This window comes from Actinoplanes utahensis, from assembly GCF_016862455.1.
In the GTDB taxonomy this organism is placed as follows: domain Bacteria; phylum Actinomycetota; class Actinomycetes; order Mycobacteriales; family Micromonosporaceae; genus Actinoplanes; species Actinoplanes utahensis.
The window spans coordinates 111,904-159,002 of the sequence record NZ_BOMZ01000037.1; the positions used below are offsets into that span (position 1 = coordinate 111,904).

Genomic DNA, 47,099 nt, shown 5'->3' on the forward strand with positions numbered 1-47,099 from the left:
CGGGGCCGCCCGGCGCCGCCGATGTTGGCACGCAACGGCACCCGGCTCATCGACTCCACCCCGCAGGCCACCCCGGCGGTGATCGCATCGGCGGCGATCAGCCCGGCGATCAGATGCGCGGCCTGCTGCGCGGACCCGCACTGCGCGTCCACGGTGGCGCATCCGGTGGTCTGCGGCAGCCCGGCGTGCAGCCAGGCCGTCCGGGTGACGTTGCCGGCCTGCTCTCCGGCCTGCGTGACGCAGCCGCCGATCGCCTGCTCGGCCAGGTCGGCGGGCTCGCCCAGCCCGCGCAGCGCCGCGCCCAGCAACTCGGCGGCGTGCAGCCCCGAGAGCGACCCGCCGCGCTTGCCGATCGGCGTTCGGATCGCCTCGACGATCACCGGTGAACCCACCGCGACCTCCAGCTAGAACCTGTTCTCGATAGAAGCTACCAAATGTATCCAGCACCGTGTTTGAATCGGTAGAACTTGTTGCTGTAGGAGGAGCCGTGGCCGAGCCGCGCACCCGCATCGATCCCACCGATCCGGACATCTACCTGCACGGCATCCCACACGCCGAGTTCGCCGAGATGCGCCGCGACGAACCGGTCCGCTGGATCCCGCAGGTCCGCGGCAGCGCCGGATTCGACGACGACGGCTACTGGGCGGTCACCCGGCATGCCGACGTGATGGCGGTGTCCCGCGACAGCGACACCTATTCCAGCCGGGAGAACACGGCGATCGCCCGGTTCCAGCCGGACATGACCCGCGACCGGATCGAGATGCAGCAGGCCGTCCTGCTCAACATGGATCCGCCGCAGCACACCAAACAGCGGGCCGTCGTCTCCCGCGGTTTCACCCCGCGCGCGGTGAACAATCTGCGCGCCGCGCTCCGGTCCCGCGCCGAGCGCATCGTCGCCTCCCTGTCGGAGGCGGAGACCGGCGACTTCGTCACCGACGTCGCCTGCGAACTGCCGTTGCAGGCCATCGCCGAACTGCTCGGCGTCCCTCAGGAGGACCGGCGCAACGTCTTCGAATGGTCCAACTCGATGATCGGATACGACGACCCGGAGTTCCGCGGCGCCGACCCGATGGAATCCGCCATGGGCCTGCTCGGCTACGCCATGCAGATGGCCGACGAGCGCCGGACCTGCCCGCGCGACGACATCGTCACCACCCTGGTCAACGCCGAGATCGACGGCGAGCACCTGTCCGTCGACGAGTTCGGCTTCTTCGTGCTGATGCTGGCCGTCGCCGGCAACGAGACCACCCGCAACGCCATCTCGCACGGCATGCTCGGCCTGCTCGACAACCCCGGCCAGTGGGAGCTGTACCGGGCCACCCGCCCGCGCACCGCCGTCGACGAGTTCGTCCGCTGGGGCAGCCCGATCAACGTCTTCCAGCGCACCGCCCTGCACGACACGGTGCTCTCCGGCGTACCCATCCGCAAAGGCCAGCGGGTCGCGATGTTCTACGGCTCGGCCAACTACGACGAGGACGTCTTCACCGACCCGCACACCTTCGACATCACCCGCAGCCCCAACCCGCACCTCGGTTTCGGCGGCAGCGGCGCGCATTTCTGCCTCGGCGCCAACCTGGCCCGCCTCGAGATCGACCTCATCTTCAACGCCGTCGCCGACCACATGCCGGACATCACCCTGGCCGGTCCCGCCCAGCGTCTGCGTTCCGGCTGGATCAACGGCATAAAACACCTGCCGGTCAAATACCACTGATCTCGTACGGGCCACACCCGGCCAGAAGCGACCACGCGCCCCCGAGAGTCCCCGCGAGGTCCGCGGTGGTCCGGACCGAAACGCGGCCACCGGGCCGAGGCGCCGCTCCAGGCCACCGGCCGGCAGGGACCGCGGGGTGACGTGTGGTGCGGTTCGGCGGCAGTCAGGTGACCGGGTGGCCGTATTCGGTGGCGAGAGCCGTCAGGTCGGGTTCGCCGAAACGGTCGACCAGGGACTGGAAGCGTTTGACCTTGTCGTCGCCGAAGCGGGCCAGCCGGAGGGCGAACGTGCCCGCGGTCAGGAAGCGGGGCGGGGTGCTCTTGCTGTGGAACTTGTCGGCGTACATCACCAGGTCCTCCTCGCCGGATTCGGCGAGAAAATCGCAGTGCGGGAGGGGAAGCTCCTGCCGTACCACGTCGTCGCGGGTGATGCCGACGCCGGTGTGGTGGGCGCAGAAGCGGCGCAGGGTCTCCGGCAGGCCGACCTCGCCCAGGATCTGGTACCCGAGCAGGCCGTGCAGGATGTACGGGTCGTGGGGCTGCAGCCGGTACACGCCGATGTCGTGCAGCAGGCACCCGGCCCGGACCAGATTCATGTCCAGGCCGTGACCGCCACCGATCTGCTCGGCGATCCGGCAGACGATCTCGCCATGGGTCCAGACCAGCTCGAAGGCGTCGGCGTTCGGCGCGAACCGTTCGTGCAGCGCCCTGATCTCGGCATCACCGGGAATCCGCATCCGGCCGACGATATCGGATCTCTGTCGCGTCGGTTCCGCCTCATCGGGGTGCGCGGCTCCGCTTCCGTCGCTCCTCACGGCCCGCGCGAGGCCCGGGCCGGTGCTCCTACGGTTCGTGCTGTTCGGGCACCGTTGTCTTCTACGGTTCGTGCTTCGGGGCCGGTGCTCCTACGGTTCGTGCTTCGGGGCCGTTGCTTCCTACGGTTCGTGCTTCGGGGCCGTTGCTTCCTACGGTTCGTGCTTCGGGGCCGCTGCTTCCGGTGATCTGCGCAGTGCCGGCGTGCGCCAGGCGATCAGCGCCACCGTCGCCACACAGAGCAGCCCGCCGCTGAACAGGGCCACCGACGCCGATGTCCCGGCGGCGACCAGGCCGCCGCGCAGGTCGCCGAGGTCCGGGCCGGCCTGCCCGACGATCTGCTCGGCGGCCGCGGCGCGGCCCATCAGGGCGTCCGGGGTGTGCGCCTGGATGACCGTGCCGCGGGACACCACCGCGACCGTGTCGGCGGCCCCGGCCAGCGCGAGCAGTGCCAGTCCCGTCCACGCGTCCGGCGCGAGGCCGAACAGGGCGAGCGACAAACCCCAGGTCAGCGACCCGGCGAACATCACCGGGCCGGGCCGGGACCGGGTGAACGAGCCGGACAGCGCCGACGCGAGCACCCCGCCGACCGCGATCGCGGACAGGAACAGGCCGAGCATGCGCGGATCGCCGCCGAACCGCTCCGCGTTGATCACCGGGAACAGGCTGATCGGCATCGCGAGGATCGTCGCGGCCAGGTCGGTGAGCAGCGCGCCGCGGATCGCCCGGTGACCGGACACGAACCGGACCCCGGCACGGACCCCGTGCAGGCCCGGCCGGGACGCCGCCCCCTCCGGGCGCATCGGCGGCAGGCTGACCGCCGCCCACACCGCGACCAGGAAACTGACCGCGTCGGCGACGAAGCAGGCGCCCGCGCCCGCCCAGCCGACGAGCAGGCCGCCGATCGCCGGGCCGATCAGCATCGCGGTCTGGAACGACACCCGGTTCAGCGCCAGCCCGGCCGCCCGCCGGCCCGGCGGCAGGATCCGCCGTAGGATCGCCTGCGACGCCGGGCTACTCCCGGCGACGAAGCACGACTGTGCCGCCACCAGCGCGAGGACCAGCCACGCCGGACCGCCCGCGAACGCCTGCACCGCCAGCAGCACCGCGCAGACCGCCTGCCCGACCTTGGTGATCAGATAGAACCGGCGGCGGTCGACCCGATCGACGAGGGACCCGGCGAACAGCCCGAACACGATGATCGGCACTGCCTGCGCCAGGCCCGCCGCCCCGGTCCAGACCGGGCTGCCGGTGGTCTCCCACACCTGGTGGAGCACGGCCACGACAGCCGTCTGGCTGCCCAGCCCGGAGCAGAGCCCGCCGATCCACAACCGGCGGAACTGCGGCGACTCCCGCAGCGGGGCGACGTCGATCAGCAGCCGGGTCAGGGCCACGCCGGATCCTCGGCGAGCCGCTCGGTGATGCGGGCGTGCAGACTCTTGCGCCGCAGCGCCGCCTCGATGTCGGTGACCACCCGGCTCAGCGGGTAGGGCAGCTCCGCCTCGATCTCGGCGATCGCCGCCTCGGTCGCCCGCCACTCGGCGACGAGCCGTTCCACCACGGCGCGCGCCTTGCCGGTGAGCTCCACCCGCTTGCTGCGGGCGTCCGGCCCGGGCACGGTGCGCACCCAGCCGGCCGCCCGCAGCGCCGCCACCTTCTGGCTCATCGCCGAATGCGTCACCTGCACCGACTCGGCCAGCTCGGTGATCGTCATCGGCCCCCGGCGATCGAGCCGGATCAGCTCCATCACCCAGTTCGTCTTGAGCCCGTCGATCCGCGCGTCCGCGTAGACCCGCGCGATCTCCGCGTCCATCGCCGCCTGCAGCAGCCGCCAGGGCCGCCACACACTCTCCTCGGTCGGATCCGCCAGCCAGTCATCCGTCACCGACTCACTGTAACAGCGCTTATATAAGTACTGTCACTTCGTCTCTCCGGCACAGAGTCCCGATGTGCGGCAGGTGCCACGACCGGGTGTCCGCACTACCGATCAAGGTCGTGTGCCCGGCAACCTTGGCGGGTCATGGGCGAGGACGATGCGATGGATAAGGAAGTCCCGGAGGCCGGACAGCGAGGCTTCTGGCGTGACCATGCGTGGCAGTCGGTGGGAGCCATCGCCGGGATCGTGGCGCTGATCGTGGCCTTCTTGCAGCTGAGGAACGACGCCGATCCGCAACCGGCACCTGACGTGCAGATCTCCGGCAACTGCAATCCGGTCGGCGACGGAAACGTTGTCGAATGCTGACTCGTCAGCAGGCCGGCCGACGGGCGATCTTGGTCGCCGCGGTCATTGCGGTCCTCCTCGCCGTGATCTCGACGTCAATGCTGGTCAAGGAGATCATCCGGCCCGGGCGCCCACCTGAGCCGGCCGCACAGAAGCCCTTGCAGGTGTCCATCACCGGCGACTGCAATGCGAATGGCAATGACAACACCATCCACTGCAAGCCCGGCCCGACCCTGGCGAACGTCGAGGTGTCCGAGGACTTCGACGAGTTCTACCTGTGGTTCGACGGGGCACCGGAGACGCTTCCCGTGCCGCCCCCAGCGCTTGCTGGACACGGACACTGCCGGGACGAGGGATTCGTCCGATGGCTGCGGTCGACCGAGGGTTTTCACTTCCTGGACATTCACAAGGTCGTGGTACTCACCTCGGGGGATCCCGACCTCGTATCGCTGCGGCGCGCGGCGACGGTCGTCACCAGCAGGGAGAGTGTGAGTCCCGGTGACGGCACCTGGATCAAATGCCAGTGGGGTGGGGGCGGTCTGACCCAGAACTTCCATATCGATCTCGACACGCAAGCTGTCGAAGCGACGCTGTCCGACGTCGGTGAGGTATCGGGATTCACTGATCCGCGTCCTATGCCGCCTGCTGTGGTGTCCCTCGGAGGGCGGAAGGAGGCGATCATCTCCTTCGCTGCGCTTTCGAAGCGCGGGCACGTGTACAGCGGTCACCTGATGCTGACCACCGCGCAGAATGCGAAGTCCGTCGTTCTGAGCATCGGCTCGCCCGAGGCGCCCCTCCGCTGGGCCGAATTGGGGGGCCCGGCGGAGGGGGAGGACTACTACGCCCTGGACGACAACGGGCGCTGGTCGCGAAACTGGTCTCCCTTCTGATCGTCAGCTTCTTCGCGGGCCCTGGATCGGGAGCCATTCGACGGCTTTGAAGTCGCCGCTCTCCACCCACTCGAAGGGGGCGCTGCTCAGGCACTTCGGCACCGACTCCGTGCTGCCCGGGTCGAGGACCCAGCTGTAGCCGACGCGGTCGCGGCGGCCGTCGTCGAACACGGTCATCCCGCGCCGTACGCCGATGAACTCGGGCAAGCTGCTCGCGGTGATGACCCCGGTGACCACGGCGGTCCGGCCGCCGACGATCAGGCAGTCGATGTCACCGGCGAACCAGCCGCCCTCCGCGCCGAGGTAGTGGCTGACCCGGAACGTCCCGCGGGCGTCCGGCCCGAGCCCGTGCGCGTCGAACGTGAACCGTACGTCGTCGCCCTCGGGCCGGTAGGTCTTCGCCGAACCGACCAGACTCGGTTCGGTCGGCCGCGGTTTCGTCTGCCCCGCGCTCACCGGGGCCGCGGTCCCCGCCAGCACGGCGCCGGCCGTGAGCACTGCCATGATCGTCTTGCGCATCGCCGTTCCTCCATGTTCGTTCGTGGACAGCAACAGCCTGTCCGGCGACGGCACGGCGAACCTCCCCGTGCGGAGGGAACGTTCTCCCCCGCGCGAGGGAGCGGGTACGGCAGGATCTCGGCGGGGACGACGGCGGTCGCCCGCCCGCCGGCATCGGCGGACGGGCGACCGGTGTGCTTCAGAGCGAGACGACGACCCCGCCGATGGTGGTGACGAGACGGCCGTCGGAGGCGTACGACCAGGCCAGCGCGCCGGTGTAGGCCGAGCAGCGGGAGCCGTTCGTGCCGGACCAGAACTGGTTGCTGGTGTCCGAGCCGCCGATGATCCGGTCGTTGGTGCCGCTGGACGTACGGCAGGAGGTGTTGTTGCGGAAGACCGAGGTGCCGGCGTCGAAGTTGTAGTTGCGTTCGGCGTTGTCGACGCTCAGGTTGTTGGAGATCGTCAGGCTGCCCGGGTTGCTGTTGTACGTGAACCCGTGCTTGCCGTTGCGGAAGGCGATCGTCCGCTTGACGATGTGGTTGACCGCGATGTCCTCGCCGCCCAGCTTGAAGCCGTTGCGGTCGCCGGCGCCGGCCTGTGAGCCGTCGCTGAGCGTCCCGTTGCTGTAGGCGAGCGAGTCCTCGATGGTGACCACGCCGATGGGGCCGGTGTCGGTCTTGGTGTACAGGTCCCAGCCGTCGTCGATGTTGTGATGCGCCACCGCGTACCGGAACACGTTGCCGGCGCCGACCGTCAGCTTGGCGGCGAACCCGTCGGCGTCCTCACCGTCGGAGTCGGCGTTGTCGTGCGACTCGGCGCTGAGGATCAGGTTGTCGGCCGGCCACTGTGACTGCGGGGTGGTCGACAGGATCCGGGACAGTTGCAGGCCGGTGTCGCGGTTGAACCGGGTGACGGTCCGTTCGATGACGTTGTTGCTGCCGCCGACGAAGATGCCGTTGTCGCCGGCCCGTTCGACGACGATCCCGTACACCTTCCAGAAGTCGCCGTTGACCGCCAGGCCGCGGGCGGCCGGGTCCTCGGCCTGTGCCGAGAAGTTCAGGACCGGTTTCTCGCCGGGGTACGCCGCGATGGTCTTCAGCGACCCGGCCGCGCCGTTGTTGCCGGGCGGGATGGTCACCGTCGAGGAGTGGGCGTAGGTGCCGCCGCGCAGGTAGATCGTCCCGCCGGCCGCGATCCGGCTGATCGCCGAGGTCAGCGTGGTCGGCGCGGCGATCGTCCCGGCCGCGCCGTCGGTGCCGTTCGGCGCGACGTAGAGGGCGTTCGCGGTGGGCGGGGGAGTGCTGCTGGTGGACGTCGAGGGGGAGACGCTGGTGCTCGGGGAGGTGCTGGTGGGCGGAGTGGTCACGCCGTCCTCCACCACGATGTCGTCGAAACGGCCGGCCGCGTACTCGGTGAGAAGCCCGATCCGGCCCGCCGCGATCGTGCTGTCGGTGGCCGAGCCGACGCCGGTCCCGTTGACCGAGCCGCTGATCGTCGTCCCGCTGACGGTGAGCCGCAGCGTGTAGAACGTGCTCGCCGAGATGGTCTGGCTGAGACTGCCCAGGACCGTGACGGCGCTGCCGTTCATCGTCTCCAGCTGGACCTTGTTGCCGCCGGTCAGCGACAGCCGGTACATCTTGGTGGCCCCGGCCGCGCGGGCGGTCAGCGACACCACGCCGGCGGGCGAGCTGAACGCGGTCGCCTTCACTTTCGCCTGCACCGAGTAGTTCGCCCAGGACGTCGTTCCGGCGAACTGCCGGGCCCGTGAGTTGGAGCTGTCGGATTGCTGCAGAACCTGCGTGCCGTCGTTCACGATCGACCAGGTGCCGCCCGATTTCGACCATCCGGTGGTGCTGCCGGATTCGAAGTCCGAGCTGAACAGGGTGGCCGCTTCCGCAGTGCCGATCGAGACGAGGACACCGGCCGCCACCAGGCCGGACAGGCCGGCGGCGGCGAGGGATCGGCGCAGCGTGCGGCCACGGGGAGGAGATGGCATCGGGGGATGACTCCTTGTCGGAATGGATCCGCCGGACACGATGCACCGGCCGCGGTTCGCATTCGCAAAGCGCGGCACAATGCAGCGTTGGGGATGGTCCGGCGGACTGCCACGGGGAACTGTTTCCGACTCGAAACATGCCACCGTTCATCTATGCGAGTCAACGGAATCCATTTGCAGGTTTGTTGCAGAGGCGAGGAACATGTCCATGCAGCGCTCGGCGTTCGCGGTGATCGTCAGGGCCGGATTGGCCAGTGCCGCGGACCCGGGCAGCAGCGCCCCGTCGACGCAGAACAGGTTCTCGTATCCGGCGACCTTCCCGCCGAAGTCGGTGGCCCGGCCCATCACCAGACCCCCGAGCGGGTGGTACGTGTTGCGCGAGCCGAGGCCCATTCCGGTGTTCCGGTCGTACGTGGGAAGCCCGGTCAGCAGCGACCCTTTCGCGCCTTCGGTCGACCACCACAGCCGGGACGCCAGATCCCGCCCGGCCTTGTCCGACGAGGTCTCCATCTCCGCGTACGGCCAGTGCACCTTCCCGGTCCCGGTCGCCGGGTCGTACCGGATCTCGCCCCGCTCCGCCGCCAGGCTGGTGATCAGGTGCGCGGTGGTCGCCGGCAGCCACGACGGGATGGGTGCGGCCTCCCACGCCATCGCCGCCTTCGCGTACGGGTTGGAGTCGTCGTGGAACCGCACGTTCCCCGGCCCGCCCTGCGCGTGCCCGACCGCCCGGCGCAGGTTGAGCCGCGCGATCAGGAAGTCCCCGTTGTTGCCCCAGCCCTTGCCGACCTCGGCGCCGGCCAGCCGGGGCAGCCGTCCCCGGGCCCGTGAGGTGAGCAGCAGCGACGTGCTGCCCAGCGAGCCGGCGGCCAGGAACACGTAGTCGGCGGAGAGGACCGGGGTGGACAGCACCGATCCGCGGTCGTCGATCTGCCGGCACGCCACCTCGAACGTCGACGACCCGGAGACCTCGCGGAGCTCGGTCACCTCGTGCAGCGGCAGCACGCGGGCGCCGGCCGCGACGGCCCAGGCCAGGTAGTTGCGGTCGACGCTGTTCTTCGCGCCGGAGTTGCTGCCGAACGGTCCCTCGCCGATGGTGTGGCAGGCCGGGGCCCGCCCGGCCAGCTCGTCCCGGATCACGTCCCAGTTCACCCCGAACGGGACGGGTACGGGCGTACGGCCGAACTCCGCGATGTAAGCCGGCCAGGCGCGCGCCCCCACGTACGCCGCATGGTTCTGAATGTCCTCCGGAATCGTCGCGGCGCCCAGATTCCTGCGGGCGCGCGGCCAGTAGACGTCCTCGAAATCGGTGTACGGGAGGCGGTAGACGGTCTCCCAGTCGGCCCGCCGCGGCTGCGGCATGAACATGCCGATGACCAGGGAACCGCCGCCGACACCGGCCCCGCACATCACCTGGATGCCGTCGCCGGCGTGCTTCTGGATCAGGCCCGCGCCCCGGGTGATGGTCTTGCTGACGTCCAGCCCGAGCGGCGGACGATCGGCGAACCACGCGCACCGCCAGTCCGGATCGCTGATCGTGCAGAAGGTGCTCCCGGAGCCGTCCACGTCCCAGCGGCGGCCACGTTCGAGAACGGTCACCGACATCCCGGCCTGGGCGAGCCGGTAGGCCGCGACGGCCCCGCCGAACCCGCTCCCGATGACGATGGCCGAGCGGGCCCGCAGATGGGGGAGAGGCAGCGCCGGAAGAAGAGCTGAAGCCAGCAGGGTCCGACGTTTCACGGGGTCCTCCCGACCACCCACATGGAGAAGAACTGGGATCCGCCCCCGTACGCGTGGCCGAGCGCCGTCGAGGCGCCCGCCACCTGGTGTTCTCCGGCGCGCCCCATCACCTGCATGGCGGCTTCGGCGAACCGCAGCAGCCCGGAGGCGCCGATCGGGTTCGAGCAGAGCACGCCACCGGACGGGTTCACCGGCAGCGTCCCGCCGATCCGGGTCTCCCCGGCCTCGACGAGCTTCCAGCCCTGGCCCGGCCCGACGAAGCCGACGTTCTCCAGCCACATCGGCTCGAACCAGGAGAACGGCACGTAGAGCTCGGCCACGTCCACCTCGTCCAGGGGGTTCTTGATCCCGGCGAGGTCCCACAGGGCGGCGGCGGCAGCGGCTCCCGCCCGCGGATCGACGTGGTCCTTGCCCGAGTAGAAGGTCGGCTCGGTCCGCATCGCCGTCGCCTTGATCCACGCGACCTGACGATCGCTGGAGGAGGCCGCGGCGGCATCCCCGATCACCACGGCGCACGCCCCGTCCGAGGAGGGGCAGGTCTCGTCGTACCGGATCGGATCCCACAGCATCGGCGAGGCCTGCACCGACTCCAGAGTGATGTCTGGTTGCCGCAGGTGGGCGTGCGGATTCAGGGCGCCGTTGCGCCGGTCCTTCACGGCCACCAGCGCGCCGACGTGCGGCGGCGCCCCGGACCGCCGGATGTACGACCTGATGTGCGGCGCGAAGTACCCGCCCGCCCCGGCCGTGATCGGCGCGCTGAACGGCGGCTGGATCGACAGCGCCCACATGGCGTTCGACTCCGACTGCTTCTCGAACGCCACCGCGAGCACCCGCCGGTGCACCCCGGCCCGGATCAGGCTGGTCGCCACGATCGCCGTCGCCCCGCCGACCGACCCCGCGGTGTGCACCCTGAGCAGTGGTTTCCCCACCGCCCCGAGCGACTGCGCGAGGAACAGCTCCGGCATCATCACGCCCTCGAACAGGTCCGGCGCCTTCCCGAGCACCACCGCGTCGATCTGCGACCAGTCCGTCCCCGCGTCGGCCAGGGCCCGGTCGATCGCCTCCCGGCACAATCCCGCCATCGACACGTCCGTACGCCGGCTCCGGTGGTCCGTCTGCCCGGTGCCGAGCACCGCCGCCCGCCTCATGATCGGCTCCCCAGCACGCAGGTGAGGTTCTGTTGCAGCAACGGCCCGCTCGTCGCGTGCCCGAGCGCCTTCGCCGCCCGCCCCGCCATGACCTCCTCCGCCGCGACCCCGATCCGCGACAGTCCCGCGGAGAACATCGCGTTCTCGGTGAACGGCACGTACCGCACCCCGCCGGAGAGCCCGAACGCCCGGCGTAACAGCAGCTCCTGATGGGTGAACGGGGCATGCAGGGCGGCCACGTCCACCTCCGGCGCCGGCATGGCCGGCAGCTCGCCGAAGCCCTGCGCCTCGATGCGATGCTCGATCCGCTCGATCCAGGCGGCGCGCCGTCCGGCCACCCGGTCACCCGCGGCGAGGACGACGGCTGCCGCCCCGTCCGCGACGGGCGCGACGTCGTGCTCCCGCAAGGGCATGGAGACGTACGGGCTGTCCGGCGCCTGATGTCCGCGCTGCGCCGCCACCGCCGCCATGTCGTCCTCGCTGCACCGCCCGGCGTCGATCGCCAGCCGTGCCTGCAACGCGGCGACACTGATCGCGTCCGGCCACAACGGCGCGACCGTGTACGGGTCCATCTGCAGCGCCAGCACCCGGTTCAGGTCGCCCGCGGTGCCCTTGCCGAACCCGTACACCAGCGCCGTCGACGCCTCCCCGGACAGGATCTTGAGGTACGCCTCGTACAGCGCCCAGGCCGCGTCCATCTCCACATGCGACTCGGCGATCGGCGGCACCGCCCCGATCGCGTCGACCGCGCTGACGAACGAGAACGCCCGCCCCGCCAGATAGTCCGACGACCCGGAGCACCAGAAGTCGATGTCGCGCCGGCCGAGCCCGGCCCGTGCGAGGGCCTCCTCGAAGACCGGCACGAGCGTCTCCACCCCGCTGGTCGTGACGACCCCGCCGGCCTGCGCGAACCCGATGACCGCGACCCCGTTCACAGGTGCTCCGCGTAGGTCTCGTAGGCGGCGTCCGGTTCCCCGCTCGGCGCGAAGTGGCTGATGTTCTCCGGTGTCGTCCCCCAGTCGGCCCGATCCCGCCACACGGCCGCGACCCGCAGCCCCATCCGTACCTCCTCCGCCGGGACGCCGAGGATCAGATGCGGCACCGGGATGTCCGCCCCGTCCAGCAGCACCTGCGCCACCACGTACGGCGGGGTGAGCCGCTGACCCGCGAACGGCACGTTGACCACGCAGAACGTCGTGACCGTGCCCCGGCCGGCGACCTCGACGACCTCGTCGGGCGCGACCCCGTCGGCGGGGCAGAACCGGGGGGGCACGTACACCTTCCGGCAGGCCGGGCACCGCTGCCCGATGATCCGCCCCTCGGCGAGCGCCCGCAGATACCGGTCCTCCTCCACCGACGTGGTGTGCCGGTAGTGCAGCCGGATCGGTGTCGTCATCATCGTCACCGGCTCGCTCTCCGGTCCCGGCGGCCCGGCCGTGGCGGTCCCGGGCTCGAAGCACTCGATGTCGCGGATGTGCCCGACGCGGTCGGCGGCCCAGCGGATCCGCACCCGCATCCCGGTCCGCATCGCCTCGGCGGAGCCGGCGTCAACCGCGTGCAGCAGGGCCGTGTCCGCCCCGTCGAGCCGGATCAGCGCCCACCCGAACGGCCAGTCCAGCGGCTGGCCCTCCAGGGGCCGGCCGGTCCAGGTCCAGCTGATCACCGTTCCGGACGGGGCGACCTCGACCAGGTCGGTCACCGGCTCGTGGGTGACGGGGTCGTATTCGAGCGGCGGCACGTGCACCCGCCCGTCGGCGGTCCGCCCGCCCATCACCCGGCGGTCGCGCAGTCCCGCCATGAACCGGCCGAGCACCGGCCCGAGCGAGCGCGTGTAGTCGAACGCGATGGTGAGCGGTGCCGCCAGGGTCTCCACGAAGATGAGTGAAACACGTTCCAACTTTGCCGGGCAAGGATCGGGCGGAAACGCGGTGCAAGCGGCTTTCGCATCGATGGAACCGGTTATAGAGTCGCGGCATGACGGGCATCGGGATGTGGACCATCGCGGCGCAGCGGCCGCAGTCGGCGGCCATCGTCGAACCCGGCGGCCGCACCCTGACCTACGGCGAGCTGGCCGCCGAGGCCGACCGGATCGGGCGCGGCCTGCAGGCGGCCGGGCTCGGGCCCGGTGACACGATCGCGCTGCTGCTGCCGAACGGCGCCGACATCCTCACCGCCTATTTCGCGGCCGCCCAGATCGGGCTGCACGTCGTACCCCTGAACTGGCATCTGACCGCCGCCGAACTCGGCTACATCCTGCGCGACAGCGGCGCCCGCGCGTTCCTCGCGCACCCGCGGTTCGGTGACGCGGCCCGCGCCGCCGCCGACGAGGCGGGCCTCGGCCCGGAGAGCCGCTACGCGGCGGGAGACGTCCCCGGCTTCCGGCCGCTGTCCGCTCTCGGTTCGCCCGGCGGGGGACGACCCTTCCCGCGTACGCTCGGCGCGCTCATGGTGTACACGTCGGGCACCTCCGGCCGCCCCAAGGGGGTACGCCGCCCGCTGCCCGGCCTCGACCCCGACCAGGTGTCGCCGGTCTCGCTCTGGTTCTTCGGCCTGTTCGGGCTCCGGCCGTTCGACGACCACGTGCATCTGTGCTGCTCACCGCTCTATCACACGGCGGTGATGAACTTCGCTGTCATCTCGCTCCAGTTCGGCCATCCGGTCGTGGTGATGGAGCACTGGGACGCCGAGGAGTTCCTGCGCCTGGTCGAACGGCACCGGGTCACCCACAGCCACATGGTCCCCACCCAGTTCCGCCGTCTGCTCGCCCTGCCGTCGTCGTTCCGCACCCAGGTCGACGTGTCCTCGATGCGCGCGATGATCCACGGCGCCGCGCCCTGCCCGCAGCCGGTCAAACAGCAGATGCTCGACTGGTTCGGCCCGGTCGTGATCGAGTACTACGCGGCCTCCGAGGGCGGCGGCACCCTGATCACCGCGACCGAGTGGCGGGCCCGGCCCGGCTCGGTCGGCAAGGCGTGGCCCGGGTCGCGGGTGCGGGTGCTCGACGACGACGGCAAGGACCGGCCGGCCGGCGAGCCCGGCACGGTGTACCTGCAGATGGGCGACGCCACGTTCGAGTACCACGGCGACCCCGGGAAGACCCGCGCCTCCTGGCGGGACCGGATGTTCACCGTCGGCGACATCGGCTACCTCGACGACGACGGCTACCTGTACCTGTGCGACCGGGCCAGTGACGTGATCATCACCGGTGGCGTGAACGTCTATCCGGCAGAGATCGAGAACGAGCTCGCCGTCCATCCCGCCGTCGCCGACGTCGCCGTCTTCGGCATCCCGCACGACGAGTGGGGCGAGGAGATCAAGGCCGTCGTCCAGCCCACGCCCGGTGTCACGCCCGGACCCGCCCTGACCACCGAGCTCCTCGCGTTCCTCGGCGGCCGGCTGGCCCGTTTCAAGCTGCCCCGCACCGTCGACTACGTCACCGAGCTTCCCCGTGACCCGAACGGCAAGCTCTACAAAAGGCACCTCCGCGCGCCGTACTGGTCCGGCCGCGACCGCGCCATCTGAAGCCCCACCCCCGGCTGGTCGTCACGGCTGTCTCGAGGCCTTCGAGACAGCCGTGACGACCAGCCGGATCTAGGCGCCTTTGAAGTCGGGCCGGCGCTTCTCGACGAAGGCCCGGGGGCCCTCCTTGGCGTCGTCGGAGGTGAAGACCTCCATCCCGATCCGGGACTCGATGGCGAAGGCCTCGTTCTCCGGCAGGCCCTCGGTCTCGCGGATGGTGCGCAGGATGGCCCGGACGGCGAGCGGGCCGTTCGCCGCGATGGTCTCGGCGATCTCGAGGGCCCGGCTCAGCGCCTGGCCGTCGGGGACGACGTGGCCGATCAGGCCGATGTCGCGGGCCTCGGCGGCGCTCAGGTGACGGCCGGTGAGCAGCAGTTCCGCGGCGACCGTGTAGGGCAGCTGGCGGGGGAGCCGGACCGCGGAGCCGCCCAGCGGGAAGAGGCCCCAGCGGGCCTCGGACACCCCGAAGCGGGCGCTCGCCCCGGCGACCCGCACGTCGGTGGCCTGGAGGATCTCGGTGCCTCCGGCGACGGCCGCGCCCTCCACCGCGGCGATCAGCGGTTTCGTCAGGCGGCGGCCCTTGAGCAGCGCGTCGATGCGGGACAGGTCGGCGCCGCCGTTGCGGAAGCTCTCGCCGGGGTGGTCGCCGGTCATCGCCCGCAGGTCGGCGCCGGCGCAGAACGCGCCGCCCGCGCCGGTGAGGATCGCGACCCGGATCTCCGGGTCGGTGTCGGCGCGGTCCCAGGCGTCGCGCATCACGGCGAGCATCTCGGCGGAGAGCGCGTTGCGGACGTGCGGCCGGTTCATCGTGACGATCAGGACAGGCCCGCGTTGCTCGACGAGAGCGTCCACCCGTTTTCCCCTCTCCGTGCACAACCCTTGCCCCGGAACGATAACAGGTTCTACTTTGCGTTGATGGCGGCCAATATTGCGGACCTGTTCGAGCACGCGGTCGACGCCTTTGGAGATCGCGTCGCGGTGGCCTGCGGCGAGCGTGCGGCCACCTATGCCGAGTTGGAGGAGACCGCCAACCGTCTGGCCCATTTCCTGCGCAGTCGAGGGGTGGGCAAGGGTGCCCACGTCGGGCTCTACGCGGGCAACTCGATCGAGGCACTGGTCGCCATGATCGCCGTGTACAAGCTCCGCGCCGTGGTCGTCAACGTCAACTATCGCTATGTCGAGAACGAGTTACAGTATCTGATCACCGACGCCGGCCTGGACGTGCTGATCCACGACCGCGGACTGTCGGAGCGGGTCGGCGCCGTCGCGTCCGGTCTGACCACGATGATCGCGCTGCCCGACGGCTCCCGATCCGATCTCCCCGGTGTCTCCTATGCGGACGCCGTCGGGGCGGGAAAGCCGGGCCGGGATTTCGGGGAGCGGTCCGGGGACGACATCTATCTGCTGTACACCGGCGGCACCACCGGCTATCCCAAGGGCGTGATCTGGCGGCACGAGGACGTCTGGCGGGTCCTCGGCGGCGGCATCGACTTCATGACCGGCATCCCCCTCGACGACGAGTGGGCGCAGAGCCGGCGCGGCGCCGAGACACCCCCGATGACCCGGCTCTGCCTGGCGCCGCTGATCCACGGCAACGCCCAGTGGGCCGCCCTCGCCGGCCTGTTCGCCGGCGACACCGTCGTCTTCCTGCCGCACTTCGACGCCGAGGAGGTGTGGCGCACCGTCGAACGCCGCCGGGTCAACGTGATCGTGCTGATCGGCGACGCGATGGCCCGGCCGATCATCGAGGCGTACCTGGCCGGCAGCCACGACGGATCCTCGCTGGTGGCGATCTCGTCGAGCGCCGCGCTGTTCTCCCCGTCGGTGAAGCGCCAGTACCTGCAGGCGCTGCCGGACGTCATGGTCACCGACGCGATCGGCGCGTCCGAGACCGGGTTCACCGGCCTCGGGATCGTCGCCGACGTGGCCGGTGGCGCCGTCGACGGCCCGCGGGTCATGCCCGGCCCGGACACCATCGTCATCGACGAGCACGGGCGGAAGGCGCCACCGGGCGTGATCGGCCGGCTGGCCCGGGGTGGGCACGTGCCGCTCGGCTACTACAACGACCCGGCCAAGACGGCGGAGCTGCTCACCGAGGTCGACGGGGTCCGCTACGCCGTGCCCGGCGACCTGGCCCGGATCGAGGACGACGGCACGATCACCCTGCTCGGCCGGGGCAACACGTGCGTCAACACCGGGGGCGAGAAGGTCTTCCCGGAGGAGGTCGAAGGGGCCCTCAAATCCCATCCGGACGTGTTCGACGCCCTGGTCATCGGGATCCCCGACGACCTGCTCGGCCAGAAGGTGGCCGCGCTCGTCCAGTTGCGTGACGGCGCCAAGGCCGACGTGGACGGCCTCGACACGCTGGTCCGGCAGCGGATCGCCGGGTTCAAGGCGCCCCGCGCGATCTGGTTCGTCGACCGGATCCAGCGCACCATCAGCGGCAAGGCCGACTACCGCTGGGCCCACGCCTGGACGAGGGAGAACGATGCGGACTGACCTGTGCGACCTCCTCGGCATCGACGTCCCGATCGTCGGGTTCAGCCCCTCCGAGCACGTCGTCGCGGCGATCAGCCGAGCCGGCGGGCTCGGCGTGCTGGGGTGCGTCCGGTTCAACGACGCCGATGAGCTGGACACCGTCCTCACCTGGCTGGACGGGGCCACCGGCGGCCGCCCGTACGGCGTCGACGTGGTCATGCCCAGCACCCGCCCCACCGAAGGCGTCCCGGAGGACCTCGGCGAACTCATCCCGGAAGGCCACCGGGAGTTCGTCGACCGCACCCTGCTCCGCCTCGGGGTGCCGCCGCTGTCCGGTGAGCCGCGGCCCGGCGTCCTCGGCTGGCTCCACTCGGTCGCCCGCAGCCACGTCGAGGTGGCGCTGCGCCACCCGATCCGGCTGATCGCCAACGCGCTCGGCCCGCCACCGCCCGACGTCATCGCCCAGGCCCACGACCGGAACCTCCTGGTCGCGGCCCTGGCCGGGCGGGCCGACCACGCCCGCAGCCACGCCGCGGCAGGCGTCGACATCGTGGTCGCGCAGGGCTACGAGGCCGGCGGGCACACCGGGGAGATCGCCGGGATGGTGCTGATCCCCGAGGTGGTGGACGCGGTCGGCGTGCCGGTCCTGGCCGCCGGCGGCATCGGCAGCGGACGGCAGATCGCGGCGGCGCTCGCCCTCGGCGCCCGCGGAGTGTGGATGGGGTCGGTCTGGCTCGGCACCAGCGAGTACGAGAGCGGCCCGGCGCTGCGGGAGGCGCTGCTGCGGGCGTCGTCGAGCGACACGGTCCGCAGCCGCATCTACTCCGGCAAACCGGCGCGGCTGCTGCGCAACCGCTGGACCGAGGCGTGGTCGGCGGACGCCGCGCCCCGGCCGCTGCCGATGCCGTTGCAGAACCTGCTGGTGTCGGGGGCGCACGAACGGCTGATGGCGTCCGGGGACCCGAGTGTCGTACCGATGCCGGTCGGTCAGATCGTCGGCCGGATGAACGCGGTCCGCCGGGTCGCGGAGGTGATGTCCGATCTGGTCACCGAAGCCGACGAGACTCTCGCCAGGCTGCCCAAGCTGCTCTGACGAAAACCCGGTCCGGTACGCCGTGCGCGTGCCGGGGGCCCGCACGGCATGCGCAGACATGCCAAGCTCGTCGATATGACACCAGACCAGCACCAGGTCCGCGCGCAGGAGCTCGCCGCCGAGGCCGAGCAGGCCTACGCCGACATCCGCCTCCAGGTCGAGGCCGGGGACGACATCGACGAGCCGGTGTGGCGCTACCTCGACACCACCATCCAGCTCGGCCAACTGCACGCCACCCTGGCGCTGCGCCGGCCGCCGGCCGGATCCCCGGCCGGTTACGAGGACGGCGGCGCCGTCGACTACGGCGACGCTGATCCCACCTACGACCGGCGCTGACCGCGATTCATTTGCTGAAATCGGCTTGACCTGCACTGCGGTTCACCTGATTTGGTGGCGGCCATGAGCATGGAATTCGCCGCATGGAACTCGATGTACCACGTCATGAACCAGCAGGACGACAGACGGCCGTTCTCCCGGGCCACGTTGCGGCGAATACTCGCGCTGGCCCGGCCACACCGGCGGCTGCTCGCCGGGTTCCTGGTGCTCAGCGTGGTGACGGCGATCCTCGCGGTGGCCACGCCGGTGGTGGCCGGGCTGGTCGTCGACGCCATCGTGAAGGGTCGCGAGGAGCGGCTCGTCATCATGCTGGCGGTCGGCATCGCGGTGATCTCGCTGACCGAGGCCGGCCTCGGGCTGGTGCAGCGGTCGCTGTCCGCGCGGATCGGCGAGGGGCTGATCCTCGACCTTCGGACCCGGGTGTTCGACCACGTGCAGCGGATGCCCGTCGCGTTCTTCACCCGTACCCGGACCGGCGCCCTGGTGAGCCGGCTCAACAACGATGTGATCGGGGCGCAGCGGGCGTTCAGCGACACCCTGTCCGGAGTGGTCGGCAATGTGGTCGGGCTGGTGCTGACCCTGGTCGTGATGCTCGGGATCTCCTGGCAGATCACCGTCCTCGCGCTGTTGCTGCTGCCGGTGTTCGTGCTGCCGGCCCGGCGGATGGGCGGCCGGCTGGCCGGGATGGAACGGGAGGCGGCCGAGCACAACGCGGCGATGAACACGCAGATGACCGAGCGGTTCTCCGCGCCCGGCGCGACGCTCGTCAAGCTGTACGGCGATCCGGCGGCGGAGTCGGCCGAGTTCGCGGCCCGGGCCCGGCGGGTGCGGGACATCGGGGTCCGTACGGCGATGGCCCAGTGGACCTTCCTCACCGCGCTGACCTCGGTGTCGGCGGTGGCGATCGCGCTGGTCTACGGGCTGGGCGGCTTCTACGCGCTGCGCGGGGAGCTGGAGCCGGGCGCGGTGGTGGCCCTGGCGATCCTGCTGACCCGGCTGTACGCGCCGCTCACCAGCCTGGCCAGCGCCCGCGTCGAGGTGATGACCGCCCTGGTCAGCTTCGAGCGGGTGTTCGAGGTGCTCGACCTGAAACCGCTGATCGTGGAGAAGCCGGCGGCCGAGCCGGTGCCGGACGGGCCGGTGTCGGTGGAGTTCCGGGACGTGCGGTTCGCGTACCCGTCGGCCGACAAGGTGTCCCTCGCCTCGCTGGAGGAGGTCGCCTCCCTGGACACCCGCGGCGGCGAGGAGGTCCTGCACGGCATCTCGTTCCGCGCCGAACCGGGCCAGATGGTGGCGCTCGTCGGCTCGTCCGGAGCGGGCAAGTCGACGATGGCGAGTCTGCTGCCGCGGCTCTACGACACCGGATCCGGGTCGGTACGCCTGGCCGGCGTGGACGTCCGGGACCTGAGCGCGGCCTCGCTGCGGCAGTCGCTCGGCATGGTCACCCAGGACGGGCACCTCTTCCACGAGACGGTCCGGGCCAACCTGCTGCTGGCCCGCCCGGACGCGACCGAGGACGACCTGTGGGACGTGCTGCGCCGGGCCCACGTCGACGACCTGATCCGATCGCTGCCCGACGGGCTGGACACGGTCGTCGGGGAACGCGGGTACCGGTTCTCCGGTGGGGAACGGCAGCGGCTCACCATCGCCCGGCTGCTGCTGGCCCGCCCGCGGGTGGTGGTGCTGGACGAGGCGACCGCGCACCTCGACTCGACCTCCGAGCAGGCGGTGCAGGCCGCACTCGGGGAGGCGCTGAACGGCCGGACCGCGGTGGTGATCGCGCACCGGCTGTCCACCGTCCGGGCCGCCGACCAGATCCTGGTGATCGAGGGCGGCCGGGTGGTGGAGCGGGGCACCCACACCGAGCTGCTGGCGGCCGGTGGGCGTTACGAGGAGTTGTACCGGACCCAGTTCAACGAAGGACGGCCGCCCGCGGTAGCGCTCGGCTGAGCACCTTCTCGGCGCGGTCGCGGTCGCCGTCGCCGGTCTCCCAGCCGGCGTCGGCGACCAGCACGATCGTCGGGCCGGTCCGGGCGATAGCCACGAACGTGTGATGGGTGATCTGCTCGCCGACGTGCTCCCACGACCGGGTCCAGCGCAGCACCAGCCGGTCGGGCGCGGTGACGAGCAGGCGCCAGGTGTCGTCGTCGCAGGTCCGCAGGGCCGTGCGAAGGTCGCGCAGGTAGTCGCGGGCGCCGCCGGGGCGGTGCAGGGCGACGTACTCCAGGACCACCTCGGGCCCCTGGTCCACGTCGATCACCGCGGAGACGGCCCGGTCGGCGACCGGCGCCCGGACGGCGAGCCCGCACGGCCGGGGCGGCCGCAGAGCGGGGAAGCTCTCGTCGTCGGCGGCGTAGGGCCGCGCCCCGCCGAGATCGTCCGGCTGGATCATCGCCGCGTCCGGGATGCCGGCGGCGGGTGGCCCGGCAGCGGCGTAGGCGGCCGTCACCCCGGTGAACAGCGCCAGCACAGCGGCCAGGAACACGCGGAAGACGAGCATGTCACCTCCAACGACCGAGCCACTGATTTCGACCCTACGCCCGGGTCCGCCGGTTTCGGCGGACACTTCCCCGATTCGTGTGTTACGTTGGGCGCGTTGCAGTTTTGATTTCCTGAGACTTCAGAATCTCGCCGACGTGGACCGACGCCTGCAGGGCATCCGAGCCCTTCAGGCGTTTTTCGTCGGTGTCGATTCTCGGGGGAAGTCAACACGGCGACGCGGAGTTCCGCGCGGTGCGGCGCTCCACAGCTGTCAAGGAGAAAATCATGGCCACCGGTACCGTGAAGTGGTTCAACAGCGACAAGGGCTTCGGCTTCATCACCCAGGACAGCGGCGGCCCCGACGTGTTCGCGCACTTCTCGGCCATCGCGACGTCCGGGTTCCGTACCCTCGAGGAGAACCAGCGCGTGGAGTTCGAGGTCTCGCAGGGCCAGAAGGGCCCGCAGGCGGAGAACATCCGCACGATCTGAGCCGCGCGCGGTGAAAACGGCCCCGGAATTCGATCTCCGGGGCCTTGAAAGAACCTGAAAGTGTGTGCGGTTTTCAACCGTGCACACTTTTTCTTTTCCAGGACGGCCTCGTGGTTTAAACTTGCGAGTTGAAACTGCCCGATACCGGAAAAGGATGCCGCCGATGCCGTCAGCCGACCCGTCTCCCGCGCAGCGCCACCACCAGATCGCCGCCGACTTCACCACCCGCGTCGAGGGCGCGAAGGACTGGGACGCCCCCTCGCCCGTGCCCGGCTGGACCGCCCGGGACGTGGTCCGGCACCTCGTCGAGTGGCTGCCCGGTTTCCTTGCCGGCGGTGCCGGCGTGACGCTGCCGGCCGGTCCCGGGGCCGACCAGGACCCGGTCCAGGCCTGGCACGTCCAGCGCGCCGCCGTGCAGGAGCTGCTGGTCGACCCGGAGACCGCGAACCGGACGTTCCGCAACCCGCACATCGGCGATGTTCCGCTGGATCAGGCGATCGATCGCTTCTACACCACCGACGTCTTCCTGCACACCTGGGACCTGGCCCGCGCCACCGGCCAGGACGCCACCCTCGACGCCGGCCAGTGCGCCGACCTGCTCGCCGGGATGGAGCCGATGGACGCGATGCTCCGCGCCTCCGGGCAGTTCGGCCCGGCCGTCCCGGTGCCCGCCGACGCCGACCCGCAGGCCCGCCTGATCGGCTTCATCGGCCGCGACCCGCACTGGACGCCGAACTGACCGCCGCCCGGGTCGCCGCTCCCCGCCGGGGCTCCTGACGTCTGTTCGCTTCGCCGACCCGGAGGCGGATGAACTTCGATATGCTCGGCGGGTTCGGCGGACCGGGGGATTCGAGTGCCTGACGAAGCGGTGCGCGAGGTGCCGGCGGGACGCCGGTGGCAGGGCTGGGCCGGCGGGTTGGCGCTCGCCGTCGCCGCCGTGATCGGGTTCATGGCGGTGGACGCCGACGAGCCGTCGGGTGCCCGAGCGGGGGCGTCGCCGGATTCGCCGGAGCGGCGGCAGCGGCTGGTGGACGAGCTGCTGGAGCGGCGCGCGGCGGCGTTCAGCGCGGGCGACGAGGCGGCCTGGCTGGCCGACGTCGATCCGCGGCACCCCGAGATCGTGGCGTACGAGCGGTCCCGGTTCCGCAATCTCCAGGGGTTGCGGCCGAGCTTCTTCCGGCTGTTCCCGGGCGGCGGTTATCTCGGGGACGGCCAGTCCGAGCCGGCTCGCGGGCACGTCTACGTCCGGCAGATGATGCGCCTGCCGGACGACACGGACGGCGTCGTCAACATCCACACCTGGAGCATCACCTTCCGTGACGGCGAGGTCGTGGTCACCGGCATCCGCGCCTTCCAGCGCCCGTGACCCCGTTCTTCCGCCGGTACGAGCCACCGCGGTCCCGTGCCCTGGAGGCAAGGCCGACGGGCCGTTGCCGCCCGGCTCACCGGGTGGCAACGGCCCGCTGTCGCTACCCGGGCCACCGGCGGGTGTCAGGACCCGCCGACCGTATTCGTGCCGGCGCGGGCAGGGGGCGACGAACTCACCGGCCGTCAGCCGATGTGGTTGCGGCCGGCCCCGCCGTACATCTCGTCCTTGCCGTTGCCGCCGATCAGCCGGTCGTTGCCGGCGCCGCCGTGGAGGACGTCGCCGCCGTTGCCGCCGAGGATGTGGTCGTCGCCGCCGTTGCCGTAGATCCGGTCGTCGCCGTCGTTGCCGTAGAGGACCTCCCCGCGGGCGCCGCCGGTGATCGTGTCGTTGCCGGTGCCGCCGTGGGCGACGAGCTTCGACGTCGTCCTGTTGGTGACGGTGTCGTCCCGGTCGTAGGTGGCGATCTCGATGAACCTGTTGTTCTCGCTCAGGCCGCAGTGCACCTTGGTCTTGTCACCCGTGGCCTGCTTGCAGAACTTGCCGGGCTTGATCGGGAACGTGTCGTCGATGGTGATGTAGTGGTGGCTCGGCCCGTTCGTGACGACGATCCGGTTGGCCTTGCCGGTCGCGGCCTTGAACTGGATCGTGCTGAAGCCGTCCGGCGTGCCGGCGACGTACGCCACCCCGGTGGTGGCCGCCTGGGCGGGTGTGGCGAAAGCCGTCACCAGCGTGGTGGAGAGCAGTGCGACGGCGAGGTGCCTTGTGCGCATGACTGAACCGTTCCTCCCCGTGGATGATCTGACACTGGTGTGATCCTCCGGCGGGCGGCCCAGTTCGCGAATCAAGGTAACGGATCGGTAACGAGGTCCCTGCCGGCGAAGGCGGCTGAGTCACGGTCACCCCCGGGGTTGAGACAGCCGTGACAACCAGCCGGACAAGCCGGACAGGCAGGGTGGCGCGGCGGCCGTGGGGACGGCCGCCGCGCCGTGGTGGGAACGGGGTGGGTGGTCAGGTGGCGGAGCAGGAGACCGACGGCCAGGTCCGGTTGCCGTTGGTCTGGACGGTGAGGCCGAAGGTGTTGCCGCCGCCGTTCGGCCGGGCGACCATCTGCTGCGCGGTGGGCCAGGTCGCCGCGGTGTTCCAGGTGTTGATGACCCTGGCGGGGGACGGCAGGTTCAGTGTCACGGTCCAGTTGTTCGAGCCGGTGACGGTGACGTTGAGGTTGTAGCGGTCGCTCCACGACTGCCCGGCGGACAGGGTCGCGGTGCAGGAGCCGGTGGGCGGCGGGGTGGTGGTGCCGCCGTCGGGCGCCACGGCGCGGCCGGTGGTGGGCGAGATCATGCCGGAGCACAGGCCGCGGGCGGCGAGGCCCGCCGCGATCCGCGGGATCGCGGCGATCGTGTTGGCCGGCCAGTCGTGCATCAGGATGACCTGGCCGTTGGTGAGCCGGCCGGCGGCGGCCACGATCGCCTCGGTGGAGGCGTTGTTCCAGTCCTGGCTGTCGACGTCCCAGAGGATCTCGGTGAGGCCGTACTTCTGCTCGACCGCACGCAGGGTCGCGTTCGTCTCGCCGTACGGCGGCCGGAACAGTCGCGGGGTGCCGCCGCCGCCGTTCGCGATGGCGGTCTGGGTCCGCGCGATCTCCGAGTCCATGGCGCTCTGGCTGAGCTGGGTCATGTGCGGGTGGGTGTAGCTGTGGTTCGCCACCCACATCCCGGCGTCGACCTGGGCGCGGACCAGGGCGGGGTTGGCGGCGGCGTACTGGCCCTGGTTGAACATGGTGGCCCGCAGGCCGTTGTTGCGCAGGGCCGCGAGCAGGCTCGGCGTGCTGCCGGTCTGCGGCCCGTCGTCGAAGGTCAGGCCGACGTAGCCGGTGCAGGCGGCGGCCTGGGCCGTGGTGGTCGTGGCGCCGGCGTGGGCGGCGCCACCCGTGATCATCGTGAGTGCGCACGCGGCGCCGAGAAGGGTGGTGAGGCGGCGGACGGGACGGTGTGGCATGGCGCTTCGACCTCCTGGGGGAGCCCGGTGGGGAATCGGGCCTCAGATCGACAGTGAGCGATCCCTGCTGTCAGCGAGTATTGGATGCGCCACGCCACACTGTCAACAACTTCCGGAAACATTCCGGAATTGCAGCGTCCAAAATTCGCAGGTCGACGGCAACCTTAAGAGATCGACTCCGAGAGTTTGCGGAATGTGTCCCCGAAACTTACGGAATCGGCAGGCGCCCGGAAAGAACGCCGGTAGAGCGAGCTCCGGGTTCATCGCGGTCGTCGTGGTCGCCACCGCGATCACGGCCACCAGCAGCGTCGGCAGCACGGTGAAGACCCCGGTGGACGTCGGCGCGGTCACGGCGGACCGCCGCCACAGCGTCACACCCGCCCCGATCATCCCGAGAGCCGCGAGACCGGCCGGCACGGGGGACGTGCCTCAGCCGCGGCTGTCACCCCGCGAAGGCGGCGTCCACCAGGGCGGGGGTAAGGCCGTACGCCGCCGGGTCGTAGGTGTGGTCGGGGGTGGGCGTACCCCGCAGGATCGCCTCGTCCACCGCGGACCGCGCGCCGGGGGACCACCGCGCGCCCAGCCGGTCGTAGATCATCTCGACCGTGCCCCGGGGATCCGCGACGAGATCCGCATGCCGCACGTCGATGAACCGGGCCGGATCGTGCCGGGCCCGGTCGGCGCGGAAACGGCGCAGCCCGCGCGACCACAGCGACAGCTGCGCGCGGCCCAGCACCGGCCCGCCGAACACCGTGGACCAGCCGGCCGAGGCGCGTTCGGTGAGGCTGCACACCGAGGCGATCACGGTTCGCGGATCCCGGTGGGTCTGGATCACCATGGCGTCCGGGTACGTCGCGAACAGGGCGTCCAGCGCGAACAGGTGACTCGGGTTCTTCAGCACCCACCGCCGCCCCTGATCGCGCAGGCCGATCAGTTGCAGGTTGCGGCGGTGCCGGGCGTAGGCGGGCGTCCAGTCCCGCCCGTCGAGCCACGCCGCATAGCCCGGGATGTACGCCGTGCACTCGAACGACACCGAGGTCATCGACTGGCAGAGCAGCCGCCAGCACTCCTCCACCCGCTCCGGCCGCATGTGGTGCACCCCGTCCAGGCCGGCGTCGCGGTACGCCTCGCGCAGCGCCGCGAACACCGGATGACCCTCCCACTCGGCGCGCGGCGGCCGTGGTTGCGGCACCTCGGTGAGCCACAGTTCCGGCCCCTGGTGCGCCGGGTCGGCGGTGAGCAGCCGGTGCAGGGCGGTGGTCCCGGTGCGCGGCAGGCCGGTGACGAACACCGGGTGTTCGATCGCGACGCGGGCATGCTCCGGGAACTCCCGCCACGCCGCCTCCGCGAGCAGGCGCGAGACCAGGGCGCCGCGCAACAGGCCGCGGGTCCGCTTGCTGCCGGCGGGGGTGAGGGCCGCTTCCCCGGCGTACGACCGGAGCAGCACCCGCAGCCCTTCGGCGTACCCGTCACCGTCCCCGAAGTCGTCCAGCCCGGTCAGCCTGGCCGCCGACGCGTGCAGATCCTCGACGGTCCCGACGTCGGTGCGCGCGCTCGTCGTCAATGGTGGAACTCCCCACAGTTCACGTCGAGGCACGCCCCGGTGATCCCGCGCGCCAGGTCGGAGGCGAGGAACAGGATCGCGTCGGCCACCTCGTCCGGCTCCGGCAGCCGCCGCAGATCGGTCTGCGCCGCCACCTCGTCGTAGATCTGCCGGGCCGGCACCCCGCGCCGGGCCGCCTGGAACTCGAACCAGCCCCGCAACTGATCGGCCCAGATCCAGCCGGGCGCCACCGAGTTGACCCGGACGCCTTTCGGGCCGAGTTCGCCGGCGAGGTTCTGCGCGGCGGCGAGGAGGGCCGCCTTCGCGAGCCGGTACGGCCCGAACGGCCGCCGGGAGTGCCGCAGCACCGCCGAGTTGACGACCACTATCGAGCCCCGCGACGCGACGAGCGCCGGGGTCGCCGCGCGGACGACACGCAGCGCCGTGATGACGTTGTCGTGCAGCCCCTGTCCGATCCCGTCGAGATCGACCCGGCCGAGGGTGCCCATCGGCGGCATCGTGAACGCGTTCTGGATCAGGACGTCGATCCGCCCGAACTCGGCGAGCGCCGCGTCGATCAGCTGCCGCAGGGCCCCGTCGTCGTTCAGGTCGGTGGGCACCGCGCGTACCGGCCCGTCGACCGTCTTCGCGATCTCGTCGAGGGCCGGCGCGGTCCGCGCGGCGAGCACCAGTGACGCGCCCTGCGCGGCGGCCCGTCGGGCGACGGCCGCGCCGAGCCCCGGCCCGGCCCCGGCGACCAGCACCACCCTGCCGTCCAGCAGCACCGGGTCAGCCCAGCATCCGGGCCGCGCAGGCGGCCTGCCGGGCGGCGATCCGCTCACGCCACGCCACCGGCCCGACCGGGGTGTGGAACGGTAACCGTTTCGGCAGGTCGTCGACGGCCACGATGTCGACCGCCGGGCCGTCGGCCGCGGTCAGCTCCCGGGACAGCCGCTGCCAGCGCAACTGCACGTAACCCCGGCGGTGGCCGGTGCGCTCCAGCCAGTTCGCGACGCCCGGGTCGCGTTCGCTGATCACGTAGCGGATCATGCCGTCCGGATCGATCCGGGCCTGGTCACGAGTGAGGCTGGTCTGGTGGTTGACGTAGTCCAGCGAGACGTACCACATGCTGCCCAGCTGGATCCCCTGATAGGGCGCGTCACTCGCCGGCACCGTGACGATCATGGCCTGGTCGTCGTCCAGGTCGTAGTGGCCGACCGAGGAGAACTGGGTGGTCAGCCCGCCGGGAGTGGACCGCGGAGCGGTGAGCGTGTTGACCGGCAGGTGCAGGTAGAACCGCTCGGCGAAGGCGAGGAACGTGCGCAGCCGGCTGATCAGGATCTTGCCGGCCACCCCGTACCGTTTGGTCAGCTCGTCCAGAGTGGGCGGCGGCGGGGCCGCGCCGATCCGGTCCGCGCGCTGGATGCGCAGCATGCCCGGGCGCTCGGCGGCCCAGTCGCTGAACACCTCGCGGACCACCAGCATCCCGGCGCCCTTGAGGCCCGGCCCGAGCCAGATCCGGAACGATCCGTCGGGCTCGGTCACGATCTCGCGGTCGTCGAAGGCGGCCAGGCTGCCCGGCACCGCGATCGGCGAGTAGTCGCCGTCGAGGATCTGGAAACTCAGGTCCACGGTGCTGCCGCGCACGCCGGTGACCAGGTACTCGGCGTCGTCGCGCAGCCACGCGTGGAAGTACAGGGTGTCCGGGTTGTCCAGGCCCATCTTCGTGTGGGGGCCGGTGGAGCGTACGAAATAGGGGAACTCCTTTTGGTACGCCCACGCCATCTGCACCGACGCGCGGATGCTGCCCGCCAGGTAGTCGTAGCCCTCGGCGAGGTCCCGATCATCGTGCACGTGCGGGGCCGTGGTGATGATCTTCTCGGCCTCTTGGATCGCCTCCGCGAACGGCTTCGTCAGCACACCTCGACAATAGAACTCGTTCTAGTTTCGGGTCAATGTCACCTTGACGAGCCGTGATAACAAGTTCCACTCTGGAGGGCGTGCTGGCATACCGGATGACCGCCTGGGGCGCACCACCACGAACCGTCGAGGCGCCCGACCCGGCGCCCGGGCCCGGCGAGACCCTGATCCGGGTCGCCGGATGCGGGCTCTGCCGCTCCGACCTGACCATGCGGCACGTCCCCGAGGCCGCGGGCGCCGCGCTCGGCTGGCGGATGCCGTTCACCCTCGGTCACGAGATCGCCGGATGGGTCGCGTCCACCGGCGAACCGGTCGCGCTGGTGTCACCGGCCTCCTGCGGCGCCTGCCGGCACTGCCTCCGCGGCCAGGACAGCGGCTGCCCGCACGGCCTCACCGGACGGGGGTACGGGCGCGACGGCGGCCTCGCCGATCACGTGCTCGTCGACGACGAACGGGCCCTCCTGCCCCTCGGCGATCTGGACCCGCGCCACGCCGGGCCGCTCACCGACGCCGGCGCCACCGCCATGCACGCGGTCCGGCGCGCGCTGCCCCGGGTCACCCCCGGCGGCACGGCCGTGGTGATCGGGGCGGGCGGGCTCGGCGCCTTCGCCGTCCAGTTCCTGCGGATCCTCACCGCCGCCACGGTCGTCGCGGTCGACCCCTCGCCGGCACGCCGCGACCACGCGCTGTCGATCGGCGCACACCACGCCACGCCCGCTTCCGGCACCCGCGACGCGGACGTGGTGCTCGACTTCGTCGGCACCGACGAGACGATCACGGCCGGGGTCGCGGCGGTCCGCACCGGCGGCGCCTACGGGCTGATCGGCTCGGCCGGCGGCAGACTCGGGAAACCGTGGTTCTCCGCGCTGCCCCGCGACGGCGAGGTGTTCACCTTCCAGGGCTCGTCGATCGCCGACGCGCAGGACGTGATCGGGCTGGCCCGCGCCGGCCTGATCCACAACCAGGTGGAGGAGTTCGCCTTCGGCGAGATCGAGCAGGCGTACGCGAGACTCGCGGCCGGCTCCCTCACCGGCCGCGCCGTCATCGTCCTCTGAGCGGGGTCAGGCGCCGCCCACGCCGTTCGCCCACCACCAGCTCCTCAGGTAGCCGTACTCCCGGCCGCCCCAGAACCAGTTCCACTCGTAACCCGGCCGGACGTATGGGCCGATCTCGTCGAACACGACCTTCGCCTCCTTCCGGCGACCGGTCAGGCTGTAGTACGCGGCCATCCACTGCCGCACCGCCGACAGCTGCTCGGAGACGGGCGGCGCCGCCCGGAACCTGGCGATCCACCGGTCGATGTCCTGCTGCACCTCGGGGCGGGCGAAGTAACGGCGGACCGCCCGCTGCGCCTCGTCGCTGTCGTCCTCCCAGGCGAACTCGCGCATCGCGAACTCGAAGTGGGCGAAGATCGGCAGGAGGACCGTCTTGTGGCCGGGCGGCGCCGCTTCGGCCGCCGAACGCGCCACGTTGAACATCAGCTCGTGCGAGCCGTACCACTTCTGGCAGGTCAGCATGACCGCGAGCTTGTTCGTCTCGAAGAAGTGCGGGTCCCGGCGCCGGGCCTCGGCGTACAGCTCCTCCAGGCCCCTCCCATGGGCGGCGAAGCACGACCTCATCAGCACCTCGAGGGGTCCCGGATCGTTCGGATGGGCCAGCTCCAGCGCCCGCTGGGCGGTCGCCGCGGATTTCTCCGACAGAACCTGAAAGCTGCGGAACTGCTCCGCTGACGTCTTGTTCGCCGAAGCCGCGCCCCGCGCCGCGCCGGCCCGCGTGCTGAGCACCTCCGCCCAGATCAGATTCGCCGCCGGGCTCGACGGCTCGGCACGCATCCAGCCGTCGAACCACTCGTCGTCCGCTCCCGCCAGCCCCGCGAAGATGCCGAGCCGGTAATTACGCAGCGCCCAGTCCTGGCCGGCGGCCTCGATCGCGTCCCGGGCCACCCGCCAGTCCCGGTCACGCAGCAGCCGTTCCCGTGCTTGCCGGAGAACGTCGTCCCGGATCAGCAGCTGTTCGTCGGCTTCGAAATCGGGGGTGGCGGGCAGGGGGCCGCCGAAGACGCGGCGGATCGCCCAGCGAACGTAGAAAGACACCGCAAGATCGTAAGAGCGGTGGTACTCGCGCGACAGGACCGATCGGCTGTTGTTCGTTCCGGTTCCGCGCCACCCCGTGCACCGTCGGCCTCGCCAGGCGCGGCGTGACCCGGACGCGGGTGGCCGGAAGTCCGGTGTGCCGGTTGAACGGGATCGATCAATGGGTAACACGCGTATCGATACCCGCCGGCCGGCTCCCCGCGCCGTCTCCCGGAGAGCCGGCCGCTCACCTCACCGTCAGGAACCTGGATGAGTGCCGACCCGCGGACCTGGCCACTGTGGAGCCGCTGCCTGATCACCGGTCTGATGTGGGCCGGATTCATGTACTTCTTCGTGACCGACGGCCCGCGGACGGTCACGCAGGCCGGCATCCATGTGGTCGGCGGCCTGCTGTGCGGTCTGCTGCTGTGGCCGCTGATGCGAGCGGGGCACCGGCGCGTGTTCGGTGACCTCACCGACGCCGAGCAGGAGACGGTGGTCCGGGCCGTCGCTCGCGCGGAGCCGCCGGCCGACCCCCGGCTGCGGGAGGTGGCGATCCGGCTGGCCCGGCGGTGGCGGCGGCGCCGGGCGGGCACGGTCACCCATCTGCTGCTGTTCGGGGCGTTCACCGTGCTCGCGGTCCATCTGGCGATCGCCGTCGCGTGGTGGGCCTGGTTCGGGGTGGCCGTCTTCCCGGTCGCCGGGTGGCTGTCGGCCCGGTACGAGCAACGGTTGCGCACGTCGGCCGAGCGGTTCCTGAGCGCTGCCGTCCGGTGACCACCGCTTCCGCCCGGTGGCCGCGTGGCGGTCCGGTGTCCCGCCCGCCTCGCGCGGACTCTCGGGTACGCGATCGTTGCGGTTGTGGGGCCGTCGAGCGTACGAAAGAAGTGGTCAGGGGTTTCGCCAGACGGTGAAGGTCTGCTGGAGACGCCAGCTGCCGCCGGGGTCGCGGGCCTCGTTGCGCCAGTGGAAGGTGTCGGGCCGCAGGCCGGAGAAGGTCCAGCGGAGGTCGCCGCCGTCCAGGACGATGCCGTCGGCGGTGGGTTTCGCGAGGAAGGTGTGCACGCGGCGGCGGCCGGGGCCGATCCAGGTGGAACGCCACACGCCGGGGCCGGCGGACGGGTCGGGGAACCGGACGCTGACGCCGTGTTCGACGCCGGGCAGGATCCAGACGTCGGTGGTGGCGTGGCCGCCGAGGGCGTACCCGAAATGCCATTCGCCGCGCCGCACCGTGGTGCCGCCATCGGCCTCGTATTCGGTGCAGTCGAGCGCCCACGAGCCGGTGGACCGGCCGAACAGGCTCAGGTCGGCGCCGGGCGCGGGGCCGTCGGCGAGAAAGGGGAGTTCGCTCATCCGGCCGACGCTAGTGGAACGATGAACCTCTCCGCGAAGCGTTTCAGGGCGTCACGTTTCTGCTGGATCCCGGCGCCGGGGTCGCGCCACGGCATGACGATCGCGTCGGTGACGCCGATGTCGGCCTGCCGGCGGAAGCCGTCGAGGCCGCGCTGGTCGACGCAGACGGCCTGGATCTCGAACGGCACGTCGGCGCGGCCGTACGAGGCGCGCAGCTCCGCCAGCCGGGCGATGGTGGAGCGCAGGTCGTCGAGCGTCATCATCGCCGAGGACCAGCCGTCGCCGATCCGGGCGGCGCGGCGCAGTGCCGGTTCGGAGTGCCCGCCCACATAGAACGGCACCGGTGCCGACGGCGCCGGGCTCATCTGCAGTTTCTCGAAGGAGAAGTGCTTTCCGTGGAACTCGGTCATGCCGCCGGCGAGCACCCGGCGCAGCACCTCGATCGCCTCGTCGGCGCGGGCCCCGCGGTCCCGGAACGGGGTGCCGCACCAGTGTGACTCCTCCGGTGACCAGCCGAGGCCGACGCCGAGCCCGAACCGGTCGCCGGTCAGCACCGCCACCGTGCCGACCTGCCGGGCCAGCAGCAGCGGGTTGCGCGGGTCGAGTTTGAGGACCTGGGTGTAGAACCGGATCCGTGACGTGACGGCGCCCATCGCGGCGGCCGCGGCCATCGGATCGGGCCAGGGCGTGTCGGCGTTCCAGAACCGGCTGCCGTCCGGCGTGTACGGGTAGTCCGCCGACACGTGCTCGGAGTAGAACAGCGAATCCGGCAGCGCGATCGAGGCGAACCCGCATTCCTCGGCGGTCCGGGCCAGCCCGGTCAGCTGGTCGAGGGGGCTCAGGGCGATTCCCAGGGTGAACTTCACTCACAACACCTCGGACAGGTCGAGCAGCTGGCTGGTGGCGCCGCCGAGCAGGAACTCGTGGTACTCGGCGGCCAGGACGTAGCGGTGCAGCGGATGATCCATGTCGATGCCGACCCCGCCGTGCACGTGGACGGCGGTGTGCAGCACCCGGTGCCCGGCCTCCGCGGCCCAGAACCCGGCGGTGGCGATCTCCGCCGGTTCCGGGGCGCACACCGCCTGCCACAGGGCCAGCCGTAACGCCTCCACGTCGATCCACGCGTCGGCGAGCCGCTGCGACACGGCCTGGAACGAGCCGATCGGGCGGCCGAACTGGATCCGCTCGCGGGCGTAGGAGGCGGTCATCTCGAGAGCGCGTTCCACGATGCCGAGCTGGGTCGCGCAGGCGCCGACGGTCAGCCGGGCACGCAGCCACGCCGCCCCGGCGATCCGCTGCGCCCCGCCGGCCGCCGCCACCAACCGTCCCGCGCCGGGACTCCCGGACACCTCCTGCGGCTGCACCTGCGGCCGGACCAGGGCGATCTCGTCGTCCACCGGCACCAGGGCCAGCGCCGCCTCCGCGGCGGCCGGGGTGGAGCCGGGGCCGGCCACGGTGAGGGTCAGCTCGCCGCGCCCGGCCGGGGCGGCCCACTCGGTGACCTGCTCGTCGGTCCCGAACCGGGCGATCGCCGAGGCCGCCCCGACGATCGACGGCAGGTAGGGGACTCCTGCGGCGTGTCGGCCCAGCTCGATCAGGATCGCGCACTGCTCCGGCAGGCCGTGGCCCTCGCCGCCGGCCCGTTTCGGCAGCGCCGCGGCCAGCACCCCGGCCTCGGCGAGCGCCGGCCACAGCGGGCGGCCGGACCCGGCGATGTCGCGGGTCAGTCCGGCCAGTTCCCGTGCCTCGCCACTGAGCGTGAAATCCATCTCGGGCTCCTATCGCCGGACCGGCAGGCCGAGCGCGCCGGCCGCGATGATGTCGCGCTGCACCTCGTTGGTGCCGCCGCCGAAGGTGAGGATCAGCGAGGCCCGGTACATCCGCTCGATCCGGCCGGCCAGCACCGCTCCCGGCGATCCGGCCCGCACCGTGGCGGCCGGGCCGATCACCTCCATCAGCAGCCGGTACGCCTCGATCGCCAGTTCGGTGCCGTAGACCTTCCCGGCTGACGCGCGGGTCGCGGCGGGGGAGCCGTCGGAGACGCAGGCGCGCCAGTTGAACAGTTTCAGCGCCTCGGTCTTCGCGTGGACGCGGGCCAGATGCAGCCGGACCCACTCCCGCTCGATCCGGCCGGTGCCGGCGGCCCAGGCGCGTACCTCCCGCAGGGCCCGTTGCAGCGGCGCGGCCGAGGTGAGCGCGACCCGCTCGTGGTTGAGCTGGTCGGTGATCAGCCGCCAGCCCTGGTTCTCCTCGCCGACCAGGGCGGACGCCGGAACCCGGACGTCGTCGTAGTAGGTGGCGCTGGTGGACGGGCCGGCGACGGTCCGCACCGGGGTCCACGAGAATCCGGGCGCGCCGGTCGGCACGATCAGGATGGACAGGCCTTGATGGCGAGGGGCGTCCGGGTCGGTGCGGCAGGCCAGCCACACGTAGTCGGCGTACTGGATCAGGCTGGTCCACATCTTCTGGCCGTTGATCACGTAGGAGTCGCCGTCGCGGACCGCGCGGGTCCGCAGCGCCGCGAGATCCGTCCCGGCGGACGCCTCCGAGTAGCCGATCGAGAAGTGCGCCTCGCCCGCCGCGATCCGGGGGAGCAGCGCCTCCTTCTGCGCGGGCGTCCCGTGGCGGGCGATCGTCGGGCCGACCGTGTAAAGGGTCAGGAACGGCACCGGCACCCCGGCCAGGGCCGCCTCGTCGGCGAAGATCAGCTGGTCGAGCCGGGATCGGCCGCCGACGGTCAGCCAGCCGTCCCGGCCGAGCTGCCGGACCACCTGACGGTAGGCGGCGCCGTCGCCGTACTCGCCGTCGCCGTCGTCGAGGCCGGCGCGCAGGGCGGGGGTCATCAGGGCGGCGAAGTAGTCCCGCAGGGACGCGCGGAGCTTCTCCTGCTCGGGTGAGTATCCGACGTGCACGGCGCACCTCGATCCCGGTAAGTTAGAACACGTTCTATCACGATGGGGCGGGGAGGCGTCAACGGTGGAGGCGTATCTGGTGGGCGCGGTGCGTACCGCTGTGGGCCGTCGCGGCGGGATGCATGCGGCGACCCACCCGGCGGATCTCGCCGGTGGTGTCCTGAAAGCCCTGATGGAGCGCACGAGGGTGGATCCGGGGGCGGTCGACGACGTCATTGTGGGATGTGTCGACACGGTGGGTCCGCAGTCGGGGGACATCGCGCGGACGGCGTGGCTGGCGGCCGGATTGCCGGAACACGTTCCCGGGGTGACGGTGGATCGGCAGTGCGGGTCGTCGCAGCAGGCGGTGCACTTCGCGGCGCAGGCGGTGATGAGCGGGACCGCGGATCTGGTCGTGGCCGGGGGAGTGCAGAACATGAGCCAGGTGCCGATCAGTAGCGCGATGGCGCCTGCGGGGCCCTATGTGAACGCCGAAGGTTGGATGAATCGGTACAAGAGTGCAAACGTCGATCAGTTCGCCAGCGCGGACGAGATTGCGGCCAGGTGGTCCCTGGGGCGCGAGGAGTTGGAGCGCTACGCATTTCTGAGTCATGAGAAATCGCTCAAAGCTTTGGCAAATCGGACGTTCGGCGTCGAGATATGCGGCGGACGCGACGACGAGTGCCCCAGGCGCGACACCAGCATGGAGAAAATGTCCGGACTGCCCACGCTGCGCGACGGCGGAACGACCACGGCCGCCACGGCGAGCCAGATCGCCGACGGGGCGGCAGCCCTCCTGGTCGCGAGCGAACAGGCGGTTCGCGACCACGGCCTGCGGCCACGGGCGAGGATCCATCACCTCTCCGCCCGCGGCGACGATCCCGTGCTCATGCTCGCCGCCCCGATCCCGGCCACCGCCCACGCTCTCCGCCGCACCGGCCTGACCATCGGCGACATCGACCGTTTCGAGGTCAACGAGGCGTTCGCCGGCGTCGTCCTGGCCTGGCTGCGGGAGACCGGCGCCGACCCCGCCCGGGTCAACGTCAACGGTGGCGCGATCGCCCTCGGCCACCCGCTCGGCGCGACCGGCGCCCGCCTGATGGTCACCCTGCTGCACGAGCTGGAACGATCCGGCGGGCGGTACGGCCTGCAGACCATGTGCGAGGGCGGCGGCCAGGCCAACGTCACGATCATCGAGCGGCTGTGACCCGTTGACGGCCCGCTCGCGCCCGGTTCAGCGTGCGGCGGCGAGCCGGTCGAGCCCGTCCGACGCCTCCGTCATGATCCGGTCGATCAGCTCGGCGCACGACGGCAGGTCGTCGATCAGCCCGGCGACCTGCCCGGCCGACATCACCCCGAACTCCGGCCGGCCCTGGACCATCGCCGTGCGCAGCAGCACCGGCGTGCCCGCGGCCATCAGCGTCTGCGCCCACGTCAGCTCCCGCCCGTGCCGCGCCGTGCGCCCGGCGCGCACGAGCTGCGGCCAGGAGAGGCCGGCGAGACGCCGGAACGCGACGGCGTGCCGGGCTGCTCCGATCAGCGCGCGCACGCTCCCCGACTTCTCGAGACCGTCGATGTACGGGGTACGCAGCACCCGGTGCGGAACACCGTCCACCCGGGTGGTCACGACCGTCCCGGTGACCGGCGCGTCGAGGTAGAGCCGTTTGACCCGCTCACCGACCGGGCTGTCCGACGTCAGCAGGAACCGGGTGCCCATCGCGATCCCGGCCGCCCCGTAGGCCAGGGCGGCCAGGAGCCCCCGCCCGTCGAAGTAGCCGCCGGCCGCCACCACCGGGATCCCGACCGCGTCCACCACCTGCGGCACCAGCAGCGACGTCGGTACCGGCCCGGTGTGCCCGCCGCCCTCGCCGCCCTGCACGAGCACCGCGTCCACACCCCATCCGGCGACCTTCTCGGCATGCCGCCGCGCGCCCACCGACGGCATGGTCAGCACCCCGCCGTCGGCGCAGCGGCGGATCAGGTCGCGGTCCGGCGCGAGAGCGAACGAGGCGAGCCGGACCCGCTCCCGGATCAGCAGGTCGATGCGTTCGCCCGCGTCGGGAGCGTCCGCCCGTACGTTGACCCCGAATGGTTTCCCGGTCCTTTCTCGTATCTCTCGAATGGTGTCGCGCAGCTGGTCCAGGGTCATGGTGGCGGAGGCGACGATGCCGAAGCCGCCGGCTTCGGTGACGGCGGTGACGAGGCGGGCGCCGGCGACGTAACCCATTCCGGTCTGCACGATCGGGTGCCGGCAGCCCAGCAGTTCGGTGAGCGCCGTTCTCATCGGATCTCCCGTTCCCGCCGGCCCGCCGGGTCGAGCTGTTCGCGGATCAGGGCCCGTTCGGCGTCGGTGGGCTCCCGGGTCCGTGGCACGTCCCGGGGAATGGTCAGCGGAAATCCGGTGGCCTCGACGACGTCGTCGACGCGCACTCCGGGATGGACCGAGCGCAGCCGCATCGAACGGTCCGGGGTGGCGAAATCGAGGACCGCCAGATCGGTGACGACCCGGCGGATCTCGTACGCGTTCCGGTCGTGCCCGACCCCGGACACCATGTCGACGCGGTCGACGAAGACCCGCGGGGAATGGCGCGGGATCCAATAGCTGACCGGATGGTTCACGGTGTTCCCGGGGGCCCCGCGGACGCACAGCAGCTGCGATCGCGGCCGTTCCCACTCCCCGACGCAGGAGATGTTCTGATTGCCGAACCGGTCGAGCTGGCTCGCTCCCATCATCGCGTGCCGGGTGCCGGCCGCGACCATCGCGAACACCGCCCGGTACGGCAGCCAGCCCTCCGGCTCACCGTTGCGCAGCAGGGTCGCCTCCCCGTCGGTGACCAGCAGCTCCGGGGCGAACGTGCGCTGGGCCAGCCGGGCGCCGAGCTGCGGGATCAGCCCGGCGAAGCCGGCCAGGATCGCCCCGTCGCCCCGCCACGCCTCCGCGCACGCCACCACACAGATCTCCGCCCGGGTCACCGTTTCACCGCCTGCTGGTAATCGGATTCGCCGCCGTCCAGATAGCGGGCCCGGAACGTCTCCCAATCGGTGTTGGCGTACTCCCGCTGAAACGTCTCGTCCCGCCCGTGATCGGGGGCGCAGCTGGTGAAATGGGCGCCGTTCGGGGTCTCCGTGACCCCGTCGACCATCGATCTGTTGACCAGCAGCGTCTGCGGCGGGCCACTGCTGAACAGATCCGTCTCGAGGCGTTCGCAGGTGAGGAACCGGCGTTTCGCGGCCAGGCAGAACAGGTCGTCGAAATAGGGGTCCGGCCCGAGATAGCGGCCGTTGCCCTGGGCGTCCGCCCGGTTCAGGTGAATGAAGGCGACATCGAGGTGGATCGCCGGCATGGCGACGAGTTCGGCGCCGTCGGCATAGGGGGAGCGGATCGTCCGCAGCCCCGGATTGACCCGCATCACGTCGGAGCCGAGGCCGGCCCGGATCGGCAGGAACGGGAGCCGGTTGGCGGCCGCGAGAAGTCCCCAGTAGAGCATTCCCTCGTCGTACTCGGTCAGCTGGATCGTGCCGGCGCTGCGGGCCCGGCGGAAATGCGGTTCGAGCGGAATGCTGTCCAGGGACACGAAGCCGGTGACCACCCGGCGTACGCATCCGGCCGCCACCAGGATCCCCACGTCCGGCCCGCCGTAACTCACCAGCGTCAGGTCCCGCCGCCCGGCCCGGACCAGGGCCCGGACCAGCGCCATCGGCTTGCGCCGCGAACCCCAGCCGCCGATCCCGAGCGTCATCCCGTCGCGGACCTCAGCGACGGGGTCCTCGATGCCCACCAGCTTGTCCACGAATCACCGCTCCTCCAGAAACCGCTGCCGGGCCCGGTCGCCGGTCCCGGTGAGGTCGAGCTCGAAGGTGAAGCCCTGCTCGAAGCGGTAGGACCGCTTCACGTCGACCGGGTCGATCCCGTTCAACGACTCCTTGGCCCGCCGGATGACGAGCGGGTCCTTGGCGGCGATCTGCTCCGCCACCCGCCACGCGGCCCGGCGCAGCCCGGCCGCCGGCACCACCTCCAGGACCGTCCCGAACCGGTGCAGCTCCCACGCCGTGACCGGCCGGCAGGTGTAGACCATGGTCCGCATCAGCTGGTGCGGCACCAGCCGGGCCAGGTGGGTGGCCGCGCCCAGCGCGCCCCGGTCCACCTCGGGCAGCGCGAACGTGGCGTCGTCGGAGGCCACCACCAGATCGGCGGTGCCGGCCAGTCCCACCCCGCCGCCCAGGCAGAAGCCGTGCACCGCCGCGATCACCGGCACCGGGCAGTCGTAGACGGCCGCGAACGCCGCCGCGCAGCCCCGGTTCGCCGCGAGCAGCGCCTCGGGGCCCGCGGTGCGCTGCATCTCCTTGATGTCCACGCCCGCGCAGAAGCCCCGGCCCTCGGCGGCGAGCACCACCGCCCGGGTCCGCGGGTCGGCTCCGGCCGTGTGCAGGGCGTCGGCGAGGGCGTGCCAGCCCGCCGCCGGAAGCGCGTTGACCGGCGGAAAGTCGACGACCACCTCGGCGATCGCGCCCCGGTGCAGATCGATCCCCACGTCGGCAGGCTAACCTAGCGCTTGCTTGGGTGGCTAGCATCGACCGTCATGGACCCTCTCGACTTCACCGGCCGGGCCGTGGTCGTCACCGGCGGCACCCGCGGCATCGGCGCGGCCATCGCGGGCGCCTTCCGCCGGGCCGGCGCCGCGGTGCTGGTCTGCGCCCGCACCCCGCCACCGTCGCCGTCCCCGGACTTCTTCCAGGCCGACGTGCGGAAACCGGAGCGGGCCGCCGCGGTGGTCGCGGCGGCGGCCGAGCGGTTCGGCCGCCTCGACGTGCTGATCAACAACGCCGGCGGCAGCCCGCAGGTCCCCGCCGACACCGCGTCACCGCGCCTGCACGCCAAGGTGATCGAGTTGAACCTGATCGCCCCGCTGCACGTCGCGCAGGCGGCCAACCTGGTGATGCGGGAGCAGTCCACCGGCGGGGTGATCCTGATGATCGGCAGCGTCAGCGGCACCCGCCCGTCACCCGGGACCGCCGCGTACGGCGCCGCCAAGGCCGGTCTGCACCACCTGGCCACCAGCCTGGCCGCCGAGTGGGCCCCGCGGGTGCGGGTGAACAGCCTGGTGGTCGGCCCGGTCGAACCCGCTCCGTCGGTGGCGCGGACCGTGCCGATGGGCCGCGGCGCCACCGCGGAGGAGGTGGCCGGCGCCTGCCTGCTGCTCGCCTCGCCGCTGGCCGGTTACATCAGCGGCGCCTCCCTGGCCGTGCACGGCGGCGGTGAGTGGCCCGCGTATCTGGCGGACCTCCGGGACACGGCGTACCGTGCGCAGAAATAGAACGTGTTTCAAATCCGGCCCGGCTGGCTCTGCGGGCCGTCTCAGTGCCGCTGAGACAGCCGTGAGACCAGCCGGGGACCAGAGCGGGAGGTTCGGCGTGGTGCTCTCGATCAAGGCCAAACGCGACGAGATCGGGCTGGCGGGCGGTGAGTTGCTGATCGGCGGTGGCTGGCGTCCCGCCGCCGACGGGCGCACCTGGACCCACCACCACCCGGCCACCGCCGAGGAGGTCGGCACGTTCGCCGTCGCCACCGTCGCCGATGTGGACGCCGCCGTCCGGGCCGCCCGCGCCGCGTTCGACGACGGGCCGTGGCCGCGCACCCGGGCCAAGGAGCGGATCCGCGTGCTGCGGCGGATCGCCGACACGATCCGCGAGCACGCGGGGGAACTGCAGGCGCTGGTCGCGCTGGACAACGGGGTGCCGGTCACGTTCGGCGAGACGTACGCGATGTCGGTCGAGTGCGTCGCCGACGTCTTCGACCACCACGCCGGGTGGGCCGACAAACTCGCCGGCGAGACCCTGCCCGGTTTTCAGGGCGGCGACCACGTGGTGCTCACCCTGCGCGAGCCGGTCGGCGTCGTCGCCGCGATCATCCCGTGGAACGGCCCGCTGCTGCTGGCCGCCCAGAAACTCGCCCCCGCCCTGGCCGCGGGATGCACCGTGGTGCTGAAGCCGTCGGAGTTCGCCACCTTCTCCGCGCTGCGCCTGGCCCGGATCGTCGAGGAGGCGGGGCTGCCGCCGGGCGTGCTGAACGTGGTCACCGGCCCCGGCGAGTCCACCGGCGACGCCCTGATCAACCACCCGCTGATCGACAAGATCACTTTCACCGGGAGTCGCGGGGTGGGCCGTAGGGTCCTGGCCGCCGCCGCGAACGGCGTCAAGCGCACCAGCCTGGAACTGGGCGGCAAGAGCCCGTCCCTGGTGTTCCCGGACGCCGACGTGTACGCGGCCGCCGCCACCACGATGGGCACGGTCACCCTCGGACTCTCCGGCCAGGCGTGTGTCGCGCACACCCGGGCGCTGGTGCACCGCGACGTCTACGACGACTTCCTGGCCGTCTGCGAGGGCATGACCGCCCTGGTCAACTACGGCGACCCGTTCCACCCGGAGACCACCGCCTCCCCGCTGATCAACGAACGCCAGCTGACCCGGGTCCTCGGTTACATCGAGAGCGGCCGGGCCGAGGGTGCCCGCCTGGTCTGCGGCGGCGGCCGTCCCGACGGCGAACTGGCCGCCGGAAACTTCGTGCAGCCCACCGTCTTCGCCGACGTGTCGAACGACGCGACGATCGCCCGGGAGGAGATCTTCGGCCCGGTGCTGGCGGTGATCCCGTTCACCGACGAGGACGAGGCGGTACGCCTGGCCAACGACACCAGTTACGGCCTGGCCGCCACGGTCTGGACCAGCGACGTGAAACGCGCCTTCCGCCTGACGAAGGCGGTGCGCGCGGGCACCGTCGGCGTCAACGGTTACCAGTTGGAGCCGCACGTGGCCTTCGGCGGTTTCGGGCAGTCCGGCCTGGGCCGGGAGGGCGGCCGCACCTCCATCGACGCCTACACCGAACTGAAGACCGTCCTCATCCCCACCACGGACGAGATGATGTGACCGAACCCACGCGTGTGTCCCGGGCGTCCGACGCGCCCGGAACATCTAGTGCGGCCGGGCGGCAAGCACCTCGGGCACCCGGCAGTCGGCCTCGATCCACTCCCGGGTGACCGGGCAGATCCACTCCACGACGCGCAGGGCGGTGTCGCGCAGGGCGAGCGCCGGCCGGTCGAACATCGGCTCGTGGTGGGCGATCCGGTTGCGGGTGAGGTGCACCTGGTCGACGGCGGCGAACACCGGCGACCGTGGCTGCCGGGGGAAGGCCCGGTGCAGGCAGGGATGCCAGAGGCCGCGGTCGTAACGGCGAGCCAGGAGGTATTTCCAGAAGCCCAGGTTCAGCTCGGCGATCACCTGTCCGGGCGTCTCGGGGCGGCCGTCGCGGGTGGCGCGCCGGCGGGCCTTGGCGATGTCGTGCAGCTCCGGCGGGAAGAACGTCCCGCCGGGGTCCAGGAACCACCGCGGCTCGCCGTGCCGCAACGCCGACCAGGAGGTGAGCTCCTGATGCAGGGCGTTGCGCAGGCGGACCTCGACGTGACCGAGGGTGGCGCTGAGGGCGGCGGAGAGCTCGGTGTTCCACCGGTACAGCTCGATCGCGGCGGCGAGGTCGTCGTGGCAGGCCCGCCGGTACGGCGCGAGCCGCTCGGGGGACAACCCGTGCTCGAGATCGATCAGCTGGTCTGCCCGCATCGCCTGTCACCTGGGATTTCCTGGTCCGCGGATGTGCTAACTTCGGCAGTGAAGACCCCGGTCCGCCTCTGCCCCTCGTGGGCATGCCGCCGGGGTTTTGCCTTGCCCTACTCGACCTGCCTCGCCCTACTTGACTCTCAACTATAGGCGAGTAACTAGTTTACTGGTGACCTCTTGTCGAGCGCAAGAAGGTCGCTCCACCGGATGATTGCTGAACGGTCGCCGTTCGCGATATGGTCGATTTCCTAGACGGTCGACGTCTAGGAAAGGGGCTCGGGTGAACGTTCAGCAGGCCGCCTGGCGGGCGAGGACGCTGCCGCCGGTGGAGAAGCTCGCCGCCGGTCTGGTGTCCGTCCCGGTGCCGATCCCGAACAATCCGCTGCGCTACACCCTCAGCTATCTCGTCCCCGGCGACGACGGCCTGGTCGTGGTCGACCCCGGCTGGGACAGCGACGCCGGATGGGACGCGCTCACCGCCGGGCTGGCCGCGGCCGGGGCGACCGCCGCCGACGTGACCGGGGTGGTGCTCACCCACGTGCACCCGGACCATCACGGGCTCACCGCACGGCTGCGGGACGCCTCCGGCGCCTGGGTGGCCATGCACCCCGCCGAGCGCCGGGCGATGCTGCGCGACCGGGCGGCCGAGCCGGCCGAGGCCCTCGGCGGCTACCTGCGGCAGTTCCAGGTGCCCGAGGAGCGGATCGCCGGCCTGCTCAGTGCTTTCGGCGCGGCCGTCGGCACGCTGTTCGCCCCGCTCGCCGACGCCGACGTGATGCTGAACGACGGCGACCTGGTGCCGCTGGCCGGGCGGCGCCTGCGGGCCATCTGGACCCCCGGGCACACCCCCGGCCACCTGTGCCTGCTCGACGACGGCGCGCAGATGCTGCTCACCGGCGACCACGTGCTGCCCCGGATCAGCCCGAACATCGGTCTGCAGATCAGCGGCGGCGACGATCCGCTCGGGCAGTACCTGGAGTCCCTCGGCAAGGTCGCCGGGTACGACGAGTGCGAGGCCCTGCCCGGCCACGAGTACCGGTTCCACGGCATCGCCGCCCGCGCCGCCGAACTCGGCGAACACCACCGGCAGCGGTGCCGGGAGATCCTGGCCGCCGTCGACCGGCTCGGCGCCGCGACGGTGTGGCAGGTCGCGGGGGAGCTGACCTGGTCACGCCCGTGGGCGGAGATCGGCCCGATGCTGGTCGGCGCGGTCGCCGAGACCGCCGCCCACGTCGAGCTGCTGGTCCGCGCCGGCGACCTCACCCACAAGCCGGGTCCGGACGGGATACCGCTGCTGGTGGCGACGTCCCTCGACCTGGGGCGGTGACCGAGGCCAGGACGAAGTCGACGAGCTCCTCGGCGTACCGGTCGGCGCCCGCCGCCACCTTGCCCCGCAGCGGGGCCGGCGCGACCAGCGCGTGATTGAGCGCGCCCCCGCTGATCGTGTCGAGCAGCAGGGTCACGCTGGTGTCCCGGCTCAGCTGGCCCCGGTCGATGCCGCGGTGCACGATCGCCCGCGCCGCGGTGGCCTGCGACCGCAGGAACCGGTCCAGGTGCTCGCGCCCGGCCGGGATGCCGTCGGCCTCCAGCATCAGCCGCAGCATCGCGCCGCCGGCCTCGTCCAGGAACGCGTGCAGCACCTGCCGGGCCATCGCGACCAGGTCGTCGCGTACCGATCCGGTGTCGATGTCCTGGACCCCGGCCAACCGTGACGCGAAGACCGCCGCGAGCAGCGCCTCCTTGTTGGGCCACCGCAGGTAGATGGAGGCCTTGCCGACGCCGGCCCGCCGGGCCACCGCGTCGACGGAGAACCGTGCCCAGCCCTCGCTGCCGTAGACCTCGGCCGCCGCACGGGTGATCCGCTCGTCGACCCCGGGGTCACGGGGCCGGCCGGCGGGGGCTGCTGTCACGGCGGGTCCTCCTCGGTCCATGCGGCGCCTAGCCTACCGTCAGGGTCTCCCTGGCCAGCTCGTACGCGGGCCGGACGTTCGCCTTCTCGGCCGGCGTGTACGGCACCTCGAGCACCACCACCGGCCCGCTCGGCGTGTCCACGGTGAACGCGGTGTAGTCGCTGCCGGTCTTCTTGTCCTTGTCGTACCGGGTCCAGGTGGCCTCGGCGCCCGGCCGCCCGCCGATCGTCGCGGCGGTGTACTTCGGGTTGCGGACCTCGTAGTTGAGCGCCTCGCCGTTGCGCACGGTGAACGCGGAGACGAACGCCTTGAGGTCGTCGGTGCGGCTGCCGGTGCTGACGTCGGAGGCGTACACCCGCACGAAGCCGGGCTTGCCGGCCGGTTTGCCGTCCACCGAGCAGACCGCGTCGAACGCGCCGCCACGCAGGAAACCGGCCTGCAGCGGGGTCATCCGGGAGACGTCGACGGGATCGGCCTCCCAGCCGGGCAGCAGGTCGAACGAGACCGGCATCACGCAGTCGGTGGCCGGTGCGGACGCCGTGGTGGAGGCGGCCGGTGGCGGGGTGGGGGCCGCCTGCGGGGTGCCACTGTCACAACCGGTCAGCGCGAGCAGCGCGAGGGCCGCCGAGCCGGAGAGGATCTTCATAGGTCCCGCAGCCTAGGTGGTCCGTGCCACGGCCGCCATCGATATCGTCAGCGCAGCTTGCGATGGTCCCAACTGGACGTCCGGACCGGTTCGACCAGGTAGGCGGCACGTTTCCGGGCCGCCTGCGTCACGTACGCGTCGAGGGCCCCGGCCGGCACGTCCGGCATCCGGGCCGCGATCAGCCGGCCCACCCCGGTCACCCCCGCCAGGTCGTCGATCCGGGTCGCGGTGCCGCTGATCTGCACCCCGTGCAGCTCGAAATAGTCCTCGCCGTCCTCGACCAGGCAGGTCAGCCGCGGGTCGCGGGCCAGGTTGCGGGCCTTCTGCGAGGCGCGGTAGGTCCAGAACGCGAGGCGGCCTCCGGCCACCCCGAAGAACATGGTGACCAGGTGCGGCGTTCCGTCCGGGTTGATCGTGGCGATCTGGACCTTGCGGGCGTACGCGAGGAGCGCGGCCACCTCGTCCGCGGTCATGCCGACCACGTCCCGCTGCCTCACGAGGGCTCGCCGAACGTGGTCGCCGCCAGCGGCAGCGTCTCCTCGCAGACGAACCCGGGCCGCGGCGGATCCTCGGTGAAGACGGTGCCGAGGGCCGCGTCCAGTTCGGCGGCGGTCCAGTGCCCGGTCGCCGCGTGGAACACCGCCCGCACGGTCGGCGGCCCGAGCAGCGCGACCACGTCGCCGTGCACCACGAACACCTCACCGGTGATCCGGTCGCCGGCCGGCCCGGCCAGGTGCGTGACCAGTGGCGCCACCCGGTCCGGGGACAGCGGGTCGGGCCCGGCCGGGGCGGGGCCCATCAGCTCGCCGGTCATCGCGGTCCGGGCGCGGGGACAGATGGCGTTCACCCGTACCCCGTGCCGGGCGCAACCCCGGGCCGTCGCCAGGGTGAGCGCGACGATCCCCCCTTTGGCCGCCGCGTAGTTGGCCTGTCCGGCGGAGCCGAGCAGGAAGGCCTCCGAGGCCGTGTTGACGATCCGGGCGTAGACCGGCGCCGCCGCGGCCCGGCTCCGCTCCCGCCACCAGGCGGTGGCGAACCGGGTGGTCACGAAGTGACCGCGCAGGTGGACCCGGACGACCGTGTCCCACTCCTGCTCACTCATCGTGAAGACCATCCGGTCGCGCAGCACGCCCGCGTTGTTGACCAGCACGTCCAGGCCGCCGAAGGTCTCGACCGCGGTCTTCACCAGGGTCTCGCCGGTCGACCAGTCGGCGACGTCGCCGGGGCAGGCGACCGCTTCGCCGCCGGCGGCCCGGATGGTCTCCACCGTCGCGTCCAGCGCGGGTCCCGGCAGGTCGTTGAGCACCACCCGCGCGCCGGCCGCCGCCAGGGCGCACGCCTCGGCCGCGCCCAGTCCCTGCCCGGCGCCCGTCACGACGGCCACCCGCCCGTCCAACATGATCAGTACCCCGGGCCGCTGAGCAGGCCGCCGTCGGCGAGGAACTCGGCCCCGGTGGTGTAGGAGGCCTCGTCGGAGGCGAGGAACGCGACCAGCCGGGAGATCTCCACCGGCTCGGCGAACCGGGCGATCGGCAGCGACTTGAGGAACCCGCCCGGGTCCACGCCGGTCATCGTCCGCGCGGCGGACAGGGTCATCGACGTCATCACGCCGCCCGGGTGCACCGAGTTGACCCGGATGCCGAGCGGGCCGAGCTCCTGCGCCGCCGACCGGGTCAGCCCGCGGACACCGAACTTGCTGGCGCTGTACGCCGACAGCCCGGACGCGCCGGCGAACCCCTCGATCGACGAGATGTTCACGATCGAGCCGCCGCCGGACGTGGTCATCGGCGCGACGACCTGCCGGATGCCGAGCCAGGCGCCGACCAGGTTGACCTCGAGGACCCGCCGGAACTCGGCCGGATCCATCTCGGTGACGGCCGCGTGCCGCAGGATGCCCGCGTTGTTGACCAGCACGTCGATCCGGCCGAACGCCGCGATCGTCGCGGTGACCGCCGCCGCCCAGTCGTCCTCGCTGGTGACGTCGTGGTGCACGAACCGGCAGCGGTCCGCACCGATGCCGTCGGCGACCGCCTGCCCCTTGTCGTCGAGCACGTCGCCGATCACCACGCGCGCGCCCTCGGCGGCGAAGTGCCGGGCGTGCGCCTTGCCCATGCCTCGCGCCCCGCCGGTGATCAATGCGACCTTGCCGTCCAGCCGCCCCATCGCGCCTCCCGGACTCCTCGGTTGGTCGTCACGGCTGTCTCAAGCCCGCCGAGACAGCCGTGACGACCAGCCGGCCCTGGACCACAACCAAACGCTTGCTTGGGAGGCTAGCGGCGGGCTTCCGTGGGCGTCAACGGGTGGTGCTGCCGGGCTTGCGGGCGTCAGCGGGTGGTGCTGCCGGGCTTGCGGGCGTCAGCGGGTGGTGCTGCCGGGCTTGCGG

50 protein-coding genes (1 of these 50 running past the window's edge) are annotated in these 47,099 nt (G+C 71.7%); 17 read left to right on the plus strand and 33 right to left on the minus strand.

Features of this window, described 5'->3' with window-relative positions:
- Window positions 1-392, minus strand: partial view of a steroid 3-ketoacyl-CoA thiolase gene (locus Aut01nite_RS13775; protein ID WP_043525601.1) — the 5' portion only. It extends 712 nt beyond the left edge of the window; only the first 392 of its 1,104 coding nucleotides appear in the window; the start codon lies at window positions 390-392; its stop codon lies beyond the left edge, outside the window.
- 95 nt (window positions 393-487) lie between these two features.
- On the opposite strand from Aut01nite_RS13775, the gene Aut01nite_RS13780 reads away from it, so the two are divergent.
- A complete protein-coding gene (locus Aut01nite_RS13780; protein ID WP_043525600.1) occupies window positions 488-1,711 on the plus strand; it encodes a cytochrome P450 in 1,224 nt (407 codons plus the stop codon).
- 163 nt (window positions 1,712-1,874) lie between these two features.
- Here the strand turns inward: Aut01nite_RS13780 and Aut01nite_RS13785 are convergent, their stop codons facing one another.
- From Aut01nite_RS13785 to Aut01nite_RS13795, 3 genes are all read right to left on the minus strand, one after another.
- Window positions 1,875-2,447 carry an HD domain-containing protein gene (locus Aut01nite_RS13785; protein ID WP_043525599.1) on the minus strand — a complete coding sequence of 191 codons (573 nt, stop codon included), beginning with the start codon at window positions 2,445-2,447 and terminating at the stop codon, window positions 1,875-1,877.
- Between the two features lie 228 nt (window positions 2,448-2,675).
- On the minus strand, window positions 2,676-3,917 hold the full coding sequence (locus Aut01nite_RS13790) for an MFS transporter (protein WP_043525598.1): 1,242 nt from the start codon (window positions 3,915-3,917) through the stop codon (window positions 2,676-2,678).
- The gene (locus Aut01nite_RS13795) at window positions 3,908-4,408 is read right to left on the minus strand and encodes a MarR family winged helix-turn-helix transcriptional regulator (RefSeq protein ID WP_043525597.1); all 501 of its coding nucleotides are present in this window, start codon (window positions 4,406-4,408) and stop codon (window positions 3,908-3,910) included. The genes Aut01nite_RS13790 and Aut01nite_RS13795 overlap by 10 nt, the downstream gene beginning before the upstream one ends.
- 135 nt (window positions 4,409-4,543) lie before the next feature.
- Between Aut01nite_RS13795 and Aut01nite_RS13800 the strand changes: the two genes are divergently transcribed.
- Both Aut01nite_RS13800 and Aut01nite_RS13805 read left to right on the plus strand, forming a co-directional pair.
- On the plus strand, window positions 4,544-4,765 hold the full coding sequence (locus Aut01nite_RS13800; RefSeq protein WP_043525596.1) for a hypothetical protein: 222 nt from the start codon (window positions 4,544-4,546) through the stop codon (window positions 4,763-4,765).
- Window positions 4,759-5,634, plus strand: coding sequence for a hypothetical protein (locus Aut01nite_RS13805; protein ID WP_043525595.1), 876 nt, complete (start codon window positions 4,759-4,761; stop codon window positions 5,632-5,634). The genes Aut01nite_RS13800 and Aut01nite_RS13805 overlap by 7 nt, the downstream gene beginning before the upstream one ends.
- 3 nt (window positions 5,635-5,637) lie before the next feature.
- Here the strand turns inward: Aut01nite_RS13805 and Aut01nite_RS13810 are convergent, their stop codons facing one another.
- The 6 genes from Aut01nite_RS13810 to Aut01nite_RS13835 all read right to left on the minus strand — a co-directional run bounded on the left by Aut01nite_RS13810 (window position 5,638) and on the right by Aut01nite_RS13835 (window position 12,886).
- On the minus strand, window positions 5,638-6,153 hold the full coding sequence (locus Aut01nite_RS13810) for a hypothetical protein (RefSeq protein WP_043525594.1): 516 nt from the start codon (window positions 6,151-6,153) through the stop codon (window positions 5,638-5,640).
- Between the two features lie 178 nt (window positions 6,154-6,331).
- The gene (locus tag Aut01nite_RS13815) at window positions 6,332-8,128 is read right to left on the minus strand and encodes a right-handed parallel beta-helix repeat-containing protein (RefSeq protein WP_043525593.1); all 1,797 of its coding nucleotides are present in this window, start codon (window positions 8,126-8,128) and stop codon (window positions 6,332-6,334) included.
- A 147-nt stretch (window positions 8,129-8,275) separates the two neighbouring features.
- Window positions 8,276-9,865 carry a GMC family oxidoreductase N-terminal domain-containing protein gene (locus Aut01nite_RS13820; RefSeq protein ID WP_373871490.1) on the minus strand — a complete coding sequence of 530 codons (1,590 nt, stop codon included), beginning with the start codon at window positions 9,863-9,865 and terminating at the stop codon, window positions 8,276-8,278.
- Window positions 9,862-11,013 (minus strand): thiolase family protein, encoded by a 1,152-nt coding sequence (locus tag Aut01nite_RS13825; protein ID WP_043525592.1) that lies wholly within the window; start codon window positions 11,011-11,013, stop codon window positions 9,862-9,864. The genes Aut01nite_RS13820 and Aut01nite_RS13825 overlap by 4 nt, the downstream gene beginning before the upstream one ends.
- Entirely contained in the window at window positions 11,010-11,948 is a 939-nt protein-coding gene (locus tag Aut01nite_RS13830) for a thiolase family protein (RefSeq protein ID WP_043525591.1), read from the minus strand. Before Aut01nite_RS13830 ends, Aut01nite_RS13825 begins: the two co-directional genes overlap by 4 nt.
- Entirely contained in the window at window positions 11,945-12,886 is a 942-nt protein-coding gene (locus tag Aut01nite_RS13835; protein ID WP_236642726.1) for a Zn-ribbon domain-containing OB-fold protein, read from the minus strand. The genes Aut01nite_RS13830 and Aut01nite_RS13835 overlap by 4 nt, the downstream gene beginning before the upstream one ends.
- Window positions 12,887-12,987: 101 nt before the next feature.
- Between Aut01nite_RS13835 and Aut01nite_RS13840 the strand changes: the two genes are divergently transcribed.
- Window positions 12,988-14,535 (plus strand): acyl-CoA synthetase, encoded by a 1,548-nt coding sequence (locus tag Aut01nite_RS13840; RefSeq protein ID WP_043525590.1) that lies wholly within the window; start codon window positions 12,988-12,990, stop codon window positions 14,533-14,535.
- Between the two features lie 69 nt (window positions 14,536-14,604).
- On the opposite strand, the gene Aut01nite_RS13845 is transcribed toward Aut01nite_RS13840, so the two are convergent.
- Window positions 14,605-15,384: a crotonase/enoyl-CoA hydratase family protein gene (locus Aut01nite_RS13845; protein WP_173476681.1), complete on the minus strand. Its 780-nt coding sequence runs from the start codon at window positions 15,382-15,384 to the stop codon at window positions 14,605-14,607.
- Window positions 15,385-15,447: 63 nt separating this feature from the next.
- Here Aut01nite_RS13845 and Aut01nite_RS13850 point away from each other — a divergent pair, with 63 nt between their 5' ends.
- From Aut01nite_RS13850 to Aut01nite_RS13865, 4 genes are all read left to right on the plus strand, one after another.
- The gene (locus tag Aut01nite_RS13850; protein ID WP_043525588.1) at window positions 15,448-17,031 is read left to right on the plus strand and encodes an acyl-CoA synthetase; all 1,584 of its coding nucleotides are present in this window, start codon (window positions 15,448-15,450) and stop codon (window positions 17,029-17,031) included.
- Window positions 17,021-18,103, plus strand: coding sequence for an NAD(P)H-dependent flavin oxidoreductase (locus tag Aut01nite_RS13855; protein WP_043525587.1), 1,083 nt, complete (start codon window positions 17,021-17,023; stop codon window positions 18,101-18,103). Before Aut01nite_RS13850 ends, Aut01nite_RS13855 begins: the two co-directional genes overlap by 11 nt.
- Window positions 18,104-18,178: 75 nt before the next feature.
- Window positions 18,179-18,439 (plus strand): hypothetical protein, encoded by a 261-nt coding sequence (locus Aut01nite_RS13860; RefSeq protein WP_043525586.1) that lies wholly within the window; start codon window positions 18,179-18,181, stop codon window positions 18,437-18,439.
- Window positions 18,440-18,502: 63 nt separating this feature from the next.
- Entirely contained in the window at window positions 18,503-20,389 is a 1,887-nt protein-coding gene (locus Aut01nite_RS13865) for an ABC transporter ATP-binding protein (protein ID WP_043525585.1), read from the plus strand.
- On the opposite strand, the gene Aut01nite_RS13870 is transcribed toward Aut01nite_RS13865, so the two are convergent.
- Window positions 20,352-20,939 (minus strand): hypothetical protein, encoded by a 588-nt coding sequence (locus Aut01nite_RS13870; RefSeq protein WP_043525584.1) that lies wholly within the window; start codon window positions 20,937-20,939, stop codon window positions 20,352-20,354. The genes Aut01nite_RS13865 and Aut01nite_RS13870 overlap by 38 nt on opposite strands.
- A 266-nt stretch (window positions 20,940-21,205) precedes the next feature.
- On the opposite strand from Aut01nite_RS13870, the gene Aut01nite_RS13875 reads away from it, so the two are divergent.
- From Aut01nite_RS13875 to Aut01nite_RS13885, 3 genes are all read left to right on the plus strand, one after another.
- Window positions 21,206-21,409: a cold-shock protein gene (locus tag Aut01nite_RS13875; RefSeq protein ID WP_043525583.1), complete on the plus strand. Its 204-nt coding sequence runs from the start codon at window positions 21,206-21,208 to the stop codon at window positions 21,407-21,409.
- Window positions 21,410-21,572: 163 nt separating this feature from the next.
- Window positions 21,573-22,148, plus strand: coding sequence for a TIGR03086 family metal-binding protein (locus tag Aut01nite_RS13880; protein ID WP_043525664.1), 576 nt, complete (start codon window positions 21,573-21,575; stop codon window positions 22,146-22,148).
- A 114-nt stretch (window positions 22,149-22,262) separates the two neighbouring features.
- Window positions 22,263-22,775, plus strand: a complete 513-nt coding sequence (locus Aut01nite_RS13885; RefSeq protein WP_161790646.1) for a hypothetical protein — start codon at window positions 22,263-22,265, stop codon at window positions 22,773-22,775.
- 185 nt (window positions 22,776-22,960) lie between these two features.
- Here the strand turns inward: Aut01nite_RS13885 and Aut01nite_RS13890 are convergent, their stop codons facing one another.
- From Aut01nite_RS13890 to Aut01nite_RS13915, 6 genes are all read right to left on the minus strand, one after another.
- Window positions 22,961-23,548: a calcium-binding protein gene (locus Aut01nite_RS13890; RefSeq protein ID WP_043525581.1), complete on the minus strand. Its 588-nt coding sequence runs from the start codon at window positions 23,546-23,548 to the stop codon at window positions 22,961-22,963.
- A 238-nt stretch (window positions 23,549-23,786) separates the two neighbouring features.
- Window positions 23,787-24,776: a polysaccharide deacetylase family protein gene (locus Aut01nite_RS13895; RefSeq protein ID WP_043525580.1), complete on the minus strand. Its 990-nt coding sequence runs from the start codon at window positions 24,774-24,776 to the stop codon at window positions 23,787-23,789.
- Window positions 24,777-24,878: 102 nt separating this feature from the next.
- On the minus strand, window positions 24,879-25,127 hold the full coding sequence (locus tag Aut01nite_RS13900; protein WP_152628733.1) for a hypothetical protein: 249 nt from the start codon (window positions 25,125-25,127) through the stop codon (window positions 24,879-24,881).
- A gap of 91 nt (window positions 25,128-25,218) precedes the next feature.
- Window positions 25,219-26,340 (minus strand): sulfotransferase family protein, encoded by a 1,122-nt coding sequence (locus Aut01nite_RS13905; RefSeq protein ID WP_043525578.1) that lies wholly within the window; start codon window positions 26,338-26,340, stop codon window positions 25,219-25,221.
- A complete protein-coding gene (locus tag Aut01nite_RS13910) occupies window positions 26,337-27,104 on the minus strand; it encodes an SDR family oxidoreductase (protein ID WP_043525577.1) in 768 nt (255 codons plus the stop codon). Before Aut01nite_RS13910 ends, Aut01nite_RS13905 begins: the two co-directional genes overlap by 4 nt.
- Window positions 27,105-27,108: 4 nt before the next feature.
- A complete protein-coding gene (locus Aut01nite_RS13915) occupies window positions 27,109-28,239 on the minus strand; it encodes a hypothetical protein (protein WP_043525576.1) in 1,131 nt (376 codons plus the stop codon).
- An 80-nt stretch (window positions 28,240-28,319) separates the two neighbouring features.
- Between Aut01nite_RS13915 and Aut01nite_RS13920 the strand changes: the two genes are divergently transcribed.
- A complete protein-coding gene (locus Aut01nite_RS13920; protein ID WP_043525575.1) occupies window positions 28,320-29,294 on the plus strand; it encodes an alcohol dehydrogenase catalytic domain-containing protein in 975 nt (324 codons plus the stop codon).
- 6 nt (window positions 29,295-29,300) lie between these two features.
- Here Aut01nite_RS13920 and Aut01nite_RS13925 read toward each other — a convergent pair whose 3' ends face one another.
- The gene (locus tag Aut01nite_RS13925) at window positions 29,301-30,332 is read right to left on the minus strand and encodes a hypothetical protein (RefSeq protein ID WP_043525574.1); all 1,032 of its coding nucleotides are present in this window, start codon (window positions 30,330-30,332) and stop codon (window positions 29,301-29,303) included.
- Between the two features lie 249 nt (window positions 30,333-30,581).
- On the opposite strand from Aut01nite_RS13925, the gene Aut01nite_RS13930 reads away from it, so the two are divergent.
- Window positions 30,582-31,088: a hypothetical protein gene (locus Aut01nite_RS13930; RefSeq protein WP_204037532.1), complete on the plus strand. Its 507-nt coding sequence runs from the start codon at window positions 30,582-30,584 to the stop codon at window positions 31,086-31,088.
- 114 nt (window positions 31,089-31,202) lie between these two features.
- On the opposite strand, the gene Aut01nite_RS13935 is transcribed toward Aut01nite_RS13930, so the two are convergent.
- Genes Aut01nite_RS13935 through Aut01nite_RS13950 form a run of 4 tightly spaced genes read right to left on the minus strand, consistent with a single transcriptional unit; the run spans window position 31,203 to window position 34,576 of the window.
- Window positions 31,203-31,664, minus strand: coding sequence for a hypothetical protein (locus Aut01nite_RS13935; protein WP_043525572.1), 462 nt, complete (start codon window positions 31,662-31,664; stop codon window positions 31,203-31,205).
- Entirely contained in the window at window positions 31,661-32,530 is an 870-nt protein-coding gene (locus tag Aut01nite_RS13940) for a TIGR03619 family F420-dependent LLM class oxidoreductase (protein WP_043525571.1), read from the minus strand. The genes Aut01nite_RS13935 and Aut01nite_RS13940 overlap by 4 nt, the downstream gene beginning before the upstream one ends.
- Entirely contained in the window at window positions 32,531-33,433 is a 903-nt protein-coding gene (locus Aut01nite_RS13945) for an acyl-CoA dehydrogenase family protein (protein ID WP_043525570.1), read from the minus strand.
- 9 nt (window positions 33,434-33,442) lie between these two features.
- Window positions 33,443-34,576: an acyl-CoA dehydrogenase family protein gene (locus Aut01nite_RS13950; RefSeq protein WP_043525569.1), complete on the minus strand. Its 1,134-nt coding sequence runs from the start codon at window positions 34,574-34,576 to the stop codon at window positions 33,443-33,445.
- Window positions 34,577-34,694: 118 nt separating this feature from the next.
- Here Aut01nite_RS13950 and Aut01nite_RS13955 point away from each other — a divergent pair, with 118 nt between their 5' ends.
- The gene (locus tag Aut01nite_RS13955; protein WP_052163804.1) at window positions 34,695-35,762 is read left to right on the plus strand and encodes an acetyl-CoA C-acyltransferase; all 1,068 of its coding nucleotides are present in this window, start codon (window positions 34,695-34,697) and stop codon (window positions 35,760-35,762) included.
- Window positions 35,763-35,789: 27 nt separating this feature from the next.
- On the opposite strand, the gene Aut01nite_RS13960 is transcribed toward Aut01nite_RS13955, so the two are convergent.
- From Aut01nite_RS13960 to Aut01nite_RS13975, 4 genes are read right to left on the minus strand one after another with little or no spacing between them, the layout of a single operon-like run.
- On the minus strand, window positions 35,790-36,839 hold the full coding sequence (locus Aut01nite_RS13960; RefSeq protein ID WP_043525567.1) for an NAD(P)H-dependent flavin oxidoreductase: 1,050 nt from the start codon (window positions 36,837-36,839) through the stop codon (window positions 35,790-35,792).
- Window positions 36,836-37,528 (minus strand): CoA-transferase subunit beta, encoded by a 693-nt coding sequence (locus Aut01nite_RS13965; protein ID WP_043525566.1) that lies wholly within the window; start codon window positions 37,526-37,528, stop codon window positions 36,836-36,838. The genes Aut01nite_RS13960 and Aut01nite_RS13965 overlap by 4 nt, the downstream gene beginning before the upstream one ends.
- Window positions 37,525-38,346: a CoA transferase subunit A gene (locus tag Aut01nite_RS13970; RefSeq protein ID WP_043525565.1), complete on the minus strand. Its 822-nt coding sequence runs from the start codon at window positions 38,344-38,346 to the stop codon at window positions 37,525-37,527. Before Aut01nite_RS13970 ends, Aut01nite_RS13965 begins: the two co-directional genes overlap by 4 nt.
- Before the next feature lie 3 nt (window positions 38,347-38,349).
- On the minus strand, window positions 38,350-39,087 hold the full coding sequence (locus Aut01nite_RS13975) for an enoyl-CoA hydratase family protein (protein WP_043525564.1): 738 nt from the start codon (window positions 39,085-39,087) through the stop codon (window positions 38,350-38,352).
- Between the two features lie 48 nt (window positions 39,088-39,135).
- Between Aut01nite_RS13975 and Aut01nite_RS13980 the strand changes: the two genes are divergently transcribed.
- Both Aut01nite_RS13980 and Aut01nite_RS13985 read left to right on the plus strand, forming a co-directional pair.
- Window positions 39,136-39,870 carry an SDR family oxidoreductase gene (locus tag Aut01nite_RS13980; protein WP_043525563.1) on the plus strand — a complete coding sequence of 245 codons (735 nt, stop codon included), beginning with the start codon at window positions 39,136-39,138 and terminating at the stop codon, window positions 39,868-39,870.
- A gap of 97 nt (window positions 39,871-39,967) precedes the next feature.
- Window positions 39,968-41,476 carry an aldehyde dehydrogenase family protein gene (locus tag Aut01nite_RS13985; protein WP_043525561.1) on the plus strand — a complete coding sequence of 503 codons (1,509 nt, stop codon included), beginning with the start codon at window positions 39,968-39,970 and terminating at the stop codon, window positions 41,474-41,476.
- 45 nt (window positions 41,477-41,521) lie between these two features.
- Here the strand turns inward: Aut01nite_RS13985 and Aut01nite_RS13990 are convergent, their stop codons facing one another.
- On the minus strand, window positions 41,522-42,163 hold the full coding sequence (locus Aut01nite_RS13990) for a hypothetical protein (RefSeq protein ID WP_043525559.1): 642 nt from the start codon (window positions 42,161-42,163) through the stop codon (window positions 41,522-41,524).
- Window positions 42,164-42,440: 277 nt separating this feature from the next.
- Here Aut01nite_RS13990 and Aut01nite_RS13995 point away from each other — a divergent pair, with 277 nt between their 5' ends.
- Window positions 42,441-43,487 (plus strand): MBL fold metallo-hydrolase, encoded by a 1,047-nt coding sequence (locus tag Aut01nite_RS13995; RefSeq protein WP_236642725.1) that lies wholly within the window; start codon window positions 42,441-42,443, stop codon window positions 43,485-43,487.
- On the opposite strand, the gene Aut01nite_RS14000 is transcribed toward Aut01nite_RS13995, so the two are convergent.
- Genes Aut01nite_RS14000 through Aut01nite_RS14020 form a run of 5 tightly spaced genes read right to left on the minus strand, consistent with a single transcriptional unit; the run spans window position 43,420 to window position 46,879 of the window.
- A complete protein-coding gene (locus tag Aut01nite_RS14000) occupies window positions 43,420-44,070 on the minus strand; it encodes a TetR/AcrR family transcriptional regulator (protein WP_043525558.1) in 651 nt (216 codons plus the stop codon). The genes Aut01nite_RS13995 and Aut01nite_RS14000 overlap by 68 nt on opposite strands.
- Before the next feature lie 28 nt (window positions 44,071-44,098).
- Entirely contained in the window at window positions 44,099-44,716 is a 618-nt protein-coding gene (locus Aut01nite_RS14005) for a lipoprotein (RefSeq protein ID WP_052163786.1), read from the minus strand.
- A 47-nt stretch (window positions 44,717-44,763) separates the two neighbouring features.
- Window positions 44,764-45,213, minus strand: a complete 450-nt coding sequence (locus Aut01nite_RS14010; protein ID WP_043525556.1) for a pyridoxamine 5'-phosphate oxidase family protein — start codon at window positions 45,211-45,213, stop codon at window positions 44,764-44,766.
- Complete coding sequence (locus Aut01nite_RS14015; protein WP_043525555.1) at window positions 45,210-46,115, minus strand: SDR family NAD(P)-dependent oxidoreductase; 906 nt, start codon at window positions 46,113-46,115, stop codon at window positions 45,210-45,212. The genes Aut01nite_RS14010 and Aut01nite_RS14015 overlap by 4 nt, the downstream gene beginning before the upstream one ends.
- A gap of 2 nt (window positions 46,116-46,117) precedes the next feature.
- Window positions 46,118-46,879, minus strand: a complete 762-nt coding sequence (locus Aut01nite_RS14020) for a glucose 1-dehydrogenase (protein ID WP_043525554.1) — start codon at window positions 46,877-46,879, stop codon at window positions 46,118-46,120.
- Between the last annotated feature and the right edge of the window lie 220 nt (window positions 46,880-47,099).

What these genes read in the sequence shown, in the direction of transcription:
- Aut01nite_RS13810 (WP_043525594.1), bottom strand. Translation starts at nt 6,153, where the DNA reads ATGCGCAAGACGATCATGGCAGTGCTCACGGCCGGCGCCGTGCTGGCG.
- Aut01nite_RS14020 (WP_043525554.1), bottom strand. Translation starts at nt 46,879, where the DNA reads ATGGGGCGGCTGGACGGCAAGGTCGCATTGATCACCGGCGGGGCGCGA.
- Aut01nite_RS14015 (WP_043525555.1), bottom strand. Translation starts at nt 46,115, where the DNA reads ATGTTGGACGGGCGGGTGGCCGTCGTGACGGGCGCCGGGCAGGGACTG.
- Aut01nite_RS13960 (WP_043525567.1), bottom strand. Translation starts at nt 36,839, where the DNA reads ATGAGAACGGCGCTCACCGAACTGCTGGGCTGCCGGCACCCGATCGTG.
- Aut01nite_RS13870 (WP_043525584.1), bottom strand. Translation starts at nt 20,939, where the DNA reads ATGCTCGTCTTCCGCGTGTTCCTGGCCGCTGTGCTGGCGCTGTTCACC.
- Aut01nite_RS13805 (WP_043525595.1), top strand. Translation starts at nt 4,759, where the DNA reads ATGCTGACTCGTCAGCAGGCCGGCCGACGGGCGATCTTGGTCGCCGCG.
- Aut01nite_RS13935 (WP_043525572.1), bottom strand. Translation starts at nt 31,664, where the DNA reads ATGAGCGAACTCCCCTTTCTCGCCGACGGCCCCGCGCCCGGCGCCGAC.
- Aut01nite_RS13815 (WP_043525593.1), bottom strand. Translation starts at nt 8,128, where the DNA reads ATGCCATCTCCTCCCCGTGGCCGCACGCTGCGCCGATCCCTCGCCGCC.
- Aut01nite_RS13785 (WP_043525599.1), bottom strand. Translation starts at nt 2,447, where the DNA reads ATGCGGATTCCCGGTGATGCCGAGATCAGGGCGCTGCACGAACGGTTC.
- Aut01nite_RS13875 (WP_043525583.1), top strand. Translation starts at nt 21,206, where the DNA reads ATGGCCACCGGTACCGTGAAGTGGTTCAACAGCGACAAGGGCTTCGGC.
- Aut01nite_RS13880 (WP_043525664.1), top strand. Translation starts at nt 21,573, where the DNA reads ATGCCGTCAGCCGACCCGTCTCCCGCGCAGCGCCACCACCAGATCGCC.
- Aut01nite_RS13890 (WP_043525581.1), bottom strand. Translation starts at nt 23,548, where the DNA reads ATGCGCACAAGGCACCTCGCCGTCGCACTGCTCTCCACCACGCTGGTG.
- Aut01nite_RS13955 (WP_052163804.1), top strand. Translation starts at nt 34,695, where the DNA reads ATGCATGCGGCGACCCACCCGGCGGATCTCGCCGGTGGTGTCCTGAAA.
- Aut01nite_RS13840 (WP_043525590.1), top strand. Translation starts at nt 12,988, where the DNA reads ATGACGGGCATCGGGATGTGGACCATCGCGGCGCAGCGGCCGCAGTCG.
- Aut01nite_RS13855 (WP_043525587.1), top strand. Translation starts at nt 17,021, where the DNA reads ATGCGGACTGACCTGTGCGACCTCCTCGGCATCGACGTCCCGATCGTC.
- Aut01nite_RS13945 (WP_043525570.1), bottom strand. Translation starts at nt 33,433, where the DNA reads ATGGATTTCACGCTCAGTGGCGAGGCACGGGAACTGGCCGGACTGACC.
- Aut01nite_RS13930 (WP_204037532.1), top strand. Translation starts at nt 30,582, where the DNA reads ATGAGTGCCGACCCGCGGACCTGGCCACTGTGGAGCCGCTGCCTGATC.
- Aut01nite_RS13850 (WP_043525588.1), top strand. Translation starts at nt 15,448, where the DNA reads ATGGCGGCCAATATTGCGGACCTGTTCGAGCACGCGGTCGACGCCTTT.
- Aut01nite_RS13980 (WP_043525563.1), top strand. Translation starts at nt 39,136, where the DNA reads ATGGACCCTCTCGACTTCACCGGCCGGGCCGTGGTCGTCACCGGCGGC.
- Aut01nite_RS13800 (WP_043525596.1), top strand. Translation starts at nt 4,544, where the DNA reads ATGGGCGAGGACGATGCGATGGATAAGGAAGTCCCGGAGGCCGGACAG.
- Aut01nite_RS13825 (WP_043525592.1), bottom strand. Translation starts at nt 11,013, where the DNA reads ATGAGGCGGGCGGCGGTGCTCGGCACCGGGCAGACGGACCACCGGAGC.
- Aut01nite_RS13990 (WP_043525559.1), bottom strand. Translation starts at nt 42,163, where the DNA reads ATGCGGGCAGACCAGCTGATCGATCTCGAGCACGGGTTGTCCCCCGAG.
- Aut01nite_RS13895 (WP_043525580.1), bottom strand. Translation starts at nt 24,776, where the DNA reads ATGCCACACCGTCCCGTCCGCCGCCTCACCACCCTTCTCGGCGCCGCG.
- Aut01nite_RS14005 (WP_052163786.1), bottom strand. Translation starts at nt 44,716, where the DNA reads ATGAAGATCCTCTCCGGCTCGGCGGCCCTCGCGCTGCTCGCGCTGACC.
- Aut01nite_RS13860 (WP_043525586.1), top strand. Translation starts at nt 18,179, where the DNA reads ATGACACCAGACCAGCACCAGGTCCGCGCGCAGGAGCTCGCCGCCGAG.
- Aut01nite_RS13865 (WP_043525585.1), top strand. Translation starts at nt 18,503, where the DNA reads ATGAGCATGGAATTCGCCGCATGGAACTCGATGTACCACGTCATGAAC.